The organism is Paraburkholderia xenovorans, from assembly GCF_046030735.1.
In the GTDB taxonomy this organism is placed as follows: domain Bacteria; phylum Pseudomonadota; class Gammaproteobacteria; order Burkholderiales; family Burkholderiaceae; genus Paraburkholderia; species Paraburkholderia xenovorans_A.
Genome location: NZ_JAQQBV010000043.1, coordinates 1 through 49,888, shown reverse-complemented (window position 1 = coordinate 49,888; position 49,888 = coordinate 1). Strand labels below are relative to the sequence as shown.

The 49,888-nt window shown below is 62.8% G+C and carries 47 protein-coding genes; 22 read left to right on the top strand and 25 right to left on the bottom strand.

Going from position 1 to position 49,888, the window contains the following annotated elements; all coding sequences use genetic code 11:
- Nucleotides 1-99 precede the first annotated feature (99 nt).
- Nucleotides 100-294, bottom strand: a complete 195-nt coding sequence (locus PQQ51_RS30080) for a DUF2905 domain-containing protein (RefSeq protein ID WP_408500841.1) — start codon at nucleotides 292-294, stop codon at nucleotides 100-102.
- Nucleotides 295-304: 10 nt separating this feature from the next.
- A complete protein-coding gene (locus PQQ51_RS30075) occupies nucleotides 305-1,495 on the bottom strand; it encodes a class I SAM-dependent methyltransferase (protein WP_408500840.1) in 1,191 nt (396 codons plus the stop codon).
- A 13-nt stretch (nucleotides 1,496-1,508) separates the two neighbouring features.
- Between PQQ51_RS30075 and PQQ51_RS30070 the strand changes: the two genes are divergently transcribed.
- The 7 genes from PQQ51_RS30070 to relB all read left to right on the top strand — a co-directional run bounded on the left by PQQ51_RS30070 (nucleotide 1,509) and on the right by relB (nucleotide 8,944).
- The gene (locus PQQ51_RS30070; RefSeq protein ID WP_408500839.1) at nucleotides 1,509-2,327 is read left to right on the top strand and encodes an SDR family oxidoreductase; all 819 of its coding nucleotides are present in this window, start codon (nucleotides 1,509-1,511) and stop codon (nucleotides 2,325-2,327) included.
- A gap of 91 nt (nucleotides 2,328-2,418) precedes the next feature.
- Nucleotides 2,419-2,814 (top strand): dihydroneopterin aldolase, encoded by a 396-nt coding sequence (locus PQQ51_RS30065; RefSeq protein ID WP_408500838.1) that lies wholly within the window; start codon nucleotides 2,419-2,421, stop codon nucleotides 2,812-2,814.
- Between the two features lie 3 nt (nucleotides 2,815-2,817).
- A complete protein-coding gene (gene ttcA, locus PQQ51_RS30060) occupies nucleotides 2,818-3,813 on the top strand; it encodes a tRNA 2-thiocytidine(32) synthetase TtcA (RefSeq protein WP_408500837.1) in 996 nt (331 codons plus the stop codon).
- A 132-nt stretch (nucleotides 3,814-3,945) separates the two neighbouring features.
- The gene (gene glmU / locus PQQ51_RS30055; RefSeq protein WP_408500836.1) at nucleotides 3,946-5,307 is read left to right on the top strand and encodes a bifunctional UDP-N-acetylglucosamine diphosphorylase/glucosamine-1-phosphate N-acetyltransferase GlmU; all 1,362 of its coding nucleotides are present in this window, start codon (nucleotides 3,946-3,948) and stop codon (nucleotides 5,305-5,307) included.
- 66 nt (nucleotides 5,308-5,373) lie between these two features.
- Entirely contained in the window at nucleotides 5,374-7,191 is a 1,818-nt protein-coding gene (gene glmS, locus PQQ51_RS30050; protein WP_408500835.1) for a glutamine--fructose-6-phosphate transaminase (isomerizing), read from the top strand.
- Between the two features lie 186 nt (nucleotides 7,192-7,377).
- The gene (locus PQQ51_RS30045) at nucleotides 7,378-8,667 is read left to right on the top strand and encodes a type II toxin-antitoxin system HipA family toxin (RefSeq protein ID WP_408500834.1); all 1,290 of its coding nucleotides are present in this window, start codon (nucleotides 7,378-7,380) and stop codon (nucleotides 8,665-8,667) included.
- Nucleotides 8,657-8,944, top strand: coding sequence for a type II toxin-antitoxin system RelB family anti-toxin (relB, locus tag PQQ51_RS30040; RefSeq protein ID WP_408500833.1), 288 nt, complete (start codon nucleotides 8,657-8,659; stop codon nucleotides 8,942-8,944). Before PQQ51_RS30045 ends, relB begins: the two co-directional genes overlap by 11 nt.
- Nucleotides 8,945-9,088: 144 nt before the next feature.
- Here relB and PQQ51_RS30035 read toward each other — a convergent pair whose 3' ends face one another.
- Nucleotides 9,089-9,349: a DUF6723 family protein gene (locus PQQ51_RS30035; RefSeq protein WP_408500832.1), complete on the bottom strand. Its 261-nt coding sequence runs from the start codon at nucleotides 9,347-9,349 to the stop codon at nucleotides 9,089-9,091.
- A gap of 530 nt (nucleotides 9,350-9,879) precedes the next feature.
- Here PQQ51_RS30035 and PQQ51_RS30030 point away from each other — a divergent pair.
- The 3 genes from PQQ51_RS30030 to PQQ51_RS30020 all read left to right on the top strand — a co-directional run bounded on the left by PQQ51_RS30030 (nucleotide 9,880) and on the right by PQQ51_RS30020 (nucleotide 12,416).
- Nucleotides 9,880-10,524 (top strand): lytic transglycosylase domain-containing protein, encoded by a 645-nt coding sequence (locus tag PQQ51_RS30030; protein WP_408500831.1) that lies wholly within the window; start codon nucleotides 9,880-9,882, stop codon nucleotides 10,522-10,524.
- Nucleotides 10,525-10,679: 155 nt separating this feature from the next.
- A complete protein-coding gene (locus PQQ51_RS30025; protein WP_408500830.1) occupies nucleotides 10,680-11,366 on the top strand; it encodes a DUF2242 domain-containing protein in 687 nt (228 codons plus the stop codon).
- 798 nt (nucleotides 11,367-12,164) lie between these two features.
- Nucleotides 12,165-12,416, top strand: a complete 252-nt coding sequence (locus PQQ51_RS30020; protein WP_408500829.1) for a hypothetical protein — start codon at nucleotides 12,165-12,167, stop codon at nucleotides 12,414-12,416.
- Between the two features lie 51 nt (nucleotides 12,417-12,467).
- Here PQQ51_RS30020 and PQQ51_RS30015 read toward each other — a convergent pair whose 3' ends face one another.
- The 3 genes from PQQ51_RS30015 to PQQ51_RS30005 form a co-directional block, all read right to left on the bottom strand.
- A complete protein-coding gene (locus PQQ51_RS30015) occupies nucleotides 12,468-13,397 on the bottom strand; it encodes a DMT family transporter (RefSeq protein WP_408500828.1) in 930 nt (309 codons plus the stop codon).
- A 101-nt stretch (nucleotides 13,398-13,498) separates the two neighbouring features.
- A complete protein-coding gene (locus PQQ51_RS30010) occupies nucleotides 13,499-14,893 on the bottom strand; it encodes an ATP-binding protein (RefSeq protein ID WP_408500827.1) in 1,395 nt (464 codons plus the stop codon).
- On the bottom strand, nucleotides 14,894-15,619 hold the full coding sequence (locus PQQ51_RS30005) for a response regulator (protein WP_408500826.1): 726 nt from the start codon (nucleotides 15,617-15,619) through the stop codon (nucleotides 14,894-14,896).
- Nucleotides 15,620-15,820: 201 nt separating this feature from the next.
- On the opposite strand from PQQ51_RS30005, the gene PQQ51_RS30000 reads away from it, so the two are divergent.
- The 3 genes from PQQ51_RS30000 to PQQ51_RS29990 all read left to right on the top strand — a co-directional run bounded on the left by PQQ51_RS30000 (nucleotide 15,821) and on the right by PQQ51_RS29990 (nucleotide 17,916).
- Nucleotides 15,821-16,567 carry a MipA/OmpV family protein gene (locus PQQ51_RS30000; RefSeq protein WP_494478655.1) on the top strand — a complete coding sequence of 249 codons (747 nt, stop codon included), beginning with the start codon at nucleotides 15,821-15,823 and terminating at the stop codon, nucleotides 16,565-16,567.
- 145 nt (nucleotides 16,568-16,712) lie between these two features.
- Complete coding sequence (locus PQQ51_RS29995) at nucleotides 16,713-17,465, top strand: IclR family transcriptional regulator domain-containing protein (protein ID WP_408500824.1); 753 nt, start codon at nucleotides 16,713-16,715, stop codon at nucleotides 17,463-17,465.
- A 238-nt stretch (nucleotides 17,466-17,703) separates the two neighbouring features.
- Entirely contained in the window at nucleotides 17,704-17,916 is a 213-nt protein-coding gene (locus PQQ51_RS29990; protein ID WP_408500823.1) for a hypothetical protein, read from the top strand.
- A 113-nt stretch (nucleotides 17,917-18,029) separates the two neighbouring features.
- On the opposite strand, the gene PQQ51_RS29985 is transcribed toward PQQ51_RS29990, so the two are convergent.
- Complete coding sequence (locus tag PQQ51_RS29985; RefSeq protein WP_408500822.1) at nucleotides 18,030-18,302, bottom strand: hypothetical protein; 273 nt, start codon at nucleotides 18,300-18,302, stop codon at nucleotides 18,030-18,032.
- A gap of 80 nt (nucleotides 18,303-18,382) precedes the next feature.
- Entirely contained in the window at nucleotides 18,383-19,174 is a 792-nt protein-coding gene (locus tag PQQ51_RS29980; protein ID WP_408500821.1) for a Mut7-C RNAse domain-containing protein, read from the bottom strand.
- 94 nt (nucleotides 19,175-19,268) lie between these two features.
- Here PQQ51_RS29980 and PQQ51_RS29975 point away from each other — a divergent pair, with 94 nt between their 5' ends.
- Nucleotides 19,269-20,138 (top strand): NAD(P)-dependent oxidoreductase, encoded by an 870-nt coding sequence (locus PQQ51_RS29975; RefSeq protein WP_408500820.1) that lies wholly within the window; start codon nucleotides 19,269-19,271, stop codon nucleotides 20,136-20,138.
- 184 nt (nucleotides 20,139-20,322) lie between these two features.
- Entirely contained in the window at nucleotides 20,323-20,958 is a 636-nt protein-coding gene (locus tag PQQ51_RS29970) for a LysE family translocator (RefSeq protein WP_408500819.1), read from the top strand.
- Nucleotides 20,959-21,239: 281 nt separating this feature from the next.
- Here the strand turns inward: PQQ51_RS29970 and PQQ51_RS29965 are convergent, their stop codons facing one another.
- The 6 genes from PQQ51_RS29965 to PQQ51_RS29940 form a co-directional block, all read right to left on the bottom strand.
- Nucleotides 21,240-22,064, bottom strand: coding sequence for an OmpW/AlkL family protein (locus PQQ51_RS29965; protein ID WP_408500818.1), 825 nt, complete (start codon nucleotides 22,062-22,064; stop codon nucleotides 21,240-21,242).
- Between the two features lie 167 nt (nucleotides 22,065-22,231).
- On the bottom strand, nucleotides 22,232-23,476 hold the full coding sequence (locus PQQ51_RS29960; protein ID WP_408500817.1) for a DUF2957 domain-containing protein: 1,245 nt from the start codon (nucleotides 23,474-23,476) through the stop codon (nucleotides 22,232-22,234).
- A gap of 112 nt (nucleotides 23,477-23,588) precedes the next feature.
- Nucleotides 23,589-24,950, bottom strand: a complete 1,362-nt coding sequence (locus PQQ51_RS29955; RefSeq protein WP_408500816.1) for a DUF2957 domain-containing protein — start codon at nucleotides 24,948-24,950, stop codon at nucleotides 23,589-23,591.
- 488 nt (nucleotides 24,951-25,438) lie between these two features.
- On the bottom strand, nucleotides 25,439-26,386 hold the full coding sequence (gene argC / locus PQQ51_RS29950) for an N-acetyl-gamma-glutamyl-phosphate reductase (RefSeq protein WP_408500815.1): 948 nt from the start codon (nucleotides 26,384-26,386) through the stop codon (nucleotides 25,439-25,441).
- A gap of 201 nt (nucleotides 26,387-26,587) precedes the next feature.
- Nucleotides 26,588-27,160 carry a flavodoxin family protein gene (locus PQQ51_RS29945; RefSeq protein ID WP_408500814.1) on the bottom strand — a complete coding sequence of 191 codons (573 nt, stop codon included), beginning with the start codon at nucleotides 27,158-27,160 and terminating at the stop codon, nucleotides 26,588-26,590.
- A gap of 73 nt (nucleotides 27,161-27,233) precedes the next feature.
- A complete protein-coding gene (locus PQQ51_RS29940) occupies nucleotides 27,234-27,836 on the bottom strand; it encodes a YbhB/YbcL family Raf kinase inhibitor-like protein (protein WP_408500813.1) in 603 nt (200 codons plus the stop codon).
- A 267-nt stretch (nucleotides 27,837-28,103) separates the two neighbouring features.
- Between PQQ51_RS29940 and PQQ51_RS29935 the strand changes: the two genes are divergently transcribed.
- Nucleotides 28,104-28,799 (top strand): response regulator, encoded by a 696-nt coding sequence (locus PQQ51_RS29935; RefSeq protein WP_408500812.1) that lies wholly within the window; start codon nucleotides 28,104-28,106, stop codon nucleotides 28,797-28,799.
- Nucleotides 28,800-28,935: 136 nt separating this feature from the next.
- On the opposite strand, the gene PQQ51_RS29930 is transcribed toward PQQ51_RS29935, so the two are convergent.
- Entirely contained in the window at nucleotides 28,936-29,622 is a 687-nt protein-coding gene (locus PQQ51_RS29930) for an orotate phosphoribosyltransferase (protein ID WP_408500811.1), read from the bottom strand.
- 393 nt (nucleotides 29,623-30,015) lie between these two features.
- Here PQQ51_RS29930 and PQQ51_RS29925 point away from each other — a divergent pair, with 393 nt between their 5' ends.
- Nucleotides 30,016-31,248: an MFS transporter gene (locus tag PQQ51_RS29925; protein WP_408500810.1), complete on the top strand. Its 1,233-nt coding sequence runs from the start codon at nucleotides 30,016-30,018 to the stop codon at nucleotides 31,246-31,248.
- Between the two features lie 325 nt (nucleotides 31,249-31,573).
- The gene (locus tag PQQ51_RS29920; RefSeq protein WP_408500809.1) at nucleotides 31,574-33,856 is read left to right on the top strand and encodes an NADP-dependent malic enzyme; all 2,283 of its coding nucleotides are present in this window, start codon (nucleotides 31,574-31,576) and stop codon (nucleotides 33,854-33,856) included.
- A gap of 153 nt (nucleotides 33,857-34,009) precedes the next feature.
- Here PQQ51_RS29920 and PQQ51_RS29915 read toward each other — a convergent pair whose 3' ends face one another.
- A complete protein-coding gene (locus tag PQQ51_RS29915) occupies nucleotides 34,010-37,606 on the bottom strand; it encodes an indolepyruvate ferredoxin oxidoreductase family protein (protein WP_408500808.1) in 3,597 nt (1,198 codons plus the stop codon).
- A 353-nt stretch (nucleotides 37,607-37,959) separates the two neighbouring features.
- Here PQQ51_RS29915 and PQQ51_RS29910 point away from each other — a divergent pair, with 353 nt between their 5' ends.
- Nucleotides 37,960-38,157, top strand: coding sequence for a hypothetical protein (locus PQQ51_RS29910; RefSeq protein ID WP_408500807.1), 198 nt, complete (start codon nucleotides 37,960-37,962; stop codon nucleotides 38,155-38,157).
- Nucleotides 38,158-38,303: 146 nt separating this feature from the next.
- On the opposite strand, the gene hppD is transcribed toward PQQ51_RS29910, so the two are convergent.
- Nucleotides 38,304-39,401, bottom strand: coding sequence for a 4-hydroxyphenylpyruvate dioxygenase (hppD, locus tag PQQ51_RS29905; protein ID WP_408500806.1), 1,098 nt, complete (start codon nucleotides 39,399-39,401; stop codon nucleotides 38,304-38,306).
- Between the two features lie 170 nt (nucleotides 39,402-39,571).
- Here hppD and PQQ51_RS29900 point away from each other — a divergent pair, with 170 nt between their 5' ends.
- Nucleotides 39,572-40,069, top strand: coding sequence for an Lrp/AsnC family transcriptional regulator (locus PQQ51_RS29900; protein WP_408500805.1), 498 nt, complete (start codon nucleotides 39,572-39,574; stop codon nucleotides 40,067-40,069).
- A 106-nt stretch (nucleotides 40,070-40,175) separates the two neighbouring features.
- On the opposite strand, the gene PQQ51_RS29895 is transcribed toward PQQ51_RS29900, so the two are convergent.
- The 8 genes from PQQ51_RS29895 to paaA form a co-directional block, all read right to left on the bottom strand.
- Nucleotides 40,176-40,844, bottom strand: coding sequence for a GNAT family N-acetyltransferase (locus PQQ51_RS29895; RefSeq protein WP_408500804.1), 669 nt, complete (start codon nucleotides 40,842-40,844; stop codon nucleotides 40,176-40,178).
- A gap of 232 nt (nucleotides 40,845-41,076) precedes the next feature.
- Nucleotides 41,077-41,685 carry a TetR/AcrR family transcriptional regulator gene (locus PQQ51_RS29890; RefSeq protein ID WP_408500803.1) on the bottom strand — a complete coding sequence of 203 codons (609 nt, stop codon included), beginning with the start codon at nucleotides 41,683-41,685 and terminating at the stop codon, nucleotides 41,077-41,079.
- 14 nt (nucleotides 41,686-41,699) lie between these two features.
- Nucleotides 41,700-42,512 carry a DUF1835 domain-containing protein gene (locus tag PQQ51_RS29885; protein WP_408500802.1) on the bottom strand — a complete coding sequence of 271 codons (813 nt, stop codon included), beginning with the start codon at nucleotides 42,510-42,512 and terminating at the stop codon, nucleotides 41,700-41,702.
- 167 nt (nucleotides 42,513-42,679) lie between these two features.
- Nucleotides 42,680-43,768, bottom strand: a complete 1,089-nt coding sequence (paaE, locus tag PQQ51_RS29880; RefSeq protein WP_408500801.1) for a 1,2-phenylacetyl-CoA epoxidase subunit PaaE — start codon at nucleotides 43,766-43,768, stop codon at nucleotides 42,680-42,682.
- 1 nt (nucleotide 43,769) lies between these two features.
- Nucleotides 43,770-44,342 carry a 1,2-phenylacetyl-CoA epoxidase subunit PaaD gene (gene paaD, locus PQQ51_RS29875; protein WP_408500800.1) on the bottom strand — a complete coding sequence of 191 codons (573 nt, stop codon included), beginning with the start codon at nucleotides 44,340-44,342 and terminating at the stop codon, nucleotides 43,770-43,772.
- A 34-nt stretch (nucleotides 44,343-44,376) separates the two neighbouring features.
- Complete coding sequence (paaC, locus tag PQQ51_RS29870; RefSeq protein ID WP_408500799.1) at nucleotides 44,377-45,180, bottom strand: 1,2-phenylacetyl-CoA epoxidase subunit PaaC; 804 nt, start codon at nucleotides 45,178-45,180, stop codon at nucleotides 44,377-44,379.
- An 8-nt stretch (nucleotides 45,181-45,188) separates the two neighbouring features.
- The gene (gene paaB, locus PQQ51_RS29865) at nucleotides 45,189-45,473 is read right to left on the bottom strand and encodes a 1,2-phenylacetyl-CoA epoxidase subunit PaaB (RefSeq protein WP_007179854.1); all 285 of its coding nucleotides are present in this window, start codon (nucleotides 45,471-45,473) and stop codon (nucleotides 45,189-45,191) included.
- Nucleotides 45,474-45,513: 40 nt separating this feature from the next.
- Entirely contained in the window at nucleotides 45,514-46,512 is a 999-nt protein-coding gene (paaA, locus tag PQQ51_RS29860; protein ID WP_408500798.1) for a 1,2-phenylacetyl-CoA epoxidase subunit PaaA, read from the bottom strand.
- Between the two features lie 237 nt (nucleotides 46,513-46,749).
- Here paaA and PQQ51_RS29855 point away from each other — a divergent pair, with 237 nt between their 5' ends.
- Together PQQ51_RS29855 and PQQ51_RS29850 are read left to right on the top strand one after the other, a co-directional pair.
- Nucleotides 46,750-48,372 (top strand): NAD(P)/FAD-dependent oxidoreductase, encoded by a 1,623-nt coding sequence (locus PQQ51_RS29855; RefSeq protein WP_408500797.1) that lies wholly within the window; start codon nucleotides 46,750-46,752, stop codon nucleotides 48,370-48,372.
- Nucleotides 48,373-48,454: 82 nt separating this feature from the next.
- Nucleotides 48,455-49,720 carry an SGNH/GDSL hydrolase family protein gene (locus PQQ51_RS29850; protein WP_408500796.1) on the top strand — a complete coding sequence of 422 codons (1,266 nt, stop codon included), beginning with the start codon at nucleotides 48,455-48,457 and terminating at the stop codon, nucleotides 49,718-49,720.
- Nucleotides 49,721-49,888: the final 168 nt, after the last annotated feature.

Below are 49,888 nucleotides of genomic sequence, written 5' to 3'. Positions count from 1 at the left end.
GCCGCGGCAAAGAAAGTAAGTGCCGCCCCGCACAGGGGCAACGCAAATAGACCGAAAAGAAATGAAAAAACCCCAACCGCCGCAGGCAAAAAAACCCCACTACAAAACCCGTGCAACTAACGACAAAACCATCGACAAAACAAGCGTAGACATAAACGGAAAAGGATACTCCTTCCCAAAGAGCCGCAACGTCACATCCCCAGGCATCCGCCCAATCCCAATCTTCCTGAGCCACGGCCAGCAGGCCGACAACACCGCGACCGCGACAAACGTAGTCAACAGCCAGCGAATCATCGCAAACCCCTCACAATGTATGCGACCGGTCGCCGGAAGAAAACGCCCGCACCGTATCGTCGAGCCCGCGCGAAAACGCGATCACCTTGAACAACTCCCCCATCTCCGCCTCGGACAACAGCTTCTGCACCGCATTCGCCGCAGGCAAAAACCGCCTGGTGTCCGAAGCATCGATCTCCGATAACGACTCGGTAATCCCCGCATTCAACAAAAACCGCGCTTGCGAAGTGAACCCCAACAAATCCGCGCCGGTCTCCACCCCCGCCTCGGCGATGCCGGTAAATTCCACGTGCGCAGTTATGTCCTGCAAGCCCGGATAAACAAACGGATCGCCATGCGCGCGGTGCCGGTAATGGCACATCAACGTACCCTGCGCACGCTGTGCATGGTAGTACTCGTGCCGCGGAAAACCATAGTCGATAAAAAACGCGGCGCCACGCGCGAGCATCGTGCAAATGGTGCGCGTAAAAGCGCGGGCGGCATCGTGCGTCTCCGTCACGTAGTCTTCGCCCGACGTGTCGACCTCCGACAGCAATTCCAGATCCACCGGCGTAGCAACCGGCCGGTCATCGAAGCAAAACGCACCGTCCCGCCAGATCACGCCGCGTTCGCGCCAGACGCCGCCGCTCGAAGCAAACAGGCGCACCGGCATCGCGTCCAGCACCTCGTTGCCGATCAGCACGCCTTCGAACCGCTGCGGCAACGCGTCCAGCCAGCGCACTTTCGCGGCGAGCGTGGGCGCGGCGGCTTCGATCGTCTCACGCTGACGCTCGCGCAATTCGCCCGACAGATCGACGATCGAGTAAGCGTCGAACTCGACACCCAGCGCCTCGAGCGCGTTCAGCAAACCGGCGGCCAGTTTGCCGGTGCCCGCACCGAATTCCATCAGCTCACGCGTGCCGCTCGCCTGTAACGCTTCGGCCAGCGGGCGCGCCAACGTGGCGGCGAACAGCGGCGACATTTCCGGCGCCGTCACGAAGTCGCTGCCGTCGTCGCCGCGCAGACCGAATTTGCGGGCACCGCCGCTGTAATAGCCGAGTCCCGGCGCGTACAACGCGCGCTCCATGTAGCGCTCGAACGGCAGCCAGCCGCCGGCCGCGTCGAGCTCCGCGCGGATCTGCGCAACCAGCGCTTCGGACTGCGCAAGCGCGCTCGGGCCGGGAGCAGGTAAACTGTCGGGTTGGTGAGCTTTCGGATTCATCCCCGCATTGTAAATGACCGACTCTTTCGACACCGCCGCCGCCCGCGCGCCCGCCACGCCGCGTATCGTGCTGATTACCGGCGCGGGCCGCCGCATCGGCCGGGCGCTCGCGCTCGGTTTTGCCGCGCGCGGCTGGGACGTCGCGGTCCATTACGGCGCGTCGCGGGCGCAAGCGGACGCGGTGGTCGCGGAAATCGCCGCGCTCGGCCGCCGGGCGGTCGCGTTGCAGGCGGAATTGGGCGACGAGGCTCAGGTCGCGCGGCTCTTGCCGGACTGCACCGCGGCGCTCGGCCGGCCGACGTGCATCGTCAACAACGCGTCGCGCTTCGAAGAAGACACCGCGCAAAACGTCGGCTACGAACTGCTGCTGAAGCTCACCGCGATGAATCTCGGCGCGCCGCTGGTGTTGGCGCGTATGCTCTTCGAAGCGACGCCGGAAACGGCGCGCGTCGACGAAAACGAGCGCGGCGTCGTGATCAACGTGCTGGATCAGAAGCTGTACAACATGAATCCGGATTACCTGTCCTACACGCTGTCGAAGGCGGCGTTGCAGACAGCCACGGTTGCGCTTGCGCAGGCGTTGGCGCCGAAAGTGCGCGTGGTCGGGCTCGCGCCCGGTCTGACGATGCAATCCGGCGATCAAACGCCGGCAGGTTTTGCCGAAGCTCATCGAGCTACGCCTTTGGGTCGCGCGTCGCGGCCGGAGGATATTGTCGCCGCCGCGTTGTATCTCGCCGATGCAGCGGGCGTCACCGGAACGACGCTGGTGGTCGACGGCGGGCAGCACCTGGTGCCGCTGCCGCGCGACGTAATGTTTTTGACGGGCGCGTGAAGCGCGCGCGGCCGGCCGGCTGAACCGGCGGCCGCCGCGCCATGAAGCGCCCACTTGCGTGCCCCGCACGCTTTTTTCGACTGGAACGAACATGTTTGCCGCCCTTTCGCATCCCCGGCTCGCCGATTGCCGCCGGCTCTTTCTGCGCAATTACGAAGTGCACATCAACATCGGCGTGCACGACTTCGAAAAGCGCGGCGAACAGCGCGTCGTGATCAACGTCGAACTGTTCGTACCGCTCGCGCTGTCCACGCCCACGGCGGACAAGCTGAGCGAAGTCGTCGATTACGATTTCATGCGCTCGACCATCGCGCGCCGCGTCGCGCAAGGTCACATCCACCTGCAGGAAACGCTCTGCGACGACCTCGTCAAGGCGCTGCTCGACCATCCGCAAGTGCGCGCAGTGTGCATCTCGACCGAGAAGCCGGACGTCTATCCCGACTGCGACGCGGTGGGCGTCGAGGTCTTCCGCATCAAGGAGGATTGACCCATGAATGCTAACGCTCAGGAAATCCTGAACGACGTCGCGGCCGGCGAAGCCGCGCGGAGCGCCACGGTCAAAGCGCCGCTCACGCGCCGCGAACAGAAGGAAGCCTACGAGAACAACAAACTGTTCAAGCGACTCGCGCGCCAGGTCGGCGAGGCGATCGGCGACTTCAACATGATCGAGGACGGCGACAAGGTGATGGTCTGCCTGTCGGGCGGCAAAGACAGCTATGCGATGCTCGAGATCCTGATGCGGCTGCGCGAGCGCGCGCCGATCAACTTCGAGATCGTCGCGGTGAATCTCGACCAGAAGCAGCCGGGATTCCCGGAGCACGTGCTGCCCGAGTATCTGAAGCAACTCGACATTCCGTTTCACATCGAAAATCAGGACACATACAGCATCGTCAAGCGGCTGGTGCCGGAAGGCAAAACCACCTGCTCGCTGTGCTCGCGGCTGCGGCGCGGCATCCTGTATCGCGTGGCGGGCGAACTCGGCGCGACCAAGATCGCGCTCGGCCATCATCGCGACGACATCCTGCAAACGCTGCTGCTGAACATGTTCTACGGCGGCAAGCTGAAGGGCATGCCGCCCAAGCTGCAATCGGACGACGGCAAGAACATCGTGATCCGTCCGCTCGCCTACGTGAAGGAAACCGATCTGGAGAAATACGCGGAGTTGCGCGAATTCCCGATCATTCCGTGCAACCTGTGCGGCAGCCAGCCGAACCTGAAGCGCGCGGAAATGAAGGCGCTGGTCCGCGATTGGGAGAAGCGTTTCCCGGGGCGCATCGAGAATATGTTCAATGCGTTGTCGAACGTGGTGCCGTCGCACCTGATGGACCACAAGCTGTTCCCGTTCGCAGGTTTGCGCGCGAGCGGCGAGGCCGATCCGCAAGGCGACATCGCTTTCGACGAAGAACCGTGCTCGACCGACGGCATCGATAGCGCGAGGCCCGGTGCATCGAAAGCCATTTCAATCGTGCAGTTCGACGATCTCTGAATCGCCGTGTAACACCCGGAAATCAAGGGTTTCCGGGTAATGCGGCGACAAAAAAGGGCCGCGCGTGCGGCCTTTTTCGTCAAGAGCCGCATGATAGAATTGGCGGCTCCAAACTAGTCTATTGCCGACGCCATGAACATCGTGATTTTGGCGGCAGGCACCGGCAAGCGCATGAAGTCCGCGCTTCCCAAGGTGCTCCATCCCCTGGCCGGCCGGCCGCTCCTCGCTCATGTCATCGACACCGCTCGCACGCTCAATCCCACGCGTCTCGTCGTGGTGATCGGCTACGGCGCCGAAGCCGTACGCAACGCGGTGGCGGCGCCGGACGTGCAGTTCGCGGTGCAGGAGCAGCAGCTCGGCACCGGTCACGCGGTGCAGCAGGCGTTGCCGCTGCTCGATCCGTCGGCGCCCACGCTGGTGCTGTACGGCGACGTGCCGCTCACGCGCGCCAGCACGCTGCGGGCGCTGACCGATAAAGCGGGGCACGACGGCTATGGCGTGCTGACCGTCACGCTCGCGGATCCGAACGGCTATGGCCGCATCGTGCGCAATGCGCAGGGCAAGGTGTTGCGCATCGTCGAACAGAAAGACGCCACGGGCGAACAACTCGAGATCGCCGAGATCAACACCGGCATCATCGTCGCGCCGACTGAACGCCTCGGCGGCTGGCTCGCCGCGTTGAAGAACGACAACTCGCAACGCGAGTTCTATCTGACCGACGCGGTGGAAATGGCGATCGAGGCCGGTCTCGAAGTCGTCACCACGCAGCCCGACGAAGAGTGGGAAACGCTCGGCGTGAACAGCAAGCTGCAGCTTGCCGAACTGGAACGGATCTATCAGCACGACCTCGCCGAGACGTTGCTCGTGGCAGGCGTGACGCTGGCCGATCCGGCGCGGCTCGACGTGCGCGGCACGCTCGACTGCGGCCGCGACGTATCGATCGACGTGAACTGCGTGTTCGAAGGCCGCGTGACGCTGGCCGACAATGTGAGCATCGGGCCGAACTGCGTGATCCGCAATGCGAGCATCGGCGCCGGTACGCGTGTCGATGCGTTCACGCATATCGAAGGCGCCGAGGTCGGCGCGAATGTCGTGCTCGGTCCGTATGCGCGGCTGCGTCCGGGTGCGTCGTTGCAGGACGAATCGCACGTCGGCAACTTCGTCGAAGTGAAGAACGCGGTGCTCGGGCGCGGCTCGAAAGCGAATCACCTCACCTATATCGGCGACGCGGATATCGGCGCCCGCGTGAATATCGGCGCCGGTACGATCACCTGCAATTACGACGGCGCGAACAAATTCCGCACGATCATCGAAGACGACGTGTTCGTCGGCTCGGACACGCAGCTTGTCGCTCCGGTTCGGGTGAAGCGCGGCGTGACGATTGCAGCGGGCACCACGGTGTGGAAAGACGTCGAGGAAGACTCGCTGGTTCTGAACGACAAGACTCAAACAAGCAAGACGGGCTATGTCCGCCCGACCAAAAAGAAGAGCTGATGGCCGTGACGCGCGCACGAGGCGCGCTCCCTGAAATCCAGCAGCAGCACTGAAAAGGAATAAGCCATGTGCGGCATTGTCGGCGCGGTTGCGCAACGTAACATTGTTCCCGTCCTGATCGAAGGACTCCGGCGCCTCGAATATCGCGGCTACGATTCATGCGGCGTCGCGGTACTCGGCGACAACGGGCCGCGCCGCGCGCGCAGCGTCGCGCGGGTCGCGGACCTCGACGAGCAGGTGCGCGAGAGCCATCTCGAAGGCATCACGGGTATCGCCCACACGCGTTGGGCGACGCACGGCGCACCGGTCACCGACAACGCGCATCCGATCTTCTCGAAAGACACGCTTGCGTTGGTACACAACGGGATCATCGAAAACTACGAGACCCTGCGGGAAATGCTGCGCGGCAAGGGTTACACGTTCGTCTCGCAGACCGATACCGAGGTTATCGCTCACCTGATTCACAGCCTGTATCGCGGCGATCTGTTCGCGGCGGTGCGTGAGGCGGTCGCGCAGTTGCATGGCGCGTATGCGATCGCGGTGCTGCACAAGGATCAGCCGCATACGGTGGTCGGCGCGCGGCAAGGTTCGCCGCTGGTCGTGGGTCTCGGCGACGGTGAGAACTTCCTCGCGTCGGATGCGTTGGCGCTGGCTGGCAGCACCGAGCGCTTCATCTTTCTCGAAGAAGGTGACGTCTGCGAACTGTCGCTGGAGAGCGTGCGGATCGTCGATCGTGAAGGCAATGTGGTGCAGCGCGAAGTGCGTCACGTAGCGGCTTACGGCGGCGCGGTGGAACTCGGCCCGTATCGTCACTTCATGCAGAAGGAAATCTTCGAGCAGCCGCGCGCGATTACGGACACGATCCCGCAAGCCGATTCGTTTGAGGCTTCTCTGTTCGGCGACGGCGCAGACAAGGTGTTCGCGGGCATCGACAGTCTGCTGATTCTTGCCTGCGGCACGAGCTACTACTCGGGGCTTACCGCGAAATACTGGCTCGAATCGATCGCGAAGATTCCCACGCAGGTCGAGATTGCGAGCGAGTATCGTTACCGCGAGTCGGTACCGAATCCGAAGTCGCTGGTGGTGGTGATCTCGCAGTCGGGCGAAACGGCGGACACGCTGGCGGCGTTGAAACACGCGCAGTCGCTCGGGCACAAACACACGCTGGCGGTGTGCAACGTCGGCACGAGCGCGATGGTGCGTCAGACGGAACTGTCGTTCCTGACGCATGCGGGCCGCGAGATCGGCGTCGCGTCGACCAAGGCGTTCACCACGCAACTGGTCGCGCTGTTCGTGCTGGCTGTGACGCTCGGCAAACTGCGCGGGTACGTGAGCGCGCAGCAGGAAGCGGATTATCTGAAGCAGTTGCGCCACTTGCCGGCCGCGTTGAACAGCGTGCTGGCGTTGGAGCCGCAGATCATCGCGTGGTCGGAAGAGTTTTCGCGCAAGGAGAATGCGTTGTTCCTCGGGCGTGGGCTGCACTATCCGATCGCTCTTGAGGGCGCGCTGAAGCTGAAGGAGATTTCCTATATCCACGCGGAAGCATATCCGGCCGGGGAGTTGAAGCACGGGCCGCTCGCACTGGTGACGGAAGCGATGCCGGTGGTGACGGTGGCGCCGAACGATGCGCTGCTGGAAAAGCTGAAGTCGAATATTCAGGAAGTGCGCGCACGCGGCGGCCAGCTTTATGTGTTCGCGGATGCGGATACGAAGATCGTCAACGACGAAGGCTTGCATGTGATCCGGATGCCGGAACACTACGGTTTGCTGTCGCCGATTCTGCATGTGGTGCCGTTGCAGATGCTTGCATATCACACGGCTTGTGCGCGGGGGACGGATGTGGATAAGCCGCGGAATCTGGCGAAATCGGTGACGGTGGAGTGAGGGGGCGGACACCGTATTTGTGTGAAAACGACGGTCACCGGGAGGTGGCCGTTTTTATTGGTGGATAAAGCTTTTACTCAGATGCCTCCCTGTCAGGCGCCTCTTATAAAAAGCCTCTTATAAGAGGCAAATAAACCTCTTAAAGCCATACCATGCTACATTTATGAGGCACAAAGGAGTTGCCTCATGGATTGCACCCTGCAGATATTCCTCGACGACCGGTGGGTCGACTGCGCGCAGATCGAACTCAACAGCGGCCTTTGCCAGTGGAATTACCTGGTGGAGTACGCCGTCGAACGCCCCGACTCGCCGGTATCACTGGCCGAGCCGGTGGATATGGAAATTCGTCCGGCCCGGACAATGCCGGCGTTTCTCTACGACCTCGTGCCCCAAGGCGCAGGTCGCCGCTTTCTATTGGGCGAACTAAAACTCCCGGACGGCCCTGACGCAGACTTTCCGTTGATCCGCGCCGGCGCTTTTAATCCGATTGGCCGAATGCGGGTCGCCGAGGCCGTGGATTACTTTGACGAGCACGTGGCGCGCCACCCAGCAGCGCGTGGTCTGCCCGGCCTGACGATCGACGAAGTCGTCGTGCGCAGCATGGAGTTCAAAGAAAGAATGTTCCTGCACGGGATGCTGGGCACCGGCACGACAGGGGTGCAGGGAGCAGCGCCGAAATACCTGCTAACCCGGGACCGCGCAGGCCTGCTGCACGGAGACGCAGTGTTGCCCGACGCCGACGCCACACAGCATCTGATCGCGAAATTGCCACGCGGCAATAGCGCGGCCGACGAAAAGGTCCTGCGCAATGAAGCCGCGTACATGCGAGTGGCCGCCACGCTCGATATCCGCACGCATCCGGATTTGCCGACCCTTCACGGCGACGTCCTGCTGATTCCGCGCTTCGACCGGATCGTACGCGACGGCAAAGTCGTGCGCCTCCATCAGGAAAGCGTGGCATCCATTCTGAAGCTGTCTGGCTTTGACGTGCGTCCAAGCCTCTTCGAGGTCGTTGCCGGCATCCGCAAGGTTGTCAGCGACCCGGCCGCTGAAACGCTCGAATTCATCAAGCGGGACGTGCTCAATCTGGCGATGCGTAACACGGACAATCACGCGCGGAATACGGCCGTGCAACGGGTCGAAGGCAGAATCCAGCTCACGCCGCTGTTCGACTTCGCGCCGATGTACCTCGATCCCGAATTGATTCCACGCGCACTGCGATGGTATCGGCCGGATACGCGAGTCGAGCTGACGGACTGGGCCGACGTGCTGGCAGCGCTGCCTGTACCTGAGCACGAGCGCCGGATGCTCGTCGACGAATTGAGCCGGTTTGCCATACAGGTCGAACGTTTGCCCGACATCATGGAGAGGCAGGGCGTCGATCACGATGTCATCGAGTTCCTGGCGCAGTCCATCGACATGCAGGTTCGTCAACTGAAAGCCCTTTCATCGCCACAGGCTCGACATGCCTCGTAGAACCCGACCTACCCGTGAAGAGCAGAATGCGCTGCGCCGCGCGTTCTACGAAAGAATCGGTCAGGGCGATATGACCATCCCTGAGGCGCTGAAAGCGATGCGCGAGATGACCGGCCTGACCCAGGCAGAGTTCGCCGCGCACCGGGGCGTCAGCCGCCGGGTTATCCAGGACATCGAACGCGGAACCGGAAATCCGACCGTCGAGTCGCTCAATAGTGTTGCGAAGCTTTTCGGCTTGCAGGTCGGATTCGTTCCGATCAGACGGAGTGATTCTTGAGGCTGGTTGGGTTGGTTGGGTTAGCTAAACGGTGACGCCTCGCTCCTGCAAGAGAACAGTCATCCGTCGCTCCTCGAGTGATCGCGTCGTCGATGGACGAATCACAAACCGGCACACGAGCCGACGACCGCTACGTCCGCACGCCTACAACTCCGGACGCGCAAGGTCGCTCGCCACGATGTGCTCGCCGTAGACCTGCGCGGCCGCGACCGCCTCGAGCTTGGTCGGGTACGGACCGAGTTCCGGCGCGCCGTCGAACGGAAACAGCACGCGGCCGTCCGTGCTTCGCACCACTTTCAGCACGCCGAAGAAGCGGCGGTAGCCGGCCAGCTTCGACGTTGCTGACACTTCAAAGTCTTCTTCCGATGTCGCGGGGACGCTGGGAATAAATACGGTCTTGCTCATACCTGAAAACGTCGCTTGTTCGATGAGGCGGCGCTGGCTGGAGCGCCAGGGCCGCGCACGGTTGTCGCGGGAAGAGATTCACCAGCGGCCGTCATTGTCTCAAATCCATACGAATTCGAGCGGCCCGATAGCACTGGATTCACCTGATCACCTTTATACGCCCGCCAACGCGGCAGACCTGTGACTGAAATGCGGCGGTATTTTTGCAGCGAGCGGCGAGGACCTCGCACCTCGCGGGTACAACGGGTGCACGTCAAATTAAGCGCAATAACGCAACTAACGGAATATGTTTTCCGAAGCAAAAAAAAGCAGTCTCCAGGCCGAGGCGGCGGCACTAGCGCGTGAAATATAGGCAACGCCGCTGCTTCACTCCTTCCGAACAGCGACCTCACAATGAAGCCCAAGCGCTTCTGCGCCAACCACGCCAGCCCCCTCACCCCACGTTTTATCAGACGAAACCTCCCCATTCTGAGCCCCATAAAGGGCCGGAGCTATAATGCGCAAATTCCCTCCCTTATCCGCGCACCGTTATGAGCCGGTTACTTTGCCTGATCGTGCTTTCGCTCGGCCTGATGCAGACCGCGACGGCTGACGAAAACACCGACCGCATGTCCGCGTACCTGACGCAGAAATTCGGCCTGGCAAAGGAAAAAGCTCAAAAGATTTCCGACGCGGTTCAATCTGCGGCGTCGAAATATTCGCTTCCGCCGGCGTTGCTGCTCGCGATCATCTCGATCGAATCGCGGTTCAAGGAAAAGGCCAAGGGTGCCAACGGCGCGACGGGGCTGATGCAGGTGGTGCCGGGTGCGCATCGCGGCTTGCTGAGGAACGTCAAGGACCTCACAGAGCCGACTGCCAACATCGAAGTAGGCTCGGCGATCCTGTACGGCTACATGCGCTCGGCTAACGGCGACCTGAATGCCGCACTGAAGAGTTATGGCGGATCGCAGGCTTACGCGCGCAAGGTGAGCTTGCGTGTAGAAGACTTCGCAGACGTTGCCACGGCGCAAGACGCCGCGCAGCGTTCCGGCGGCGCTCAAGCCACTGCATGCGATGGCCGTCAGGCGGACCGCTGCACGGCAGCGGACAACTGGGCCGACGCGTTCACGATCCCCGCACCCGATGCCGCCAGCGCGTCGGGTTCATCGAACGGCGCTTCGGCCGCATCGCACTAAGCGTTCGCCTTTTCCCGACGGCGCGCCGGGCCGGCCATCGCATCCTGCAGCGCTGACCACCTGCGCGGTTTTTACGCACGCCCGCCAACCGCTCTACAATGCATTCCCATTCGAGCTCATGCAGCTCGTCAAGCAGCTCACCTTGCGATTCGACCATGTTCACCACGTTTTCCAAAGCCACCGCTGGGTCGCTTTTCGGCCTGCTGACGCTCGCCGCGTGCAGCAGCACGCCGCAGCCTAAATTCCAGCAGGAGTTGTTCGAAACGGGCGCGAGCCCCTACGCACGCAATTTCAACTCGAGCACCACCGATACCTGCGAGGCCGCGCGTCGCGCTCTGCTGAGCCAGGGCTATCTGACCACGATGACACGTACCGACACCGTCGACGGCACGAAGAATTTCCAGCCGAGCGGCGATACGCATGTGGTCGTTGAGTTTCACGTGGTGTGTACCGCGGGTGAAGAGGCCGCCGATACCAGCATCGTCTACGTGAATGCCGTCCAGAACGGTTTTGCGCTGAAGAAAAGCGATACCTCGGCGAGTGTCGGGTTGAGCGTGCTCGGATCGCTGTCGTTGCCGATCCGCTCGAACAGCGACGCGATGGTGAAGATCTCGAGCGAGACGATTCCGTCCGGCAAGTTCTACGACCGCTTTTTCGGCCTGATCGACCACTATCTGCAGACGGTAGTGCGCACGCAGCCGGTGGCGAATAGCCGAGTGGAAACGCGTCTGTTGCCGATGCCGGTGGAAACCACCGCGCCGATGCCGGTGCCAGCAACGCCGGACCCAATCGGTCAAGCCGCGGCGGTGCAACCGGCGAGTTCGCCGACGGTGCAGCCGTAATTGGCCGGCAAAAATGAAATACCAAAGCTGATCGAACGCTGATCAGCCTTTGATCTCATCACGCAGCGGTACTTATCCTATGTCGTTTACTTCATATGTATATATATGTAGTAGTAGTTAACAAGGGTTTACCCGTTCTGTGGATAAGTCGCGTTTTCCCCGCTGCATCAACGGCATGCGAAATCTATAACCCTTCTGAACAGTCCTGTAGAAAAACTACCAATGCGGGATAACTTTGTTCGCGCCGACTGGTAGCGCCGCGTTATCAAGAATCGGCGCACAGGCTGTCCGGCGATTCATCCCGACGTTGTCCATAGGTCAATGTGGATAACTTGTCCGTCGGTGGCACGATTTACACATCGACTTTCACGTTCAATCATCGTGCTAAACCGCTCGCAAGCGTACAGACGATGCCACGGCCGAACGCGCACATTGAGTTCGCGCGGTACAAAGATTGCGTGTCTTATTTTGCAAGCGCAACTGTTGCTATTTAGTCAAAACTATCTCGTTAATGCCCATAGAGGCATAGAGTTAAAGTGTTTTCTGAAGTCTTTGTTGCAGTGCGGGGGTGTGTATGAAACGCAGATCAGCACGACAGTTAGTCCGTCTTCTCTCCGATATCCGGCATGCGACGCATTGCAGTACGTTGCGCGCGGCGGCCACCAATCGGGCGATCTTGATTGCGTCTTCCGCGCATGACGCGCAAACCGCCGATGACGCCGCCGACAGCGACACGAATGACGAAAGCGTCGACGCCACCCGCAGTTCTCCCCACGACAAGCCTACCAGGAGCGGTTCATGAGAGCCGCAAGCGAACAGTCGTTGCGTTTTCTGGTTGATAAATGGCTTGCGCCGGGGCCATCGTCGACCGTTCACGTCACGGAATTCAGCCGTACGCGCGTGGGCGGGCGGCGTTATGTGCGAGTGGAAACCTGCGTCGAAGCGGGCGCGCTCAGTCTCTTCTTCTTCCGTCACGACGACGGCTGCTGGTGCGTGTTTCCACCCACCGCCGACACGCCGAAGTGGACCGGGCAGCCGCGCGCGGCCTAGCGTAGTGCTCAAGTAGCATGGCGTACGGGCTTGACCGGCAAAACGAAAACCTCAGGACGCGCGAGGCGAGCGCTCCCGTCCTCGTTGCCATGCCGGCATGACCTGACACACGATCAGACCCACCAGCATCAATACGCAGCCGAATAGCGCGCGCGCCGTCAGCGTCTCGCCGAGCACCAGCCAGCCCGCTAGCGCGGCGAACACACCTTCCATACTGAAAATCACCGCGGCGTGCGACGGCGCCGCCTGCTTTTGTGCGACCACCTGAATCGTGTACGCGATGCCGACGGACAACGCACCGCCGTACAGGATCGTCGGCGCGGCGCGTTCGATCACCGCGAGACTGACGGGCTCGATGGCGAGACCGATCAGCAGACACGCCAACCCGCAAATGACGAACTGCACGAGCGCGAGCATCAGCGTGTCGTGCCGCAAAGCGAAGCGGCCGACCAGCATCATCTGCACGGAAATCACCAGCGCGCCGGCGAGTTGATACCAGTCGCCGTACAGCATCGAAAAGTGTTCGTTGACGCTCAAAAAATACATGCCGACGGCCGCAAGCGTTGCGCCAAGCCACGTGCCGATTCCCGTTCGATGCCGAAACAGCACGCCGAGCAGCGGCACGATCACCACATAGAGCGAGCTGATGAAACCGGCGTTGGCGACCTTCGTGTATTGCAGACCGATCTGCTGCAACGAGATCGACACGGCCAGCACGATGCCGAGCAACGCGCCGGCGCCGAGCAACTCACGTGCGCCGCCGGGCTCGCGCGTGGAAAGTTCGGCGAGCGCGGAGCGCCGCACGCAAACGATCAGGATCAGCACGACCAGCGCGCCAAGCAGGAAACGCAAACCGGTGAAAAGGAACGGACCGATTGCATCGAGACTCAGGCGTTGTGCGACGAACGCGGAGCCCCAGATCATCGCGGCGATCAGCATCAGCAGATTGGCGCGGAGGTGTTGGCGGGTTTCAGGTTTCACAGCGGTTTTTTCGAATGATTGGGCCGGCAACAACGCACATGAAGCCTATTTGACGGATTGCACAGTGCACCGCGGTGTTCCGCCGTGTCCCGCAGTATCCATCACGGCGCGGCGACTTTTCGCTGCACCGGTAACGGTAACGGCAACGCGGGCAGCGTCACCACGAAGCGCGGGCCGCCCGAAACCGTAGACTCTAGCCGCACGTCGCCGCCGTGAACCAGCGCGACGCGCCGCACGATCGCGAGGCCCAGGCCGAAGCCGCCGGTGTGCCGGTCGCGACTCGAATCGAGCCGATGGAACGGCTCGAATACGCGGTCGCGGTCGGCGAGTGGAATGCCGGGGCCGTCGTCTTCGACGCTCAGCACCAATGCGCCGGCTGCGCCGATTTCAGCGCGCAGCGAGATGGCCTCGCGTGCGTAGCGTGTACTGTTGCGGATCAGATTCAGCAGCGCGCGCGCGACCAGCTTGGGATCGCAGACATGATACGTGGGATCCGGGGCTTCTCCGTTTCCAGCACGAGCTTCTGCGGTTCGGCCGCCTTGCCGCAACCCCGCCGTCGACACCGACACCGACAACGTCAACGACCGGTCCGCCACATCGTTAGCCATGCTCGCGGCCACGCTATCGAGCAGTTCGTCCACCGACACCCGCATCAGCACCAGATGATCTTCACCTTGCTCGAGCCGGCTCAACGTCAGCAGTTCGGTGACCAGTTCGTCCAGCTCGCGCACGTCCTTGCGCAGCGCCTGGTGACGTTCACGCTGCCGCTCGGGCGACTCTGGCGATTGCGACGCTTGCAGCAATGCGAGCCCGAACTCGAGCCGCGCGAGCGGCGTCTTCAGTTCGTGCGAGATGCCGTGCATCATGTCGCGCTGATGCAGGATCGACGCTTCGATCTGCCTCGCCATTTCATTGAACTGCTGCGACAACTCATAGATGTTCGACTTGCGCGACAACTGCGCGCGCGTCGACAGATTGCCCGAACCGAACGCGTGCGCCGCGGCCTCGAGCTTGCGCAGATCGCGCCAGTGATAGCGAACCCACAAAATCACCGAAAGCAGGATCGCGATGGCGAACAGGCCGTAAGCCAGCGCCTGCACGCCGAGATTCGACACTTCATTGCGCCGCGCATGCACGACGATGCCGTCCGGCAGCGGCAAGTAGTAACTGGTGGCGTTGTCGTCGAGCACCAGCTTGCCGTCGCGCAGTTCGCGCCAGCGCGACCCTTTCAGCTCGGCCTCGACGTCGGCGAGGGTTGTCAGCGTGAAGCTGCTGCCGCCGTGCTTGCGCAATTCCGCCAGCGCCTCTGCACGCGCGGCGCCGGGATGGCGTTGCAGATAATCTTCGAGTACGAACGCGTAGGCGCTTTGTCCGTCGCGTTCGAGCGTTGTGACGCGGCTATGGAACAGTTGCCCGAACGACTGATTGATGAGAACGATCGCGATGCCGCCGCCGATCAGCACCGCCAGATAAAGGCGCACCAGTGAGCGCAGCATTTATTCCTCCCACGCGGACGGGCTGAACAGGTAGCCGCGTCCCCAGATCGTCTTGATCTTGTGCGGCTCGGGCGACGCATCTTCGAAACGCCGGCGCAGCCGCGAGATGCCGGCGTCGACCGTGCGGTCGATCCCGTCGAATTCAATCCCGCGCAACTGCTTGAGAATGTCGTCGCGGCTCAGCACCGTGCCGGCAGCGCGCGCGAGGATCAGCAGCAGGTTGTATTCGGTAGTCTTGAGTTCGACCGGCTGACCGCGCCAGTTCACTGCGCGATCGGGTGGCGAGATCACGAGTTCGCCGAAGCTCAACGTTTCGTCCTGTGCCGGCGCGGCCGCGGTTTCCGCGGGGTGAGCACGCCGCAGCAGCGCACGCGCGCGGGCAACCAGCACGCGCGGTTCGATCGGTTTGACGACGTAGTCGTCGGCGCCCGTTTCCAGACCGGCGATCTGGTCGTACACGTCGACGCGTGCTGTCAGGATCAGCACCGGCACCCGCGAAAAGCTGCGAATTCGCCGGCAGACTTCCATTCCGTCCAGATTGGGCAGCATCAGATCGAGGATCACCAGCGCCGGGTTGTGTTCGCGGACGGCGGCCACGGCCGTATCGCCGCGCCGCACGATCGTCACGCTGAATTCGTAGCCGTTCAAATACTCCTTGATCAACTGGGCGAGCCGATCGTCGTCCTCGATCAGCAACACGCTGGTCTTGAGAGGGGCGTCGTTCATAAAGGTCTCCACTAGCAGACGCCGATTCTAGCCGCGCGCGCGAGCGCGGGATACGCCGCCGACACTCGCGAACACTTGAACACAATTGCGCACAGATTCTCCCAACTTCACGACAGACGTGGCGAAGGGACGTCCCTAGACTGCGGTCTCCGTCTCCAACAAAAAGATCTGATCGTGCGCAAACGCCTCCCGACGCTATGTATTTCGCTCCTTGCCCTGACCTGTTCGTCAGTGGCGCATGCCGAAAATTTCTATACGTTTTCTCTGGCGGGCGGTGTCGGACCGCGCTATCAGGGTAGCCGCGATTACCGTCCGTTCGTCGCGCCGCTGATTTCCGCGCAATTCAGCAACGGCATTTTCCTGAGTCCGAAAGACGGGCTCGGCTACAAGTACGAATTCGCCAATGGCCTGTTCGCGTCTGCGGCGCTCGGCTACGACTTCGGTCGCACCGACCGCAATCGCGCCGATCTGCCGGGCTCCGATTATCTGAAGGGCATGGGGCGAATTCCGGGCTCGGTGATGATGTCGTTCACCGTCGGCGCGCATGTGTTCGGCGCGTCGACCGTCAGCATCACGCTCGATCAGCCGGTCACCAAGACCGGTCGCGGGACTAGCGGCCACCTGGATCTGACGGTGCCCGTGCTGCAAACGGTCGACAACATCATCGACGTCACCGGGTCCGTGCACGCGGGCAGCGGCCGTTACACGCAAACCTTCTACGGCGTCACCGACGCGCAATCGGCCGCGAGCGGTTTCCGGCCTTACTCGGTGAAGGGCGGTGTCGACAGTGCAAAGGTGTCGCTCGGCTGGACGTACATGTTTTCTCCGCGCTGGTCGGTGCACACCGAGGGCGGCGTGACTCGCCTGCTGGGTGCATCGGCGAACAGCCCGATCGTGCAGTCGAAGAACAACTACTTTGCGATCACGGCGATCAGCTACCGCTACTGATTCTGTTGGTCGACCGACAGGCGACGCACGCTTCGCCGACCCGCCCGACTCCGCTTCCCGCCCCGACTCGCGCGATAATCGCGCAACGGCGCAGCGGCTTCCAACACGAACAACGGGCCGGCCGGCCGCTTTTCAGGCACACACAATGGATGAGAAAGACTGGATCGCCGGCGCCGCGAAGGCGCTGGCGATCATCGAAGCATTCGACGAAGAACACGCGCGCATGACGCCGACCATGGTGGCGGGGCGCGCGGGCTTATCGCGCACCGCGGCGCGCCGTTACTTGCTGACGCTCCGCGAACTCGGCTACGTGGACACCGACGGCAAACTGTTCTGGCTCGCGCCGCGCGTGTTGCGGCTCGGTCAGTCGTATCTGGATTCGGCGCGACTGCCGCGCACCGTGCAGCCGTTTCTGCAACGCATCACCGCGACCGTGCAGGAAACCGCGCTGGTGGCGATTCTCGATGAACACGACGTGGTCTACGTTGCGCGCAACGGCGTGAACCGGGCGATGGCGGTGGGCTTCGTGCTGGGTTCGCGGGCGCCGGCTCCGTTGTCGTCGGCGGGATTGGTGCTGCTGGCTTTCCAGGCGCCGGAGCGGATCGAACAATGGCTCGCGTCTTATCCGATCAAGGTGTTCACGCCGCACACCTATTCGACGATCGCGCAGTTGCGCGAAGTGCTCGGCGAAATCCGTCGCGACGGCTACGTCGTCACCGATCAGCAACTGGAACTGGGCATGCGCGGCGTCGCGGTGCCGTTGCGCGACCGGCACGGCTCGGTCGTGGCGGCGATCAGCGTCAGCATGCCGATCGGCCAGGAGTCGGCGAATTCCGCGTTGCAACGGGTGCTGCCGACCCTGCAGGAAACCGCCAGTTTGCTGCGCAACCTGGTCTGAACGGAGGCCGAATGATCGGCCTAGGTAATCTCCCTAATATGGTCTACTGACTGAGTGAAAGCGCCCCGAAAGCAACGTGTCTCCCGGAAAATACATATCGAGATTTGGGCATGACAAACGGCCTACACTGCGTAATACTCTCCCGCGGGGGGCGGGAAGGCGGCCCGAGCCGTGTCTGCTCTACCGTGCAGCTATTTCATTCACATCGACTAGTCGTCCAGGTTTGGGGAAACAACACATGAAAAAAGTTATCGCCTCGCTCGCAGCCGCATCGATCGCGCTGGTTTCGGTTCAAGCTTTCGCACAGGCTTCTGACGCAGCAGCACCGGCCGCAGCAGCAAGCGCGCCGAAGAAGCACCACGTGAAGAAGCTGAAGTCGCACGGCAAGCGCGCTCCGGTTGCAGCAGCAGCTTCGGCAGCGGGCACGAACGACAAGGGCACGCAGAACTAAGCTGAAGCCAGGTTTGGCGTGACCAGCAAAAAGGCCAGAGCATCCGCTCTGGCCTTTTTGTCTTGCAGCGAGCGTTTCAGCCGCCGCCTTATCGCGTTACCGTGCCGTTGCTCTCAGCCGGCCAGACCGCGCTTGATCACTTCGTTCAGCAAACCGGTCAGGCCTTCCGGGTGCGTAGCCGCACGCTCTTTCAATTCGGTGACCAGTTCGCCATTCAGCTTGCAGGCAAACGCGACGAGGCCTTGCGCCTGATCGAGCTTGCGCTGTTCGCGCCGGTCGAGCTTCGGCTCGGCGGCTTTGCCGAAACGATCGGCGGTCGACAGTTTCATTGCATTGTTCAGCTTGAGTGCCTTGTTCTTTTCAAGGTCGGTCTTTTTCATCGCCATACGGAAGGCCTCTGCCAGATAAGTAATCCCGCATTGTACGCACCACGCCGGGCCGCACGCGAGCGCGGCGGATGCGAGCTTCAGCCGTCGTCCGTGGCAGCGCGTGTGCCGTTTGTCGCGTGGACGGGTTCGGTGCGCGCCGCGACGCTGTCCATCAGCGCGCGCATTCGCTGCCAATGGGTGCCTTCCCAGAACACACGGCGGCACACGTCGCAGGTGACGAATAGCCGATGTCTTTGCAGCACACCGTCCGGCGCGCGGGCGCCGACTTCTTCCCGCGCGATGCGGCGTAGCGGCGCATTGCACATCAGGCACAAACGGAACGGTTGTGCGCTACCCGCCAGATCGAGCCGTTCGAACACTTCGCGTAGTTGCTCACGTGGTTTGAGCGCGCGCACATAGCAGCCGTGCGTGATGGAGCGGCGTTTCAATAGCTCGCGGTCGCGGGTCAGCACGACGCGTTGTTGGGCGGCGGCGAGCGCCTCGATATCCGCGTCCGGGTAGTGGTTGTCGTACAGCGTATCGAAGCCGGCTAGCCGCAGCAGCGGCGCGAGACCGCCGAGGTGAGCATCGGCGATGAAGCGCATCACCCGCAGCGGCCGCTCGCGCACACGCAGCAGCGGCTGGATGTCGAGCGCTTCAAACTTCGGATAGACGGCGACGCGGTCGCCGTCCGCGAGCAGGTGATTGAAACCGACCGACTCGTCGTTCACCAGAATCAGCTCGACCTCGGTGTGCGGCACGCCGAGCACTTCGATCATGTGCTTGGCGGTGGCGCCGCGCGCGCAGGCGCAACTGAACGCGCGCCGGCGCCGCGGCCGGGCGAGAAAATCGTTCAGCTCCTCATAGAAGCGGAAAGTCGCGGTGACCATCGCAGCAGTATCGCACCGTGTTTCGATGCGCGCTGTCCTGCGCTTGTCGCATGGGTGTGCTTTACTGCGGGTTCTTTAGAAGACGGAGCGACAGATGGACATCGGTTTTATCGGTCTCGGCGAGATGGGCGCCGCGATGGTTGCAAACATTTTGAAAGCCGGGCACCAGGTGCGCGTGTGGAACCGCTCGCCGGAGCGCGCGCAGCCGCTCGCCGCCGCGGGCGCGCGAATCGTCGCGACGCCGGCTGAAGCGTTTGCGGGCGACGCCGTGTTCTCGATGCTCGCCGACGATGCCGCGCTGCGCGAAGTCGTCACCGCGTCGCTGCTGGAGCATGCGCCGCGCGGGCTGATCCACGTGAACATGGCGACGATCTCGGTCGTGCTCGCCGAGGAACTGGCGACGGCGCACGCATCGCGCGGCATTGCTTATGTTGCCGCGCCGGTGCTCGGACGGCCGGACGTGGCGGCAGCGGGCAAGCTGACGATCGTCGCCGGCGGTCCGGCTGAGGCGATCGACCGCGTGCAGCCGCTATTCGACGCGATCGGCCAGAAAACGTGGCGGATCGGCTCGTTGCCGCAGCAGGCGAACGTGATGAAGCTGGCGGCAAACTTCATGCTGGCCGCGGCGGTCGAGACGCTCGGCGAGGCGGCGACGCTCGTGACGGGCCACGGCGTTGCGATGCAGGATTTCCTCGACGTGATCACGAGCGGCCTGTTCCCGGGACCGGTCTATCAGGGCTACGGCAAGATGATCGCGGAGCAGCGCTATGAGCCGGCGCTGTTCAAGGCGCGTCTGGGTCTCAAGGACGTGCGGCTCGCGCTGGCTGCCGCCGACGCGGTCACGACGCCGCTGCCGATCGCGAGCGTGGTGCGCGACAGCCTGCTCGAAGCCGTCGCACACGGCGATGGCGAGAAGGATTTCGCGGTGCTGGGCCAAGTGGCGGCGCGACGGGCCGGACGCTAGCGCGTTATCGGTCATCGCGCAGTCGGGTGCCGGGTTGGACTTGCCGGCAGCCCGAGCGCGATGGGTCCGCAACATGCGAAGTCGCATGCAGGAGTTCGCCACGATTCGCCGCCTGCCGTGGCTGCGGCGGTGAGCGGGCTGGCGGGCATAATAGGCGTCCGATCCTTTCCTCGCGTCGATCTCAATGAATCTGCATACCTGGTGGCTGTTCGCCGCCACTGTTTTCGTCGTTTCCGCGATTCCCGGTCCGAACATGCTGCTGGTGATGACGCATGGCGCGCGGCACGGCCTGCGCCGTTCGAGCGCGACCATGGCCGGCTGTCTGTCGGCGCTCGTGTTGATGCTGGCGGTATCGGCAGCGGGACTGGGCGTCGTGCTGGAAGCATGGCCGGCGCTGTTCAACGCGCTGCGCCTGATCGGCGCGGCCTACCTCGTGTATCTGGGCATCAAGGCCTGGCGCGCGCCCGCGGACGAAGCCGCCGCCGAGGCTACGGACGAACTGGCCGCGAAACCGGCTCACTCGCGCTTGGTGCTGTTTCGCAACGGCTTCCTCGTGTCGGGCAGCAATCCCAAGGCGATTCTGTTCGCCGCCGCGCTTTTGCCGCAGTTCATCGACGCCGCCCAGCCGAAGCTGCCGCAATTCGGCGTGCTGGTCGCTACATTCGCGGTGATCGAGGTGAGCTGGTATCTGGTGTACGCCGGTTTCGGCACGCGGATCGGCACCCGGCTGAAGAGCCGCAGCGTCGCGAAAATGTTCAACCGGCTGACGGGCGGCGTGTTCGTCGGCTTTGGCGCGGTGATGGCACTGGTCCGTCATTGAGCGGAGGCCGCCCGGAGCGGTGCCCACAAAGTTGTTCGAACACGACGCCGGGCACTAACCGAGGGTGAACCCTAGTTTTTATGTTGCGCCGCACCAAACCGTTTGCTATAGTTCGTCTTGTCTCCTCCATGTCTCCTCTGATATGGATTCAGCCCGCCAACTTAGGCGGGCTTTTTTTTGCCCCGAAATTCCCGCGCTTCCCCAAATGAAAACCGGCTGATCCCACCACGGGGACCAGCCGGTTTTTTGCGTCTGTACGGGTGTGTCGCGCCGCGTCGAACTCAGAACTTGTACGACACAGCGAGGAACGAAATGATCGGATCGGCTTTCAACTCCGCTTTCGACACACCGAGTTCCGTGCCGTCCGCCGCCTTGATGATCACCGACGACGTCGTCTTGAGCGGAATGTAGGTGACCGACGCCACAAGACCCCAGTGATCGGTGATGTTGTACGCGAGACCGGCGTTGAACACCGGCGCCCACGACGACGACGCCTTCGCCGACACCTGCGTCTGCCCCGGCTTGCCCGCGCCGGCCGCGAGCACCGCGCCGAGATTGTTCTGCGTCGACGTGACGAAGTTCTGCCCCAGCTGAATATCCGAGAACCAGTTATACGACACGCCGACACCGACGAACGGCCGGAACTTCGCAGTCGGCGCGTTGAAGTAATACTGGAACAGCAGCGCCGGACTCCACTGACGCACGCTCTTCACGATCGGGTTCGATTGCGGATCGCCGAGGTCCTGCTGGCCGAGCGCGCCCGCGGGTCCGGGCGGCTTGATGGTGCCGTGGCCATTGATCTTGAAGACCGGCGGGACGCCCGCGACCGTCGTCACCGCGATGTGGTCGGTCAGGTAATGGCTGAACACGAGGCCGACAGTATCGGCGCTGTTGGTGGACAAACCCGTGCCCGACGACGTGAACGAACTCGGCAGACGCAAAGGCGTGTTGATCGGCGTCGGTGCGACGTTGGTGGTCAGCGGCGTGCTGGAGTCCTGCGGCATCACGTGAAACCAGCCGAGCACGGCGACGTTGTCGCCCGCATGTTGGGCGTGCGCACTGGCGGACAGGCACGCGACCAGTATCGCGAAAGTGATTTTTTTCATGTTGCTCCTCCTGAGGCGCTCGCCGCGCTCATCGCGCGCGGCGAGCGGCAACCGGCTGGCGCTCCGGCTGCTGCACTAAATGACGGTGGACGCCGGCCGCCGCGCGCATGCTCTGCGCGGCAGCCTGAACGCGAAACCTCGCGGCGCGGCGGCACATGCTTCGTCCATTACTGGACGAAGGCGCCGATCGTGAAGTACGGCGAGGCCGCGTTGGTCAGATCGAGGTAGCCGAATACGCCGCCGGTGAAGATCATCTTTCCGGTCGGCGTCGTGCCCGTCGATGCGCCGACTTGCGTCGTCGTCACTACGCCCGGCACGGTCTGCGTGAAGTCCAGATTCAGCGCGGTCGCGAGCGAGGCCTGCGATGCGTTGAACGGATCGAGCAGCGTGGCCTGCGTGCCCTCGAGCGCGGTGGTGCGATAGTTGAACTGGCTATCCACGCCGATGTACTCGCCGTTCTGCGAGTTCACCGCGATCGCGGTTTGCGGCGACAGAATCGAGATGCCCGATTCGTCGTCCGCGTACGGTCCGAGCGAGCCGTTCACCGGCGTCGTCACCGACGAGTTCGCCGCGCCGGTGCGCACGAGGATCGGCACGACCTGGTTGCGCAGCTTGCCGACGATCATGTAGCCGCGCGCTTTCGGCGTGGTGGCGAGCGTCGGCTTGGCCTGGCCGAGGAAGTTATCGGTTTCGAACGCACCGCTGCCGTCGGCCGACTGCACGAAGTTCGTGCCCGGCTGCTGACACTTGCCCGCGTTTACGCCGGAGTTGTCGCACTCCGTCCACGTGCCGTCCGCGTTGATCGTGATCTTGGTGTCGACCGCGACCGGCGCGAAGTTTTGCGACGGCACCTGGTGATAGCCGAGCTGGTTATACGTGCCGGCCACGTTCGCCAGATTCGTTTCGATCGACGAGAAGCCGATGAACGGGTAGTACGGGAAGGTGGTGTCGGGCACCGCGCCGACGCCGAGAATCCCGCCGAACGAGATTTCCGCGCCCGGAATCGTGCCGCCCGCCACACCTTCGCCGACGAAAATCCGCGCCGGACGATTCGGGTCGAGACTCGCGCCGTTCAGACGGAATGCGCACTGATTGAGCTTGTTGGTCGGCAGCATCGTTTCCTGCGTGAGCGTGCCGCTGGCGGCCTGGCCGGCGCGCGTCGGTGCGACGGTGCCGGTGGTCGCCGGAATCGGCGATTCGATATAGCTGATCTGCCAGGTCATTTTGGTCGTGTCCATCTGCAGCTTGACCAGCTCACCGTCACCGCCGCCGCCCGTGAAGACGGTGCTGTAATCGAGCGACGTCGGACACAGCCGGGCTTCGGTGATTGTCCCGTTGCCGCCACCCCCGCCACCGCATGCCCCCAGCAACGGTGCTGCAAGAGCGAGCACCGAAAGGATTCTCCATTTCATACCGCCTCCAGAATTTTCTCGTTGTTTGGGGCCGGCTCCCAGTCCGGCCACCATTTGCTCTAGTTATCTCTCGGACTGCGAACTGCCGGTCCTGCCGCTCGTCCCGCGTGAGTTATTTGCTGATCTGGGCGCCGATGCCGAAGTAAGGGGCGTCGGGTGTCGAGCCGGCGATCGCCGAAGTCGGCGCGACACCGTTGTTGACCTTGCTCTGGATCTCGATCGCGTACAGGCCGCCCGATGCGATCGCGAGACCTTGTCCGCCGGTGGCCGCGCTTTGAACGCCGACCAGACCGGGGCTCGGGAGGCCGTAGCCGAGCCCGAAGCCGTCTTCCGCGGCCGACGTCGACGGATTGATGAAGGTGCCGACGCCACCTTGAATCAGCGTCGCCGTGTAGTTGAAGTTCGAATCCGCACCGACGTAGCCGCCGTCGAAACCACCCGATGCAAGCGGCGTGGCGGCGGCAAGCATTGCGATGCCGGATTCGTCGTCGATTTGCAGCGTGCCCAGGTTGACCGAGCCGGTGCGAACCACGAGCGGTACCGTCGCGCCGTTGATCTGGCCGAGGATCATATGGGCCTTGCCGAAGTTGCCGGTGCGCAGCGGCGCGGGGCTGCCGCCATTGACGATCTGCGGCGGGCTCGTGCTGTCGAAGTAGCCGTTGCTGTTCAGCGTGAGCGCGTTACCCGTGCTCAGACAGCCCCCTGCGCTCGGCGACGTGCAGTTGCCGCTCGCGTCGAATGTCTCGACCGAATTCGTAGCGATGGTTTCGTAGTTCGCGGACGGCGAGAGGTGATACAGCAAACCGTTGTAGGTGCCGACGAGCTTGGTGAGATCGGTCGTCGTGCTGGCGAAGCCGAGGAACGGGTAGAAGTCGAAGTGCCGGTTCGGCACCGCGCCCAAACCGAGAATGCCGGCGAACTGCACCGTCGCGCCTGGGATACCGCCGCCTGCCACACCGTTACCCACGAGGATCATCGGCGGATTCGGATTGTTGACGAAGTCGGGGGTCGTATAAGGCTGGCCGTCGCCGACGCCGGTGCCGCTGCCCGCGCCGAGAATGAACGCGCAGCGGATCTGTTCGGCGGTCGGCAGCGCGCCGGTCGGCGGGTGGATGACCGCGCCGGCGATCTGCGTGCCTGCGCGAGTCGGCGAAACGCTGCCGGTGCGCAATGGAATCGGCGACTCGAGCCACTTCAGCGTGTACGTCATCGCGGTCGCATCGATATTCAACTGGACGACTTCGCCACTACCGGCTCCGCCGAGGAAAGTCGTCTTGACGATGTCCGCGCTCGCCGGACACAGCGTCGGCGTTCCGGCATTCGAAGACGGCGGACCTTGCACGCCGCAGCTTGCCCCCGAGCATTGCGGCGAATTGATCGCGCCTGGATTGTCGGCCTTGCCGCCGCCGCATGCGATGAGGAATGGGGCCGTGGCAATGGCCATTGCCAGGCCGCGGATTATGGCGTGCGACATGCTGCTGTCTCCCTTCATGTAATTGTGCGAACTAATTTCGCTGCGCGTTTAACTCATGTCAATTGAATGAGCCGTCTAAAAAGAACGATTCAAACAGCGCATTTAATGCAGGACGCGCGCCGGTTGGACGTTAGCGGCCCTTTAAAACAAAAAGAGAATTTTCGCGTTGTCGACGGTCCCGTTGTTCCGCCGCACTGCCTTACCAGGCAAGCGATTCAGCAAAATGGCTCTATCATCTGCGAACGACCGTTCGGGGAAAAATCGGGAGTTTCCCCAGGCGGAAAACCATGCTGTGATACGCGATTGACGGAATGAATTACCGACGATTGATCAGCAGTCCGGGTTTTTATTTTTAAGTAATGGGGGCTACTACTGATTAAACGGAAAAGAGGAATGCGCGATGAATGCTTTTAAAACAGAAAAGCCGGTCTTTTAGAGACCGGCTTTCGGAGTTCGACAGCGAATGCCGTCGTGGAGCACAAACCTGCTTAGCGTTTCAAGCCGGTTTCTTCCGCGGTGCCAATGGCGAGGTTCATGCACTGGATCGCTGCGCCCGATGCACCCTTGCCCAGGTTGTCCAGGCGCGCGACGGTCACGAAGCGCTCTTCGTTGCCGAACACGAACAGGTCGACGCGGTTGGTGTCGTTGTTTGCCTGCACGTCGAAGAAGCCGGCGTCGAGGTTGGCTTCCGCGTCGAACGGCGCGACGTGCACGAATGCTTCGCCCGCGTAGTACTCGGCGAACAGCGCTTGCACGTCCTGCGGCGTGGCTTTCTTCGCGAGCTGGTTCGGCGAGAAGAAGGTGGTGACAGCGAGGCCCTTATAGAAATCGCCGACGATCGGCGTGAAGACCGGCGCCGACTTCAAACCGGTATGCGCGGCCATTTCCGGCAGATGCTTGTGCGTGAGGCCGAGCGCATACGGACGCGGGCTCTTGAGCTTGTCGTTGCCGCCTGCTTCGTAGTCGGCAATCATTTTCTTGCCGCCGCCGCTGTAGCCGGTGATCGAGTAAGCGTGAGCGGCGAAGTCCGCCGCGACGACACCCGCTTCGACCAGCGGCCGCATGGCCAGCACGAAGGCCGATGCATGGCAGCCCGGCACGGCGATGCGTTTGGCGGTACGCAGACGCTCGCGTTGCGAGCGGGCGAGTTCGGGCAGACCGTAGGCCCAGTCGGCGGAGGTGCGGAACGCGGTGCTCGCATCGATCAGCACGGTGCGGTCGTTGTCGACCAGCGAAGCCGACTCGCGCGACGCGACGTCCGGCAGACACAGGAACGTGACGTCCGATGCGTTGATGAGACGACGGCGCTCGTCGAGGTCCTTGCGCTTCGCTTCTTCGATACGCAGGATTTCCACGTCGGCGCGTTGCGACAGGTATTCGAAAATCTTCAGGCCGGTCGTGCCTTCCTGTCCGTCGACAAAAACTTTCGTGCTCATCTCGATCTCACTGGCTTGCTGGAAACGGGGCGCGACACCGCGCCGGAACGCCATTTTAAGACGTGATGGCGCCGGACGTGTGGAATTGGGGCAAAAAACGACGATGCGCGCTGAAAATGACATCGGCGTGACCGGATGAACGCCAGTTGCAAGCCGATGCAGGGGCGTTCGCGGCAAACGCTATCGCGTAGACGCTCGTCGTCAGGCCGGCGTGGCGATCCAGCGCGCCGTGACGCCGGCGATCCGTGCGCCGAACATGCGCGCCGTCTCGAGATCGCCGGCCGGCGGCGCTTCGTCCGGCGACGCATCCGCCGGCGACTGCGCGAGCAAGCCCGTGAAGCCGCCCACGTAGTTCAGGTCGTTGCGGGTCGCCGCCTTGGTGTTCGACGGCATCATCCCCGTGCCCGCCCAGATCATGCTGTGTTGCATCGCCAGTGTGACGAAGTACTGGATCGTCGAGAATTTGTCGCCGTTCATCGTCGCCGAATTGGTGAAGCCGGCGGCGATCTTGTCCTTCCATGTCTGGCCGAACCACGGTTTCGAACTGGCGTCGGCGAATTTCTTGAAATCGGCTGACGGGCCGCCCATGTAGGTCGGCGCGCCGAACACGATCGCGTCGGCCGCGGCCAGTTCGGCCCACGCGGCGTCGTCGATCTCGCCGACGGGCATCAGCCGCGCATCGGCGCCCGCTTCGAGCATGCCCGCCAGAACCGCTTCGGCGACTTTCTTCGTATGGCCATAACCGCTGTGATACACGATGACAATCTTCGACATGGTGCTCTCCGGCAAGGTGAAGAGATGAACTCAGGGATCAAATCAGGCACGGCGACGTGGCGTGCAGTGAACATTACCGTCCGTACGTGACGACCATTCGCGCACTGCCGAGCGTCGCCGTGCCGATCTCGTGATCGAACATCAGCGCCGGCCTTCCTTGTGCGAGGCGCAGGTCGGCGCTATTCAGCGCGTAAACCGTGACGACGTAGCGATGCGGTTTGCCGGCAGGCGGGCATGGGCCGCCGTAACCATCTGTGTCGAAATCGTTGCGCGCTTCAACCGCGCCGAGTTTCTTCAGGAAACCCGACGAACTCGCGTTCTCCGGCAAACGGTCGACGCTCGCCGGAATGCCGGCCACCGCCCAATGCCACCAGCCGCGGCCGGGTGCGTCCTCGTCGAAGATGGTGATCGCGAAACCGCGCGTGCCGGCCGGCGCATTGCGCCAGCTCAACTGCGGCGAGCGATTGTCGCCTTTGCAGTCGTCCTGATTGAAAACCTGCGCGCTGTCGACAGCACCGCCCACGCGAAAACTCGTACTGTTCAGCGAAAAAAGATCCTCGGCGAACGCACGCGGGCCATACCCGGCGCATAGCGCGAGACCCAGCATCGCGCTGACGACGTACTGCCTACGGCGGACGGGCGAAGCAAGCGAAACGACCAGGCAACGCGAGCGCATGTGCCGGTTCTCCTGTCAGGGGAAGCGAGGCGGGGACCTCGCGACGGTTATTGTCCCTATTTTGTGCCCTGCGGTCGAATCATGTCTAACATTAGCTCTCCGATGTTTCATTGTTACTGGCCTGTAAGGCTTGGCGCTCAGGAAATCGGCTATAGTCGGAGCAATTGTCCGCGTGAATTTCAGCCGCGTACCCGATCAGTCCGAGCACCAACAAAAGAAAGCATGTCAGAAGTTGTGGAGAGGGTTTTATCCGTCGAGGGGAGGGCTATGCAAGATCCGTTAAAGGTCAGGGTCGTGGTAGCGGATGACCATCCCGTGATTCTGTTTGGCGCCGAACAGGCTTTGCTCAAGTTTCCAGGCATGCAGGTCGTTGCACGGGCGCGCCAGTCGACCGAGTTGATGAAAGTGTTGCAAACGGTGGAGTGCGATGTCCTCGTGACAGACCTCGCAATGCCCGGCGGCCAATTCGGCGACGGTCTGCCGCTGATCGGTTATCTACGCCGCAATTTTCCCAATCTGCCGATCGTCGTCCTCACCATGCTCGAGAACGCCGCGTTGCTCAAGCGGCTGAGCGAACTCGGCGTGACCTCGGTCGTGAACAAGTCCGACGATCTGAGCCATATCGGCCTCGCGGTCCAGCATGTCAGCCGTAACCTTGAGTACATGAGCCCGTCGGTCAAGGCGTCGCTCGATACGTTGCGCATGAACGCCGGCGGCAAAAACGAAGACGTGATGCTGTCGCGCCGCGAACTCGAAGTGGTGCGCCTGTTCGTCTCCGGCATGACGATCAAGGAAATTTCCACGCAGCTCAACCGCAGCATCAAGACGATCAGCACACAAAAGAATACGGCGATGCGCAAGCTCGGCATCGATCGCGACTCCGAGTTGTTCCAGTATGCGCAGAGCAATGGCTTGCTGAATCTGTCGTCGCATTCGGTCGAAGGGGGCGCTGGTTCTTCGTGACGGCGCCGGCTACGCGTCAGGGCTCGCGTGAACACAGCAACGCGAACGTGAGCGCGAACGCGAACAAAAAGAAAGGCCGCCTGTCTCGTCGACAGGCGGCCTTTCTTATTCCATCCGCCTCAGCGGTGCGCCGTGCTTACTGCGGCGCGGCGTTCGCGCCGCCATGCGCAGCCGACCATTCGGCCGGCGCGTGCAGGAATTTTTCCACTTCGTCGAGCGTCTTCGTGTCGAAGTACTTGTTCTGCTTCGCGACGCGCAGCACGTCCCACCACGTGGCGAGCGCGTGCAGATCGACATCGATGTCTTTCAGCACCGACACGCTTTCCTTGAAGATGTTGTAGTGGAACAGCACGAAGCAATGGTTCACCGTAGCGCCGGCGCCGCGCAGCGCGTTGATGAAGTTGATCTTGCTGCGGCTGTCCGTGGTCAAGTCTTCGACCAGCAGCACGCGTTGGCCTTCGGTGAGCAGACCTTCGATCTGCGCGTTACGGCCGAAACCCTTCGGCTTCTTGCGCACGTATTGCATCGGCACCATCAGGCGGTCCGACAGCCACGCAGCGAACGGGATGCCGGCGGTTTCGCCACCGGCGACCGCGTCGATCTGCTCATAGCCGACGTCGCGCAGGATCGTGGCTTCGGCCATTTCCATCAGGCCGCGGCGCACGCGCGGATACGAGATCAGCTTGCGGCAGTCGATATAAACCGGGCTCGCCCAGCCGGACGTGAAAATATACGGTTTCTCCGCGTTGAAGTGCACTGCTTGGACTTCCAGCAGCATCTTGGCGGTGGTGTCGGAGATCGTCTGGCGATCGAAGCCTGTCATGGGCGAATCCTTGGGTGTAAGCGGGGAGAAGGGGGCGCGAAGCCCGGTGGCGCAGCAAGCGGGGTATGCCGCGCCTTGGTGGGCGGCGCCTCGATAGGCAAATACACAACCGGACAGTGGAGTGCAGGCCGGCGTTTGCTGCGCGCGTAGCCCGATATTTTACCCGAAACGAGGCCTTTCGAGGAGCCGTTGTGTGTCGTGGCGGCGAATGAGGGTTATCGGGCTGGCGAGTGAGCGGCAAGTGCCTGGGAGCGTCGTTGGGTCAACGGCGAAGCGGCGTCACGAGTTGGATTTTGACTTGCTTGTGAGCCGCCGGGCACGCCTTTACACTCACGCGAAATTTCCCGGGGCGCGCGTGACCGCCGCGGCCCGTCTGACCTACGGAACGCTTTCATGACCGCCGCTTCTTCTCCCACCGACACCCGTGAACCCGCCAAAGCCGGTTATGCCGGCCGCGCGCTGATCGCGTCGGTGCTTGGCTACGCGATGGACGGCTTCGACCTGCTGATCCTCGGCTTCATGTTGCCGGTGATCGCCGTCGATCTGCATCTGAGTTCCGCGCAGGCGGGCTCGCTCGTCACGTGGACGCTGATCGGCGCGGTAGCGGGCGGCGTGATTTTCGGCGTGTTGAGCGACTACTTCGGCCGCGTCCGGATGCTCACGTGGACGATTCTGATCTTCGCGGTGTTCACCGGGCTATGCGCGCTGGCGCAAGGCTATACCGATTTGCTGGTTTATCGGACGATCGCCGGCATCGGTCTCGGCGGCGAGTTCGGTATCGGCATGACGCTGGTCGCCGAGGCGTGGCCCGCTTCGCAGCGGGCGCGGGTGTCGTCGTATGTCGGGCTCGGCTGGCAGCTCGGCGTGCTGGCAGCGGCGCTGCTCACGCCGTTGCTGTTGCCGGTGATCGGCTGGCGCGGCATGTTCGCGCTCGGCGTGCTGCCGGCGATCGTGTCGTTCTTCGTGCGGCGGCGCGTCGAAGAGCCCGCGCTCTTCACCGAACGCGCTTCGCGCGGCGCGCGCAAGCTGCCACTGAAATTGCTGGTGGCCGACGCACGCACCGCGCGCGCGAGCATCGGCGTCGCGATTCTCTGCTCGGTGCAGAACTTCGGCTATTACGGGTTGATGATCTGGCTGCCGAGCTATCTGTCGAAGACCTTCGGTTACTCGCTGACCCAATCCGGCGTGTGGACCGCCGTGACGGTGCTCGGTATGGCGGCGGGCATCTGGCTGTTCGGCATCGCCGCCGACCGCTTCGGCCGCAAGCCGACGTTCCTGCTCTATCAGGCGGGCGCGGTGGTGATGGTGTTCGTCTATTCGCACCTGAGCACGCCGGCGGCGCTGCTGATCGGCGGCGCGGCCATGGGCGTGTTCGTCAATGGGATGATCGGCGGTTATGGCGCGCTGATCTCCGAACTCTATCCGACCGACGCACGCGCGACCGCACAGAACGTGCTGTTCAACATCGGCCGGGCGGTGGGCGGTTTCGGACCGGTTGCCGTGGGCGCGCTGGCCGCGCGTTATTCGTTCGGCGCAGCGCTCGCCCTGCTTGCTTCGATCTACCTGCTCGACATCTTCGCGACGCTTTTTCTGATCCCCGAACGACGCGGCGCCGAACTCGAATGACGTTCAAATGACGTCGCGGTGAAGCCCGGATGAAGCCCGGGTGACACGCTCGCGACATCACACCGGATGACGCGCCGCAGCATAACCGGCGTGCGTTTCGCCGATGGTGAGACACGTTAACCAACCGGTGCATCGACGCATTCGGGGTGTACACTAACCGACCCGCGTAGCACTCCGCACCGTTCCGCCTTCCGCCCAGGTTCGACGCGGCGCCCAACCGGCGCACGCGAAAACCGCCGCAGTCGATTATCCATTCGATAGACGATAGGCGAGCTCCGCGGTGCGATGTGTCCGGCCCGATTACTAACGTCTCGCAGGTTAAAAAATGGACGAACAACTCAAGCAAAGCGCTCTCGCATACCACCAGAATCCGAAGCCCGGCAAGATTTCGGTCACGCCCACCAAGCCACTGTCGAACCAGCTGGATCTGTCGCTGGCGTACTCGCCGGGCGTCGCCGCTGCGTGCATGGCGATCTACGACGAACCGCTCGACGCGCAGAAGTACACGTCGCGCGGTAACCTGGTCGGCGTGATCACGAACGGCACCGCCGTGCTCGGTCTCGGCAATATCGGCCCGCTCGCCGCAAAGCCGGTGATGGAAGGCAAGGGCTGCCTGTTCAAGAAGTTCGCGGGCATCGACGTGTTCGACATCGAGCTCGCCGAGTCCGACCCTGACAAGCTGGTCGAGGCGATTGCGATGCTCGAGCCGACGCTCGGCGGCATCAACCTCGAAGACATCAAGGCGCCGGAATGCTTCTACATCGAGAAGAAGCTGCGCGAGCGCATGAAGATTCCGGTCTTCCACGACGATCAGCACGGTACTGCGATCATCGCGTCGGCGGCGATCCTCAACGGCCTGAAAGTGGTCGGCAAGAAGCTCGACGAAGTGAAGCTGGTGTGTTCGGGCGCGGGCGCGGCGGCGATCGCGTGTCTGGACCTGCTGGTGAACCTCGGTCTGTCGAAGAAGAACGTGCTCGTCACCGATTCGAAGGGCGTGATCTACGAAGGCCGCGGCAATCTGGATCCGTCGAAGGAACGTTACGCGGCGAATACCGACGCGCGCACGCTGGCCGACGCGATCCGCGGCGCCGACGTGTTCCTAGGCTGTTCGAGCGCCGGCGTGCTGAAGCCGGAGATGGTCGTCGGGATGGGCACGCAGCCGCTGATCCTGGCGCTCGCGAACCCGGAGCCGGAAATCCGCCCGGAAGATGCGAAGAAAGTGCGCCCGGACTGCATCATCGCAACGGGCCGGTCGGACTATCCGAACCAGGTCAACAACGTGCTGTGCTTCCCGTTCATCTTCCGCGGTGCGCTGGATGTCGGCGCGACCACGATCACTGAAGAAATGAAGCTCGCGTGCGTGCGCGCGATCGCGGAACTCGCGGAAGAAACCGATCAGGGCGATGAAGTCGCGAAAGCCTACGAAGGCCACTCGCTCGAATTCGGTCCCGATTACCTGATCCCGAAGCCGTTCGATCCGCGCCTGATCATCAAGATCGCGCCGGCCGTCGCGCAGGCCGCGATGGACTCGGGCGTCGCGACCCGTCCGATCCAGGACATGGACGCGTATCGCGAAGAACTCGGCACCACCGTGTACCGCACCGGCATGGTGATGCGCCCGGTGTTCGCGGCGGCGAAGTCGGAGCCGGCGCGCATCGTGTTCGCCGAAGGTGAGGACGAACGCGTGCTGCGCGCCGCGCAGTTCGTGCTGCTGGAGAAGATCGCGAAGCCGATCCTGGTGGGTCGTCCGTCGGTGATCGAGATGCGTCTGAAGAAGATGGGCTCGAAGCTGAAGTGCGGTGAAGACTTCGAGATCGTCGATCCGGAAGACGATCCGCGCTACCAGCAATGCTGGCAGGCGTATCACGAACTCGGCGCGCGCGAGGGCGTGACACCGGACGTCGCGAAGGCCGCGATGCGCAAGTTCAACACGCTGATCGGCGCGATCCTCGTGCGTCTGGGCGAGGCGGACGGCATGATCTGCGGGATGATCGGCCAGTACCACACGCATCTGAAGTTCATCGAACAGGTGCTGGGCAAGGCGGACAACGTGCAGAACTTCGCGGCGATGAATCTGCTGATGCTGCCGGGGCGCAATCTGTTCATCTGCGATACGTACGTGAACGAAACGCCGACCGCCGAGCAGCTCGCGGACATGACGATGCTGGCGTCGCGCGAGATCGAGAAGTTCGGCATCACGCCGAAGGTCGCGTTGCTGTCGAATTCGAACTTCGGCAGCGCGCCGTCTTCGTCGTCGCAACGGATGGCGGAGGCGCGCAGGCTGATCGCGCAACGCGCGCCTACGCTCGAGATCGACGGTGAGATGCATGGCGATGCGGCGTTGTCGGAAGCGGTACGCAAGGCGGCATTCCCGGGCACTACGCTGAGCGGCGAAGCGAACCTGCTGATCATGCCGAATGTGGAAGCGGCGAACATCACGTACAACCTGCTGAAGATGATCGGCGGCGAAGGCGTGACGGTCGGTCCGTTCCTGCTGGGCGCGGAAAAGCCGGTGCATATCCTGACGCCGGCTGCGACCGTGCGGCGGATCATCAATATGACGGCAGTGGCTTCGGCGAATGCGAGCAAGCGGGTGAGCGCGCAGTGAAGTCGATGCGCTGACGCTCATCGCAGCGCTGAATGAAAAAACGCCACGGAAGTCGATTCCGTGGCGTTTTTTTTGCGGTTTCCAATTGGCCGGAGGTCAGCGGTCAGCGGCCCGCGGTTAGCCGCCACCGCGCGCGGTCACCCGCTCAAACCATCAAGCCGCGTGCTGCGTCTTCCCTGCTTCGGCCGAGCGCCAGCGTGCCAGCAATTCGTTCCACTTGATGCGCACGCCCTTCAGGTTGTTCTCCTTCACGTGACCATAACCGCGGATGCCGTCCGGCAGATTCGCGAGTTCGATCGCGAGATCACGCTTCTGCACGCTCAAGCCGCCGATCAACTCGTGCACCAGCGTCTCGTACTCGCCGATCAACGCGCGTTCGGTGCGACGCTCTTGCGTCTTGCCGAACACGTCGAGCGCGGTGCCACGCAGGAACTTGAAGCGCGCCAGCACATGCATCGCGCTGAACACCCACGGACCGTACTTCTTCTTCACCAGATGGCCGTGCGCATCTTTCTTCGAGAACGTCGGCGGCGCGAGGTGCATGTGCAGCTTCCAGTCGCCTTCGAAATTCGCTTTCAGCTTTTCGATGAACGCGGGGTCGCTGTACAGACGCGCGACTTCGTATTCGTCCTTGTAGGCCATCAGCTTGTGCAGATTCTTCGCGACGGCTTCGGTCAACGGCAACTGGCTGTCGATCGAATCGAGCGCCGATTCCGCCGCACGCACTTGCGACACCAGCGCGCGATAACGCCCGGCGTAGGCAGCGTTCTGATACGCGGTGAGGTAGACGACGCGCTTGTCGATCAGCGTGTCGAGCGCCTTCGGCGTGTGCAGCGCGATGATCTTGCTGCTCGCCGTTTCCACGACACCGCGTCCTTGCGACTGCACCAGCTGGCGCACCGCAGCCAGATCGTGCGCGGCACGGCGCCCCCATTCGAACGCCGCGCGATTCTTGTCGATCTGCACGTTGTTCAGCTCGATCGCGCGCATCAGCGATTGATACGTGAGCGGCACCCAGCCGCGTTGCCATGCATAGCCGAGCACGAACGGATTCGTGTAGATCGCGTCGCCGAGCAGCGCGAGCGCGAAGTGATTCGCGTCGACCATGTCGACTCCGTCGTCGCCCGCGCCGGCACGCACGTCGGCCTCCGTGCTGCTGCCCGGAAAGCGCCAGTTCGGGTTCTTGATCAGCTCGGCCGTCGGCGTGTGCGCGCTGTTGAGCACGACGCGCGTGCGGCCCACCTGCATCCGCGATACGCATTCGTCGCTCGCCGTGACGATCGCGTCGCAGCCGATCACGAGGCTCGCTTCGCCCATCGCGATGCGGGTCGCGTGGATGTCACCCGGCTGGTTGGCGATCTGCACGTGGCTCATCACGGCGCCGCCTTTCTGTGCGAGCCCGGTGACGTCGAGCACCGTGACGCCCTTGTTCTCCAGATGCGCGGCCATCCCGAGCAGCGCGCCGATCGTCACGACGCCGGTGCCGCCCACGCCGGTCACGAGCACGCCATAAGGGCGGCCGATCGACGGCAGGTCCGGTTCCGGCACCGGCGGCATCGCTTCGCCCGCGACGCCGGAAGCCGCCTTCGGCTTGCGCAACTGGCCGCCCTCGATGGACACGAAGCTCGGGCAAAACCCGTTCACGCACGAAAAGTCTTTGTTGCAGGTCGACTGGTTGATCTGACGCTTGGTGCCGTACTCGGTATCGACCGGTTCGACCGACAAGCAGTTCGACTTCACCGAGCAATCGCCGCAACCTTCGCACACCGCGTCGTTGATCACGACACGGCGCGCCGGGTCCGGATACGTGCCGCGTTTCCTGCGACGGCGCTTTTCTGTCGCGCAGGTCTGGTCGTAGATCAGGATCGTCGTGCCGGACACTTCACGCAGCTGGCGTTGAACCTCGTCGAGCTGGTCGCGGTGGTGAATGTCGATGCCGGGCGCAAGACCGACGTTGGCCGAGTACTTGTCCGGTTCGTCGGTGACGATCACGATCTTCGTCGCGCCTTCGGCGGCGAGTTGATGCGTGATCTGCGGCACGGTCAGCACGCCGTCGACCGGCTGGCCGCCGGTCATCGCCACCGCGTCGTTGTAGAGAATCTTGTAGGTGATGTTCGCCTTCGACGCGATTGCCGCACGAATCGCCAGCAAGCCCGAGTGGAAGTAGGTGCCGTCGCCGAGATTGGCGAACACGTGCTTGTCGTTCGTGAACGGCGCCTGACCGATCCACGCGACGCCTTCGCCGCCCATCTGGCTGAACGTGCCGGTGCTGCGATCCATCCACACGGTCATGTAGTGGCACCCGATGCCCGCCATCGCGCGCGACCCTTCCGGCACATTCGTCGACGTGTTGTGCGGACAGCCCGAGCAGAACCACGGCTTGCGTTCGGCTTCGACGCGCGGACGCGCCAACGCTTTTTCCTTCGCTTCGATCACCGCGATGCGCGACGCAATGCGAGCCCGCACGTCGGACGGCAGATCGAACTTGTCGAGCCGCGTGGCGATCGCCTTGGCGATGATCGCCGGCGACAGCTCGTAATGCGCTGGCAGCAGCCAGTTGCCCATCGGCACCGACCATTCGCCGCCCGCGCCGTCCTTTTCGTCGAACTTGCCGAACACGCGCGGACGCTGCGCATCGGGCCAGTTGTACAGCTCTTCCTTGATCGCGTATTCGAGAATCTGGCGCTTTTCCTCGACCACCAGAATTTCGTCGAGGCCGCGCGCGAACGCTTGCGCGCCTTGCGCTTCGAGCGGCCACACACAGCCGACCTTGTACAGACGGATGCCGATGCGCGCGCAGGTGTCGTCGTCGAGACCGAGATCGGTGAGCGCCTGACGCACGTCGAGATAGGCCTTGCCGGCGGTCATGATGCCGAAGCGCGGATGCGGCGAATCGATTTCGACGCGGTCGAGCTTGTTCGCGCGCACGTAGGCGAGCGCCGCGTACCACTTGTAGTCGAGCAGACGCGCTTCCTGCACCAGCGGCGGATCCGGCCAGCGGATGTTCAGGCCGCCCTCGGGCATCGCGAAGTCTTCGGGCAGGATGATTTTCGTGCGATCCGGATCGAGATCGACGGAAGCCGACGACTCCACCACATCCGTCACGCACTTCATCGCGACCCACAGGCCGGAGTAGCGGCTCATCGCCCAGCCGTGCAGCCCGAAGTCGAGATACTCCTGCACGTTCGACGGGAACAGCACCGGCAGCCCGCAAGCCTTGAACAGGTGTTCGGACTGGTGCGCGAGCGTGGAGGATTTGGCCGCATGGTCGTCGCCGGCTAGCACGAGAACGCCGCCATGTTGCGCCGAACCGGCCGAGTTGCCGTGCTTCAGCACATCGCCGGAACGGTCGACACCGGGGCCTTTGCCGTACCACATCGAGAACACACCGTCGTATTTGGCGCTCGGGTACAGGTTGACTTGCTGCGAGCCCCACACGGCGGTGGCCGCGAGGTCTTCGTTGACGCCGGGCTGGAACACGACCTGGTGTGCGGCGAGATGCTGTTTCGCCTTCCACAGCGACTGGTCGAGTCCGCCGAGCGGCGATCCGCGATAACCGGAGATGAAGCCGGCGGTATTGAGTCCGGCGGCCCGGTCGCGTTCCTGTTGCAGCATCGGCAGACGAACCAGCGCCTGAATGCCGCTCATGTACGCGCGACCGCGTTCGAGGGTGTATTTGTCGTCGAGCGTGACGGAAGATAGCGCGGCTTCGAGCGAGGCTCGCTGACCTGCGTCTAGCGGGGCATTCATTATGTGTACTCCTCCACCCAGTTTGGGATCACCAGAACTTTTGGGCCGCGGCATCTTGTGAATGCGTGGGGCCGGGTCGTCATATTGACGTGTTTTAAGTGATGGTAGCACTGGTGAAAACCCGCCGCAGTGCGTCAAATATGTCGCAATGCAGCGTAATTCCGGCTCTTTTGAGCGAAAACATCTCAGGTTGAAAGTTGCTCCGCGCAGACTGTAACAAGCTGTAAAGACTACAAATTTGCGGAACCGCAGGCGATTCACCTGTCTAAAAGGCCACCTGCGAGCAATGTCCGCGCAACGCTTCACATTCGGTGGAGCTTCACGACAGCAGGGCAGTTAGACAAGGAGCACGTATGAACACTAGAAATATCCAGACCTTCCTGATGGTTTCGGCCGCATTCTTCGCGATGAGCGCGCCGGTGCGCTCTAACGCAGGCAGTGCAGGGGCGCTGTCCAATGCCATCACCCGTCCGGCGCAGGTCGCGCCGGCTCGTATTGCGGTAGAGCGCGTCGAGCAGTCGGCCACTGGCGACGCAGACCAGAATTCGTGACGCGCTGCTAATGCAGCGTGTCGGTTGAAACCCGCCGTAGCTGGAATTCCGGCCGCGGCCCAAAGCGACAAAGGGCGGGAATCGTTAAGATTCCCGCCCTTTTTTATCGATACCTCCTGGATCCTGCGCGGCTGTTCAGCCGTTCGTCATACCTTGTCCTGCACCACGCCGCGGCGAATCTGATCCAGTTCGATGGATTCGAACAACGCTTTGAAGTTGCCCTCGCCGAACCCTTGATTGCCCTTGCGCTGAATGATCTCGAAGAAGATCGGCCCGATCTGGTTTTCGGTGAAGATCTGCAGCAGCAGGTCGTCCGACGCGCCGTCGATCAGGATCTTGCGCTTCCTGAGCTCATCGAGCGGTTCGCCGTGATTCGGCACGCGGCGGTCCACCAGCTCGTAGTAAGTGTCGATCGTATCGAGCAGCGAAATGTTCGCCGCACGCAATCCGTCCACGGTGCGGTAGATGTCGTCGCTGCCGAGCGCGATGTGCTGGATGCCTTCGCCGCGATACGCGTCGAGATATTCCTGAATCTGGCCGGCCGTCTCCGAACCTTCCTCGTTGATCGGAATGCGGATCTTGCCGCACGGCGAGGTCATCGCCTTCGACTTCACGCCCGTCACCTTGCCTTCGATGTCGAAGTAGCGCACTTCGCGGAAATTGAACAACCGCTCGTAGAACTCCGCCCATTCCTGCATGCGGCCGCGGTGGACGTTGTGCGTCAGGTGGTCGATATAGGTGAGGCCGTGGCCGACCGGATTCGGCTCGGCACCGGGAATCGGTTCGAAGTCGACGTCGTAGATATCGATGTTGCCGATGCTATTCGGCTCCGCGCCGTTCTTGCCGCGCCAGCGGTCGACGAAATAGATCAGCGAGTCGCCGATACCCTTGATCGCCGGGATGTTCAATTCCATCGGGCCGGTTTTGTTGTCGAAGCCCCAGGCGCCTTTTTCCAGCGCCTGCTTGTAGGCCTTGGCGGCGTCCTGCACGCGAAACGCGATCGCGCAGATCGACGGGCCGTGCAGACGGGTGAAGCGCTGCGCGAACGAATCCTGCTCGCCGTTCACGATGAAATTGATTTCGCCCTGGCGATAAAGCGTCACGTCTTTATGACGATGCCGCGCGACCGCGGTGAATCCCATCTGCTCGAACAGTTTGCCCAGCGCCTTCGGGTCCGGCGCGGTGTATTCGATGAACTCGAAACCGTCGGTGCCGACGGGGTTTTCCCACGTTGAAACGCGCATTGCCTGTCTCCTGTTTGCTGTGTCCCGTTTGCGCTGGCGCTATGTGCGGTTAGGCGCGAATGAATGACGCAAGTGTATAGGCGGGATTGCAGCGAAAACTTGCGAACTTAATCGTGCAGCCGTACTCTGGCGCTACTTTCAGGCGCAATAAGCGAAACAGGCGGCAGAAAATGGCCAAAATCGAGATAGACGCCATCGACAGGCGCATTCTGGCAATCCTCCAGGAGAACGGCCGGCTTTCGAATCAGGAGATCGCGGAGCGGGTGAATCTATCGCCTAGCCCGTGTCTGCGCCGCATTCGTCGGCTGGAGGAGAGTGGGATGATTCGCGGCTACGTCGCGTTGCTCGATGCCCAACGGCTTGGACTCGACCTGCTCGCGTACGTGAACGTGCGGCTGGAGAAGCGCGGCGGTTCGGCGCTGACGCCGCGCGGCGACGCCACTCACGCGGACCTGTTCCGCGCGGCAGTGCAGACGTGGCCGGAAGTAGTCGCGTGTCACGCGATGACCGGCGATATGGACTACCTGCTGCGTGTGCAGGTGGAGGACATGGCGCATTTTTCGCGCTTCGTGCAGGATCAACTGCTGCACCATCCGTCGGTGGTCGACGTGAAGACGAGCTTCGCGCTCGAGACTTTCAAGGAAACGACTGCGCTGCCGATTTTTTAGGCGCCAGGTGTCGGAAGTCCGAGCGATCTGGCAGAGCGAACGGCGCACCAAACAAAAAGGGCAGCCAGAAGGCCGCCCTTTTTGTTGCGGCTGACGCGCAGCCGTATCAGGCCGCGGCCGCAGCCGGCATAAACGATTCGAACAACTTCGACGCCTGGCGGGCCTGACGCTTCATCGCATAGTCGAACACAGCCGCTTGCTCCTGCAGCATTTCGGCGATGATGCTCGACTGATCCGCCGGCGAAAGCGTCAGATAAGCATCGGCTTCGCCGTACGCGTACTCGATCTTCATACCCGCTTTCTTCGCGATATGCATCATGGTCGAGTTGCGCGACAGGCAGTGCATATACAGGGTCGTGACGTGCGTATTGCGGCTGCGGATGGCGGCGCGCTCGAACAGCTTCGAGCCGATGCCCTGACCGCGGACGCTTTCCAGCACCGACACGCCGAATTCAGCCGTGCGCTTATCGCCTTCGGCCGGCAGATAAGCCAGATGACCGACGCCGGTGAGTTGCAACTGGTTGTCGAACACGCCGAAGACGGTGTCGCGCGTGAAATCGATCGCACGGACGTAGTTTTCGATCACGTGGTTCGGCACGATCTGGCCGAAGCGCAGCAGGCGGTCGTCTTCGCCGAGCGCGAGGAAGTGAGTGAGAAGGCGTTCCCGATCGATTGCGGTGAGTTCGCGGACCAGCGCCGATGTACGACCGGCAGGCAACGACACGTGATCGTGCGTGACGATCGGATCGGCGGCGCGGGAGGTAATCAGGTTCATGGTCAGGTTCTCCGTGTAATCGAGCGGCGTGGTGCACCGCAAAAAAGATTTTACCGGAAAGACCGATCGATCACTAGGGAAAACCCGTACATCAATTTGAGGCAAATGCCTAAAAGACTTGCGACCTATTTTTATGTTATTGATTTGTAACGAGAATTAAATTGAACGAGCGTTCATGGCAAGCTGTCGCACCAAGCTAGCTATGCAACGTGAATATTGCTGCCCTGCGCAATCAGGAGGCAGCGGCGCTCAATCCATGATCCACCATGCCGACCACCTGTTCGGCGAATTCCCGATAACCCATGCGGCCGTCCGGCTTGAGCCACGTAAAGGTCCAGTTGATCATGCCGAACACCATCATCGTGAGGGCGGTCTGGTTTTCGCGGGTAGCGCGCTCCGGGTAGGCACGCGCCAGTTGCCGTGCAAACGCGGCGACTACGTCCCGCTGACGGTTCAGTATCACCTCACGCTGGGTGTCGACCAGATACTTCACGTCGTTCAGCAGCGCGACATGCCGGCTATGCGACGTCTCGTATTCGGACAGGAACGCCCGGATCAGTTCGGCGAAGGTTTCCCGCTCCGTCAATCCACGCCGCTGGCTCGCCCCTTCCACCTCGGCGATGATCAGCATCAGCCGCTTCGTGTAACGGTCCAGCAGATCGAACAGGATCGCCTCCTTGCTCGCGTAGTAGTGGTACAGGCGCGCCTTCGAGGTGCCGCTGGCGGCGGCGAGATCGGCCATCGACGTACTCGGATAGCTGGTCTGCGCGAATTTCGCGGCTGCCAGTTCGAGAATCTGATCGCGCTGCGTTTCGTGGTCGGGAGAGCGGGTGCGGGCCATAGTCGTTTGTTCTATTAGTTTGGACAGGGCGTGAGTGTCGCGCACAACTCCAGCGTGCGCCATGCGCTGGCGTCGCCGCGCAGCTTGATGCGCCGGGTTGCGGCCAGTTCGCGCAAACGCCACAACACCACGGTGTCGGTGACCAGAAAGCCCAGTTCGGCGCTCATCAGTTCGGCTGCGACGTGCGCGGCGGGCTGCCACGCCTCCGTGGCGAGATCGAGGATCAGCGCGTCGAGGTCCGCGAAGCTGCCGCTCGTAAAGGTATTGTCGCGCCACCGACGCGTCTCGCCGTTCGCGTGCTTCACCTCCTGCCATTCGAGCGCGAGGCGGCTGATGCGCAGCACCGAAATCGGCGCGGCGTCCGGCAAACGGCCCTTCAGTACATCCGGCGCGAACATGCCGACCGACGTCGCGCGATCCTTGCGGCTGTGTGCCCACGCGCCCGGATCGGTGAGGTCGCGAATCGACAGCCGCACTTCGTTCAGTCGCTGCGGGCTGTTGCGCACGTGATAGCAGACCCGGCGCAGCATCAACTGATCGGCCGCACTTTCGCCGTGCCAGACCACCAGATTTGCGTCGTCGTGGGTGAGCTTGTCGAGTGAGGCGGCCTGCTCGCGGAATTCGCGCAGGAAATCCCGCTTCGTGTCCGCGCTGACCCGCTCCCAGAAGTCGGCTCGCACGTCGGGCGTGTCGTCGACGCCGCGCAGCGGACCGACCGCCAGATCGTCGCGCAGCGCGTAGACGCGATCGTCGCGGCCCGCCTCCTGAAGCGCGGTGCGCAGGGAGTCGGCGGCGACATCGCCATTGGTGAGGTGGATCGTGCTCATGGGCAGTGGCTTAAGGGGTAGCGGGTGATGCGATTCCCGCAATGACAAAAGGGGCCGCTCGGCGATCGGCACGGTCGTGCGATCGCGAGCGGCCCCTAGTGTAAGCGGATCGCGGACGTCCCGAAAGCGCCGGAACCTTTCGCGGCGGCTGCGCGCCACGCAGACAATCAGCGTTCGTCGTAACTCACCACCACACGGTCGCTGATCGGATGGCATTGGCAGGTGAGCACGAAACCATCGCGGATTTCGTGTTCTTCCAGCGTGTAGTTCTTCTCCATCTTCACCTCGCCCTCGAGCACCTTCGCGCGACAAGTGCAGCAGACGCCGCCCTTGCACGCATAAGGCAGCGCGAGGCCGGCCCGCAAGCCGACATCGAGCACGCTCACGCCCTGGTAGGGGAGACGCAGCTTGCGCTTTTTCCCGTCCAGCACGATTTCCAGATCGGCGGCCGGGGTGTCGTCGGTGATGTCGACCGGCGGCACGCCCGCTTGCGGCAACGGCGAGCCGAAGCGCTCCACGTGCACTTTCGCGGACGGCACGCCGGCGGCTTTCAGCGCTGCTTCGGCGGCGTCCATCATCGGCGCGGGGCCGCAGATGAACGCTTCGTCGATTGCGTCGGCGGGCATCAGATTCTCGATGAAGGCCGCGCACTTCTGCTGATCGAGCACGCCGTTGAACAGCTCGACGTCCTGCAAGTCGTCGGACAGCACGTGGTACAGCACGAAGCGGTTCATGAAGCGGTTCTTCAGATCTTCGAGCTCTTCCGCGAACATGATCTGATCGACGCTGCGGTTGCCGTAGACGAGCGTGAACGTGCTGCGCGGCTCGATCTCCAAGGTCGTCTTGATGATCGCGAGCACCGGCGTAATGCCCGAGCCGCCCGAAAACGCGATGTATTGCTGACCCTGCTCCGCGTTCAGGTGGGTGAAGAAACGGCCGTCGGGCGTCATCACGTCGATGGTGTGGCCCGGCTGCAGCGTGTCGAACGCGAAGTTGGAAAAACGCCCGCCGCGCACGCGCTTGATGCCGATGCGCAGCTCGCCGTCGCGGTCGTAATCGGTGACGCCGACGCAGATCGAATACGAACGGCGTGTTTCCTCGCCGTCGATATGCGTTTTCAGCGTGACGAACTGGCCCTGTGTGAAACGATAGTGGTCGCGCAGCTCGACCGGGACTTCGAACGCGACCGAGACCGCGTCGGCGGTTTCGGGTCGCACTTCGCGGATACGCAGCGGATGGAATTGCGGGGTAGCCATATCAGTATGGTTTGAAGTAGTCGAAGGGTTCGCGGCAGTCGATGCAGCGGTACAGCGCCTTGCAGGCAGTCGAGCCGAACTGCGCGAGACGCTCTGTGTGGGCCGAGCCGCAACGCGGACACGACGGCGCCGGCAGCGCGCGCGGCACGAAGCGCATCACTTTTTCCTGCGACGGCGACACTGCCGTCGCGCTGCCGCAGTTGCCCGTGGGCGGCGCGATGCCGTAAGCGCGCAGCTTGTCGCGCGCTTCGTCGGTCATCCAGTCGGTGGTCCACGCGGGTGCGAGTACGGTGGCGATGCGATACGGCTTCAATTCGGCGGCATCGAGTGCATGGCCGACGTCTTCGGCGATCTGCGACATGGCCGGACAGCCGGAATAAGTCGGCGTGATCACGACTTCGAGCGTGCCGTCGGCGGCGCGGCGCACGTCGCGCAGAATGCCTAGCTCGCGAATCGACACCACCGGAATCTCCGGGTCGGGCACCGCTTCGAGCACCGCCCACGCACGCTGGAGCGTGGCGTCGGCGTCGGCGGCGGTGGCGGCGGTGGCGTGCAGGGCTGTCGAGGTCGTCATCGTCGAATTCCGTCGAATGAATGCCGGTTGGCGCTCACCAGGTGGCGCCGGGATGCTGGCGCGCGAGGCTCTGCATTTGCGCCAGCACGAAGCCCATATGCTCCGAGTGCTCGCCGTGCTTGCCGGTCGTGATGTGCTTGACGGCTTCGGGCAGCGTCAGCGTGGCTTCGTCGAGCGTCGCGCGCACGTCGTTGAGCCATTCGGCTTCCAGCTCCGACGTCACGGGTCCGATGCCGGCCGCCGCAATCGCTTCTTCCACCGGATCCGCGCTGAAAAATTCGCGCGTGTACGGCAGCAGATAGTCGAGCGCGGCCTGCGCGCGGCGGTGCGATTCGTCGGTGCCGTCGCCGAAGCGGATCAGCCATTCGCGCGCGTGGTGCACGTGGTAGCTGGTTTCCTTGATCGACTTCGACGCAATCGCCGCCAGTTGCTCGTCTTTCGACGCGGTGAGCGCCGTCCAAAGATGCGCCATCAACGTCGAGTAGAGGAAATTGCGCACGATCGTGACCGCGTAGTCCTTCCCGGCTTGCGCCGTGCCGGCGAGCGGCCCGTAGTGCGGCAACTCGGCCAGCGTGTAGTTCGCGAACTCGCGCTCGGCGCGGAAGTACGCGTAATCGTCTTCCGTGCGGGTGTTGCCGGTGAGTTGCCGTTCCAGATCGGCCGCGTGGGTGTACAGCAAACGCGCCTGGCCGATCAGATCGAGACTCATGTTCGACAGCGCGATGTCCTCTTCGAGGACCGGGCCGTGGCCGCACCACTCGGCGTTGCGCTGACCGAGGATCAGCGCGGTGTCCGCGAGGCGCAGCACGTATTGCAGATGTTGAGGCGTGATAGTCATGGCCGCGCTTACATGTGGTTGACTTCGTCGGGGAGCGTGTAGAACGTCGGATGGCGGTAGATCTTGTCGCCGGCCGGTTCGAACAGCTCCGCCTTGTCTTCCGGCGCGGACGCCGTAATCGCCGACGACGGCACCACCCAGATGCTCACGCCTTCCTGGCGGCGCGTGTAGACGTCACGCGCCATGCGCAGCGCCATCGGCGCGTCGGCGGCGTGCAGGCTGCCGCAGTGTTTATGGTCGAGTCCCTGCTTGCTGCGCACGAAGACTTCCCAAATCGGCCATTCCTTGTTCATGCTGATCTCCTGATGCTTTGCTTGACGTGTCGCCGGCCGTTCAGGCGGCTTGCTGTTGCGCGCGCTGACGCTGTTTTTCGGCATGGGCGAGGGCGGCTTCGCGGACCCACGCGCCTTCGTCATGCGCTTTCACCCGGGTCGCGAGCCGCTCGCGGTTGCACGGGCCGTCGCCGTTCACGACGCGCCAGAATTCTTCCCAGTCGATGTCGCCGTAGTCGTAGTGGCCGCGTGCTTCGTTCCATTTGAGGTCCGCATCCGGCAGCGTGACGCCGAGCACCTTGGCCTGGTCGACGGTGGCGTCGACGAATTTCTGGCGCAGGTCGTCGTTCGAAATACGCTTGATGCCCCATTTCGACGACTGATTGCTATGGATCGAGTCTTTGTCGCTCGGGCCGAACATCATCAGCACCGGCCACCACCAGCGGTTCACTGCCTGCTGCACCAGTTCGCGTTGCGCCTCGGTGCCGGCCATCATCGACATCAGCGCGTCGAATCCCTGGCGCTGATGGAACGACTCTTCCTTGCAGATGCGGATCATCGCGCGGGCATACGGGCCATACGTGCAGCGGCACAGCGGAATCTGGTTCATGATCGCGGCGCCGTCCACCAGCCAGCCGATCACGCCGACGTCCGCCCAGGTGGGCGTCGGGTAGTTGAAGATGCTCGAATATTTGGCCTTGCCGGAATGCAGCGCCGCGATCAGCTGGTCGCGCGACACGCCGAGCGTTTCGGCCGCGCTATATAGATAGAGACCGTGGCCGGCTTCGTCCTGTACCTTGGCCAGCAGGATTGCCTTGCGCTTCAGGCTCGGCGCGCGGGAAATCCAGTTGCCTTCCGGCAGCATGCCGACGATTTCCGAATGCGCGTGCTGCGAAATCTGACGTACGAGGGTCTTGCGGTAGGCCTCGGGCATCCAGTCTTGCGCCTCGATCTTGCCGTCGGCGTTCATGACCGCGTCGAATCGGGCCTGCTCGGGCGTACCGGCTGCCGGATCGAGCGGGGCGACATTGCCGGGGATATCCAGGGATTGCGTGTACATGGGGACGCTCTCAGCGGAAGTTGTCTGTGTCTGCGAAGTATAAACCAACCGACCGGTCGGTTAATAAATTTTTTGAGATGAGCCGCGCCGACGATAGGCGTTGTCGCGATAGATCGGAGGTCGGCTGAGTGGGATGGGTCGGCGCGTTTCGCCGCCAAGGCCGCCCGTTGCCCACGCATAACCTATAAAATTACGGATTGGCCGCGATTTGTGGCCTTCATGCATCCCCCGGTACTCATGTTACGTCTAAGCGAAATCAAACTCCCGCTCGATCATCCCGAGAGCGCCCTGGAGGCGGCTGTGCGTGCGCGCCTTGCGGAACTCGGCGTGGCCGCGGACGGGCTCGTCCGCTACACCGTGTTTCGCCGTGCGCACGACGCGCGCAAGCGTGCCGACATCAAGCTCACCTATATCGTCGATGTCGAAGTGACGGACGAAGCGGGCGTGCTCAAGCGGCTCGCCGACGTACCGCATTGCGGCGTGACGCCGGACATGGCGTACAAATTCGTCGCGAAGGCACCGGCGCAGCTCACCGCGTTGCGGCCGGTCGTGATCGGTATGGGGCCGTGCGGACTGTTCGCCGGACTGATCCTCGCGCAGATGGGTTTCCGCCCGATCATCCTCGAGCGTGGCAAGGCCGTACGCGAGCGTACGAAAGACACCTTCGGCCTGTGGCGCAAGTCGGTGCTGAATCCGGAGTCGAACGTGCAGTTCGGCGAAGGCGGCGCGGGTACGTTCTCGGACGGCAAGCTGTACAGCCAGATCAAGGACCCGAAACACTATGGCCGCAAGGTGCTCGACGAATTCGTGCGGGCCGGCGCGCCGGAAGACATCCTTTATTTGAGCCGGCCGCATATCGGTACGTTTCGCCTCGTCAGCATGGTCGAGAAGATGCGCGCGACGATCCACGAACTGGGCGGCGAAGTCCGGTTCGAAACGCGCGTCGAAGATATCGAAATCGACAACGGCAAAGTGCGCGGCCTCAAGCTCTCGACCGGCGAGACTTTGCGCTGTGACCACGTGGTGCTGGCGGTCGGCCATAGTGCGCGCGATACCTTCGAGATGCTGCACGATCGTGGCGTCTACATTGAAGCGAAGCCGTTTTCGCTGGGGTTCCGGATCGAGCATCCGCAGGGTTTGATCGATCGCAGCCGTTTCGGCAAGTTCGCAGGGCACAAGCAACTGGGCGCGGCCGACTATAAGGTCGTGCATCACTGCAGCAACGGGCGCGCGGTCTACAGTTTCTGTATGTGTCCGGGCGGCACGGTGGTGGCCGCGACTTCGGAGCCGGGGCGCGTGGTGACCAACGGGATGAGCCAGTATTCGCGCGCGGAACGCAACGCAAACGCGGGCATCGTAGTGGGCATCACGCCGGACGATTACCCGGGCGGCCCGCTCGCCGGTATCGCGTTCCAGCGTAAATGGGAAGAGCGCGCTTTCGAGCTGGGCGGCGGCAACTATATGGCGCCGGGGCAACTGGTGGGCGATTTCATCGCCGGCCGGCCGTCTACTTCGCTGGGTTCGGTGGTGCCGTCCTACAAACCAGGCGTTCATCCGACCGACCTCAGCACGGCGTTACCCGACTACGTGATCGAGGCGATCCGTGAAGCATTGCCGCAAATGGACAAGAAGATCGCCGGCTTTGCGATGCACGATGCAGTGTTGACGGGCGTCGAGACGCGTACGTCGTCGCCGATCCGGGTGCGTCGCCGGGACGATTATCAGAGTATGAACGTCGAGGGCCTTTATCCGGCGGGCGAAGGCGCAGGTTATGCAGGCGGGATTTATTCGGCCGCGATCGACGGGATCGAAGTCGCCGAAGCGCTTGCATTGAACATGACAGGCGCGCCGTCAGCCTGAGGCGGCGCAGTGCGATGCGATCGCCGTCGGCGGTCGTGGCGATCGGGCACAATGCACGTTTCGCTTCGAACCGACCTCCCGAATGACCATTCGCACCCTGGCTGCCGCATGTGGCGCGGCATTGCTGTGTCAATTTGCTGTTTCTCCTATTGTTTTCGCTGCCGATGCGCCGGCCCATTGGGTTGCCGCGTGGGCGACGGCGTTGCAGCCGATCCCGCAACGGGCGGATTTGCCACCGTTGTACCGTGCGCCGGAGGTGGCTGGGCGTACGGTGCGTCAGATCATCTACCCGACGTTGTCGGGAAAATCCGCGCGAATCCACCTCAGCAATGAATATGGCAAGACGCCGCTCGTCATCGACGACCTGCGCATTGCCCGCTCGGCGGGCGGCGCGGCGGCTGTGGGTAACGGCGCGCGGGTGACGTTCGGTGGGAAAAGTGGCGTCAATCTGCCGGCCGGCGCGGAGCTGGATAGCGACCCGATTGCCGTCGATATCGCCGAAGGCGCACCCTATGCGATCAGTGCTTTCATGGGGCCGGAGCAGAAGATCGTCGCGTGGCATCGCGTCTCGAATCAGGTGAATTACGTTTCCGCGCCGGGCAACCATTCGGCCGATGCTTCCGCCGAAGCATTTCGCGGCCGTTTTACGCAATATGTCTGGGTAACGGGATTATCGGTTGATGCGCCGTCGTCGGCGGCGATCGCGGCGATTGGCGACTCGATCACCGACGGCATGCGCTCCAGCCTTAACCAGAACAAGCGTTGGCCCGATGCGCTGGCTCGCCGACTCGCCGGCTCCGGCGATCGAGCGACGGCGATCGTCAATCTCGGTATCAGCGGCAACCGTCTGCTGAGCGACTCGCCGTGTTACGGGGATGCGCTCGCCGGACGCTTCCAGCGCGACGTGCTTGAGCGCCCGGGCATCAAGACGGCGATTCTGCTGATCGGCATCAACGACATCAACTTTGCGGCGATGCCGGCCCGCACTGGTCTTGATTGCGATTTCCCGCACACTTCGGTGACCGCGGCCGACCTGATTGCCGGCTACCAGCGGGTGATTGCCGCCGCGCGGCATCGCGGCGTGAAAGTGTTCGGCGCGACGCTGACGCCGGCGTCGCTACCGGCGTCGCGCGAAAGCACCCGGCTCGCGGTGAATCAATGGATCCGGACGAGTCACGCCTTTGATGGCGTCGTGGATTTCGACGCCGCGCTGCGCGACCCGGCGCAGCCGGACCGTCTGCAGCGAGCGTTCGATAGCGGCGATCACATTCATCCGAGCGACGCTGGATACGGTGCAATGGCGGTAGCCGTCCCGATGGAAGCCGTAGTGAATTCCACCCGAAAGTGAAGCGTCGGAAAAATATTCTGGCCCCAACTCTTGCCAGAAGGTGGGGGTTCACCTACTATTCGCCTCCTCGTTTGCGAACGAGGGCCGCGGCGGAAACCAGCGGCGAGGCGTCGACAAGGTTTTAAGCGAAAGCGAAAAAATGTTGTTGACGAACCGAAAAAGAGCCTT

Coding starts and splice junctions, on each gene's coding strand:
- PQQ51_RS29930 (WP_408500811.1), bottom strand. CDS start 29,622: ATGACAGGCTTCGATCGCCAGACGATCTCCGACACCACCGCCAAGATG.
- PQQ51_RS29850 (WP_408500796.1), top strand. CDS start 48,455: ATGACCATTCGCACCCTGGCTGCCGCATGTGGCGCGGCATTGCTGTGT.
- PQQ51_RS30070 (WP_408500839.1), top strand. CDS start 1,509: ATGACCGACTCTTTCGACACCGCCGCCGCCCGCGCGCCCGCCACGCCG.
- PQQ51_RS29995 (WP_408500824.1), top strand. CDS start 16,713: ATGGATGAGAAAGACTGGATCGCCGGCGCCGCGAAGGCGCTGGCGATC.
- PQQ51_RS29925 (WP_408500810.1), top strand. CDS start 30,016: ATGACCGCCGCTTCTTCTCCCACCGACACCCGTGAACCCGCCAAAGCC.
- ttcA (WP_408500837.1), top strand. CDS start 2,818: ATGAATGCTAACGCTCAGGAAATCCTGAACGACGTCGCGGCCGGCGAA.
- PQQ51_RS29975 (WP_408500820.1), top strand. CDS start 19,269: ATGGACATCGGTTTTATCGGTCTCGGCGAGATGGGCGCCGCGATGGTT.
- PQQ51_RS30075 (WP_408500840.1), bottom strand. CDS start 1,495: ATGAATCCGAAAGCTCACCAACCCGACAGTTTACCTGCTCCCGGCCCG.
- PQQ51_RS29900 (WP_408500805.1), top strand. CDS start 39,572: ATGGCCAAAATCGAGATAGACGCCATCGACAGGCGCATTCTGGCAATC.
- PQQ51_RS30045 (WP_408500834.1), top strand. CDS start 7,378: ATGGATTGCACCCTGCAGATATTCCTCGACGACCGGTGGGTCGACTGC.
- PQQ51_RS30080 (WP_408500841.1), bottom strand. CDS start 294: ATGATTCGCTGGCTGTTGACTACGTTTGTCGCGGTCGCGGTGTTGTCG.
- relB (WP_408500833.1), top strand. CDS start 8,657: ATGCCTCGTAGAACCCGACCTACCCGTGAAGAGCAGAATGCGCTGCGC.
- PQQ51_RS29935 (WP_408500812.1), top strand. CDS start 28,104: ATGCAAGATCCGTTAAAGGTCAGGGTCGTGGTAGCGGATGACCATCCC.
- PQQ51_RS30010 (WP_408500827.1), bottom strand. CDS start 14,893: ATGCTGCGCTCACTGGTGCGCCTTTATCTGGCGGTGCTGATCGGCGGC.
- hppD (WP_408500806.1), bottom strand. CDS start 39,401: ATGCGCGTTTCAACGTGGGAAAACCCCGTCGGCACCGACGGTTTCGAG.
- PQQ51_RS29945 (WP_408500814.1), bottom strand. CDS start 27,160: ATGTCGAAGATTGTCATCGTGTATCACAGCGGTTATGGCCATACGAAG.
- PQQ51_RS29890 (WP_408500803.1), bottom strand. CDS start 41,685: ATGGCCCGCACCCGCTCTCCCGACCACGAAACGCAGCGCGATCAGATT.
- PQQ51_RS29965 (WP_408500818.1), bottom strand. CDS start 22,064: ATGAAAAAAATCACTTTCGCGATACTGGTCGCGTGCCTGTCCGCCAGT.
- PQQ51_RS29960 (WP_408500817.1), bottom strand. CDS start 23,476: ATGAAATGGAGAATCCTTTCGGTGCTCGCTCTTGCAGCACCGTTGCTG.
- paaD (WP_408500800.1), bottom strand. CDS start 44,342: ATGACGACCTCGACAGCCCTGCACGCCACCGCCGCCACCGCCGCCGAC.
- PQQ51_RS30035 (WP_408500832.1), bottom strand. CDS start 9,349: ATGAGCAAGACCGTATTTATTCCCAGCGTCCCCGCGACATCGGAAGAA.
- paaB (WP_007179854.1), bottom strand. CDS start 45,473: ATGAACAAGGAATGGCCGATTTGGGAAGTCTTCGTGCGCAGCAAGCAG.
- paaC (WP_408500799.1), bottom strand. CDS start 45,180: ATGACTATCACGCCTCAACATCTGCAATACGTGCTGCGCCTCGCGGAC.
- PQQ51_RS30025 (WP_408500830.1), top strand. CDS start 10,680: ATGTTCACCACGTTTTCCAAAGCCACCGCTGGGTCGCTTTTCGGCCTG.
- glmS (WP_408500835.1), top strand. CDS start 5,374: ATGTGCGGCATTGTCGGCGCGGTTGCGCAACGTAACATTGTTCCCGTC.
- PQQ51_RS29855 (WP_408500797.1), top strand. CDS start 46,750: ATGTTACGTCTAAGCGAAATCAAACTCCCGCTCGATCATCCCGAGAGC.
- PQQ51_RS29990 (WP_408500823.1), top strand. CDS start 17,704: ATGAAAAAAGTTATCGCCTCGCTCGCAGCCGCATCGATCGCGCTGGTT.
- PQQ51_RS29980 (WP_408500821.1), bottom strand. CDS start 19,174: ATGGTCACCGCGACTTTCCGCTTCTATGAGGAGCTGAACGATTTTCTC.
- PQQ51_RS29885 (WP_408500802.1), bottom strand. CDS start 42,512: ATGAGCACGATCCACCTCACCAATGGCGATGTCGCCGCCGACTCCCTG.
- PQQ51_RS29910 (WP_408500807.1), top strand. CDS start 37,960: ATGAACACTAGAAATATCCAGACCTTCCTGATGGTTTCGGCCGCATTC.
- PQQ51_RS29920 (WP_408500809.1), top strand. CDS start 31,574: ATGGACGAACAACTCAAGCAAAGCGCTCTCGCATACCACCAGAATCCG.
- PQQ51_RS30030 (WP_408500831.1), top strand. CDS start 9,880: ATGAGCCGGTTACTTTGCCTGATCGTGCTTTCGCTCGGCCTGATGCAG.
- PQQ51_RS29955 (WP_408500816.1), bottom strand. CDS start 24,950: ATGTCGCACGCCATAATCCGCGGCCTGGCAATGGCCATTGCCACGGCC.
- PQQ51_RS30005 (WP_408500826.1), bottom strand. CDS start 15,619: ATGAACGACGCCCCTCTCAAGACCAGCGTGTTGCTGATCGAGGACGAC.
- PQQ51_RS30020 (WP_408500829.1), top strand. CDS start 12,165: ATGAGAGCCGCAAGCGAACAGTCGTTGCGTTTTCTGGTTGATAAATGG.
- PQQ51_RS29940 (WP_408500813.1), bottom strand. CDS start 27,836: ATGCGCTCGCGTTGCCTGGTCGTTTCGCTTGCTTCGCCCGTCCGCCGT.
- paaE (WP_408500801.1), bottom strand. CDS start 43,768: ATGGCTACCCCGCAATTCCATCCGCTGCGTATCCGCGAAGTGCGACCC.
- argC (WP_408500815.1), bottom strand. CDS start 26,386: ATGAGCACGAAAGTTTTTGTCGACGGACAGGAAGGCACGACCGGCCTG.
- PQQ51_RS29915 (WP_408500808.1), bottom strand. CDS start 37,606: ATGAATGCCCCGCTAGACGCAGGTCAGCGAGCCTCGCTCGAAGCCGCG.
- PQQ51_RS29985 (WP_408500822.1), bottom strand. CDS start 18,302: ATGGCGATGAAAAAGACCGACCTTGAAAAGAACAAGGCACTCAAGCTG.
- paaA (WP_408500798.1), bottom strand. CDS start 46,512: ATGTACACGCAATCCCTGGATATCCCCGGCAATGTCGCCCCGCTCGAT.
- PQQ51_RS29970 (WP_408500819.1), top strand. CDS start 20,323: ATGAATCTGCATACCTGGTGGCTGTTCGCCGCCACTGTTTTCGTCGTT.
- PQQ51_RS29895 (WP_408500804.1), bottom strand. CDS start 40,844: ATGAACCTGATTACCTCCCGCGCCGCCGATCCGATCGTCACGCACGAT.
- glmU (WP_408500836.1), top strand. CDS start 3,946: ATGAACATCGTGATTTTGGCGGCAGGCACCGGCAAGCGCATGAAGTCC.
- PQQ51_RS30065 (WP_408500838.1), top strand. CDS start 2,419: ATGTTTGCCGCCCTTTCGCATCCCCGGCTCGCCGATTGCCGCCGGCTC.